This is a genomic window from Nesterenkonia sp. PF2B19 (genome assembly GCF_001758425.2).
GTDB lineage: Bacteria > Actinomycetota > Actinomycetes > Actinomycetales > Micrococcaceae > Nesterenkonia > Nesterenkonia aethiopica.
Window position 1 is genome coordinate 1 of the sequence record NZ_MDSS02000003.1, and the last position, 57,310, is coordinate 57,310.

Sequence of the window (57,310 nt, forward strand, 5' to 3'; positions counted from 1 at the left end):
ATCGCGACTCGCTATGACAAGCACGCGCTGACCTATCGCGCTGCTGTCGTCCTCAACGCGGTGATCGCCTGGACCGCACATTTGTCAGACATGCCCTAGGCCGCCACCGAGGATCAGGACCCGCACCGGGTGAGTAGTGGCGAGGAAGTCGCGCACGCGGACGGCGTCGGCGAGGGAGTGCAGGGTCGTCAGGCGGCCTGCGTCGGTCGCTTGGTCGCGCCCGATGATCGTCTCGTCCAGGTGGCGGGGCCGGCTACCGGTGGCGATGATCACTGCTTCGAATTTCTCGCTTCGACCGGAGTTGAAGTGGACTCGTCGCGAGCGGGGGTCGAGACCACGTGCGGTGTCGGCGCGGAGGGGGACGGCGGCGTCGGGCAGTGCGATCTGATCGGGGTCGAGCAGTCCGATGGCCACACCCTTGTTGACCAAGGTTCGGTTGTACGGCCGTTCTCCGGTACGTGTGAATACTTGGACCGCGACATCAACACCGGAGGCGTGCAGGGTACGGGCAGCGGCGGTCCCGGCCGCACCGGCACCAATGACGGCGACCGTGAGGGGACTCATTGCGGGTCGACCTCGTTGGTGGTCGCGGTGAAGGCGGGCAGCAGGATCGCCTCGATGAACCACGGGGCGTCATCGGGATCAAGGCGCCCGGTGCGCACCTCCTCGGCGGCGCCGTTGAGCACGACGTGGGTGGTGGTGAGTAGCCACGTCACTGGCAGGTCGCTGCGGAAGGCACCCTCGCGCTGGCCGCGTAGCAGCAGGCCCCGCATGCGCGCCTCGGCCTTCTCGTGCAGCTCGCGGATCCGAGCTGCCGACAGCTCCTTCTGCGCAGTGGCCAGCAGGGCTCGGGACTGGTCAACGAACACCCAGCTGGAGGAGACGAGGCGCTCGAACGCCGCCCGCGCATCGCCGTCCAGTGGCACTTCGCTGAGCACGTCTTCGGCGCGTTCGAGGCTCTCGACAAGCGCGGCCTCGATCAGTTCGGCTCGGGTCTGGAAGTGCCCGTACAGCGTCATCCTGCCCACTCCCGCCTCGGCGGCGATGTCGGCGACCGAGGCGTCGGGATTCTTGCGGATCGCGGTCACGGTCGCGGTCAGGATCTTCGCCCGGTTGCGCTGCGCGTCCGCGCGCTGATTGGCCGCGCGCGGCGTCGGCGCAGAACCAGGTTGACGGCTGTGGGCCTCGGTGTCCCTCTTAGTCGGCATGCTCCACCTTATAACTCGTACGGGAATGCATGAGATAGTGTAGCCGTTGTATCTCGTACATGCATGACTGAGTTACGGAGACCGCGCCAGGAGAGGCGTCGGCCGAGAGGAGTGGCAAGACCATGACGACGACACGCGCAAGCATCGGAGGCGAGTCATGACCGGTGCACCAGCCCAGGCGCCCAGAGCGAGCGCACGACAGTGGTGGGGCCTGGCGGTCCTGGTGACGCCTTCGACGCTGCTGTTCATGATGTTGACGATCTTGTTCCTCGCGGCGCCGCAAATGGCCGCGGACCTGAACCCATCGAGCACCCAGCTGTTGTGGATTCTCGATATCTACGGGTTCGTGATGGCCGGGTTCCTGGTCGCGATGGGTGTGCTCGGTGACCGGGTGGGCAAGCGCCTACTGATGGTCATCGGTGCGATCTTGTTCGCAGTAATCTCTATTGCCGCATCGCTCACCACGGTTCCTGAGCTGATGATCCTCTGGCGGGCCATCTTGGGTCTGGCGGCGGCGATGATGATCCCCGCCACCCTGGGTCTGATCTTCGTACTGTTCGCGGACGCGAAACAGCGCGGCATGGCGATCGGAGTGTGGGCCGGCGGCATCTCCGCCGGCGTCGCCCTCGGACCGTTGCTCTCCGGTCTGCTGTTGGAGGGCTTCGGCTGGCAGGCCACCTTCCTGGTCGCGGTGCCGATCATGGCGTTGGTGGTCATCGGCGCTCCATTGCTGCTGCCCGAACACAAGGACTCCTCCGCGCGCATCGATCTGTTCTCGGCTCTCCTGCTGGTCGCAGGGCTGCTTGCGATCATCTACGGCATCAAGCGCTTCGCCGCCCAGGAGCCGGCCGGGCCCTCGATCGCCTTGCTGGTGGTCGGCGCAGTGGTCGGACTGTGGTTCGTGGTCCGTCAACTGCGAGCTGAGAAGCCGCTGCTGGATGTGCGGCTGTTCGCCAACCGCACCGTCTCCGGAGCGCTCGCGGTGTTCTTGCTCTCCGCTGCTGCCCTGGGCGGGGTGTACTCGCTGTTCACCCAGTACCTCCAGCAGGTCCAAGAGCTGTCGCCCTTGCAGGCAGGGTTCTCGATCCTGCCCGCCGCCGCCGTGTTGATCGTCGTAGCGACGCTCTCCCCGGTCCTGGCCCGCAGATTTCGCCCCGGCAATGTGATCGCCGTCGGCCTGCTGACCCAGGTGGTCGGCTATGTGCTGTTCACCCAGCTCGACGCCGGCACGGGTCTCGCGCTGGTGATCGCCAGCTTCGCGATCACCTATCCCGGCGTCGCACCTTCGATGGCCCTGACGACCGACCTGGTGGTCAGCTCAGTGCCACCTCAGAAGGCCGGCGGAGCCTCTGGGCTGGCGACCACCGCGAACGACCTGGGCATCTCCCTGGGTGTCGCAGTCATCGGCAGCGTGGGAATCGCCGCCTACCGAAGCCAGATCGGCGCTCTACTGCCCGATGGGCTGCCGGCCGATTCTGCCGCGGCGGCATCGGACAGCGTCGATGGCGCGATGGCAGCGGCAGCCGACCTCCCCGGAACCCTCGGCGAGTCGCTGGTGAATGCGGCCCAAGAGGCCTTCACCGGCGGGCTGAACACCGCCGCGATCGTCTCAGTGGTCATCGCCGCGCTGGCCGCGATCATCGCCGCCACCCGGCTGCGTCATGTGCGCCCCACGGGTGAGGCGCCACAAGAGGCCGCAGCCACATCCGATTGACCTATACCCCCCATGGGTATACGGTGGACATCAAGTCGTACACGAGTGAAGGAGTTACAAGCATGGCGACCACGACCGAGTACCAGGTGACCGGGATGACCTGTGGGCACTGCGAGGGTGCGATCCGCAGCGAGGTCTCGGAGATCGACGGCGTCATCGGCATCGACGTCAGCGCTCAGACCGGCCGTCTAGCGGTTACCGCCGACCAGCCGGTCGACGATGCTGCGGTGATCGCCGCGGTCGATGAGGCCGGCTACACGGCCGTCAGGAGCTGAGCATGAAGGCCCCTGCGCGACTCGGCCTATACGGGCTGATCCTCGTGACCCGTGTTCGCCGTGGCTGGATTCACGGCGAACGCGGTCATCGACGAGGACACCGTGCAGGCGTGGGTGGAAGAGACACCCGAAGATCACCACGGAGCGGACGGACACAGCACAGGAGGAGATGACATGAGCAGCGGCGGCCACGCTGGCCACGAGGCTGCTACGGCCTCGCTAGGCCTCGGCCTGGCCCAGGACGGATATCAACTCACACAGGTATCCGCCCCGACTCAAACCGGTGCCGAGGGCGAGCTGTCGCTAACGGTGACTGGACCCGATGGAAACCCGGTGACCGATTTCACCCTCGACCACGAGCAAGAGATGCACCTGATCGCCGTCCGGACTGATGGGCAGCAGTTTCGCCACGTCCACCCCGAACGGGATGAGGCTGGCAGGTGGTCCATCCCTTGGCAGTGGGAGACCGCAGGCAGCTACCGCGTCTTTGCTGACTTCGTACCCGAAGAGACCGGCGAAGGCATGACGCTGTCGACCACAGTTCAGGTTGCCGGCGACTACGATCCGGTACCCGCGGAGCAGCCGGTCACCCAGACCACTGTCAACGACTTCGATGTCGAGGTGACAGGCGATCTGGTGGCCGGTGAAGCCTCCGAGCTGACCATGACCATCAGCCGTGACGGTGATCCAGTCACCGAACTGGAGCCCTACCTGGGAGCCTTCGGCCACTTGGTGGCCCTGCGCGACGGCGACCTGGGCTACCTGCACGTCCATCCGCACGGCGATGCGCCCGAGGCCGGTGAGACCTCCGGGCCGGAGATCGTCTTCGAGGCCACCGCGCCCACACCAGGTCGGTACCTACTGTTCCTGGACTTCCAGGTCGACGGCGACGTGCACACGGCCCCGCTGGTCGTCGAGACCACCAGCAGCACCGACTCCGGCGACGCTGGCCAGGCCGACAACGAGGAAGGAGAGGACCATGACCACTGAGAACTCCAGCGCACACGACATCAGCACTGGCGTGAACCTCACTGGTGTTGAGTTGAAGATCGGTGGCATGACCTGCGCCTCATGCGCGAATCGGATCGAGAAGAAGCTCAACAAGCTCGACGGCGTCGAGGCCAGCGTGAACTACGCGACCGAGAAGGCCAGCGTCACCGCCCCCGCCGACTACGACCCGGGCCTGCTGATCGCCGAGGTCGAGAAGACCGGCTACACCGCTGAACTGCCCACGCCCAAGGGCGGCAAGCCCAGCACGGCCGATGAGGGTGAGTCGCGTGAGGATGCCGAGATCCGGGTGCTCAAGCAGCGATTGATCGGTGCGGCGATCCTGGCGGTGCCGGTGATCCTGATGGCGATGATCCCGGCCCTGCAGTTCGACTTCTGGGGCTTTGCCTCTCTCGCGTTGGCCGCCCCGGTGGTGGTGTGGGCCGGCTGGCCTTTCCATAAGGCTGCCTGGGCGAATTTCAAGCATGGCGCGGCGACCATGGACACCTTGATCTCGGTGGGCACCAGTGCCGCGCTGATCTGGTCACTGGTCGCGCTGTTCTTCGGCACCGCCGGGGACCGCGGGGTGGTCCACCCCTTCGAGCTGACCATCTCCCGCACCGACGGACTGGGGCACATCTACCTGGAGGTCGCCGCCGGGGTGATCACCTTCGTCCTGCTGGGCCGCTACTTCGAGAAGACCTCCAAACGTCAAGCCGGAGCAGCCCTGCGGGCCCTGATGGAGCTGGGCGCCAAGGAAGTCTCGATCCTGCGCAACGGCAACGAAGAGCGCGTCTCCATCGACGAGCTCAACGTTGACGACGAGTTCGTGGTCCGCCCGGGCGAGAAGATCGCCACCGACGGGGTGATCAGCTCCGGCAGTTCCGCCATCGATGCCTCGATGCTCACTGGTGAATCCGTGCCCGTGGAAGTCTCCGAGGGCGTCGCTGTCGCCGGTGCCACGGTCAATGCCGGCGGTCGGCTGGTGGTGCGGGCCACCCGGGTGGGCTCGGATACCCAGCTGGCGCAGATGGCCAAGATGGTCGAGGACGCCCAGTCCGGCAAGGCCGAGATCCAGCGCCTGGTCGACCGGGTCTCCGGTGTGTTCGTGCCGATCGCGATCGCGGTGGCCGTCGCCGCCCTGGGCGCATGGCTGATGGCCGGGTTCCCGGTCAGTGCAGCCTTCACCGCCACCGTGGCCGTGCTGATCATCGCCTGCCCGTGCGCCATGGGACTGGCCGCACCGACCGCACTACTGGTCGGCACCGGACGCGGAGCCCAGATGGGTGTTCTCATCAAGGGCCCTGAGGTGCTGGAATCCACCCGGAAGGTCGACACCATCGTGCTGGACAAGACCGGCACCGTCACCACCGGGAAGATGACCCTGACCGATGCCATCACTGCCGACGGGGTGAGTCGCGAAGAGCTGCTGAGGATCGCTGGCGGCTTGGAGGACTACTCCGAGCACCCCATCGCCCAGGCCATTGCCGCCGGGGCCACCGCCGAGGTCGGCGACCTCCCCACCCCGGAGTCTTTCGAGAACATCGAGGGCAAGGGCGTGCAGGGAGTCGTCGATGGTCATGCCGTGGTTGCCGGTCGCGAAACGTTGCTGGCTGACTGGTCGATGCCCCTCGATGAGGACCTTAAATCTGCCAAGCGGGCCGCTGAGACGGAGGGCAAGACTGCGATCACGGTCGGCTGGGACGGCCAGGCGCGAGGCGTGCTGGTGGTCTCCGATCAGATCAAGCCCACCTCTGCTGAGGCGATCAGCCAGTTCAAGGACCTCGGCCTGACCCCGGTGCTGCTGACCGGAGACAACCAGACGGTGGCCGAGCAGGTCGCCGCCGAGGTCGGCATCGACCAGGTGATTGCCGAGGTGCTCCCCAAGGACAAGGTCGACGTGGTCGCCCGCCTCCAAGGTGAGGGAAAGGTGGTGGCGATGGTCGGTGACGGCGTCAACGACGCCCCCGCCCTGGCCCAGTCCGATCTGGGCCTGGCGATGGGCACCGGCACCGATGTCGCCATCGAGGCCGCCGATATCACCTTGGTCCGCGGCGACCTGCGGGCTGCGGCGGATGCGATCCGCCTGGCACGCCGGACCCTGCGCACGATCAAGCAGAACCTGTTCTGGGCCTTCGGCTACAACAGCGCTGCCATCCCGATCGCCGCCTTCGGCCTGCTCAACCCCATGCTCGCCGGTGCCGCCATGGCCTTCTCCAGTGTCTCGGTGGTCTCCAACAGCCTCAGGTTGCGCAGGTTCAAGGCGAAGGCTGACAACCAAGCGGCCCCCGCCGCCAGTGCTGCCACACCTGCACGTGAGCCAGCTCGCGTGTGAGAAGAACCCAACTGTCATCAACCCCCAGAAAGGACACCATCCACGATGACTGCACACGACAACCACAACCACGGAGTTGAACCCGCCTCGGGCGGCTGCGGCGGGCACGCACCAAAGGCTGACGACTTGGCCACCGCGAACAGCGACGATGTCACCGAGTGCCTGGTGATGCCTGGTACCCCGGTCATCAAGACCCAGGCCGAAGAGGCGGGCCTCTACCGCGATTATCGCGGTGAACGCTACTGGTTCTGCTGTGCGGCCTGCGGACCCTTGTTCGACGCAGATCCGGACCGTTACGCCAACGCCGCCTAGGTAACCACCACCAAGAGGTTCCGCGCCCGCGTGAGCACACCTCGGAGCGGGCGCGGAACCGACACCTCCATACCACCGCAGACGCGCCGGAGGTCAGACCAGAGTCCACACATGGCGCCCGTGCGATGTGAACCGAAGGAGAACCCCATGACCAAACGGCTAACACTCACCCTGGGGACAGCAGTCTTCAGCGCAACACTTTTCCTGGCTGGCTGCGCCACTGACAGCGAGCCTGACCCGAGCGACACCTCGGCCGAACATCAGGATCACGGTGAGAACTCCGAGGAAGCCGAGGACGGTCACGAGCACATGGACCACCCCGCAGACGGCGGCCCCGTGCCCGAAGGCATGACCGAGGCCACCGACCCCGAGTACCAAGTCGGCGACGAGGTCACGCTGACGGCTGACCATATGCCCGGCATGGACGGAGCTACGGCGACGATCGTCGGGGCCTACGACACCTACACCTACTCCGTCGATTACACCCCCACCACCGGAGGCGACCCGGTCACCGATCACAGGTGGGTTGTTCACGAAGAGATCGAGGACGTCGGTGACCAGCGACTCGAGGACGGCACCGAAGTCACGCTGGCTGCCGCTCACATGGAAGGCATGGACGGAGCCACCGCCACGATCTTCTCCTCGACCGAGGAGACCGTCTACGTCGTCGACTTCGAAGCTGACGGCATGACCATGACCAACCACAAGTGGGTCGTCGAATCCGAGATCGAACCCACTAGCTGACCAGCCCCACGATCAGCCGAAGGTAGAACCGAGCAGGAGACCCGAGACCGGTATGAACAACACACACAATGCCCACCATCATCATGGCCACGCCGGCGGGCACATCAAGCAGGAGGACCGGTCGACGCACCACCAGCCTGACAAGCACGATGGTCACCACGACCACCACGGGCATGGTGGACATGACCATCACGCCGGCCACGGCGGGCACGAGGGTCATGGTGATCACGTCGGTCAGTTCCGCCGCCTGTTCTGGATCATGCTGGTCCTGGCGGTCCCGGTGGTGGGGTTCAACGAGATGTTCGCCCACCTGGTCGGCTACCACCTGCCCGACGCCGAGTGGGTGTGGTGGGTCTCCCCGATCCTGGGCACCGTCATCTACTTCTGGGGCGGATGGCCCTTCCTGACCGGCGCGCTCTCAGAGATCCGCTCTCGCAAGCCCGGGATGATGCTGCTGATCGGGCTGGCGATCACGGTGGCGTTCATCGCCTCGTGGGGCGCGAGCCTGCACATCCTGGATCATGAGCTGAACTTCTGGTGGGAGCTGGCCCTGCTGGTGGTCATCATGCTGCTGGGCCACTGGATCGAGATGCGCTCCCTGGCCCAGACCACCTCGGCACTCGATTCGCTGGCCGCGTTGCTGCCCGACGAGGCGGAGAAGGTCGAGGGCGAGAACGTCGTCAAGGTCGCTCCTGCCGATCTGGCGGTCGGCGATGTGGTGATCGTCCGTCCCGGTGCCTCGGTGCCGGCCGACGGGAAGATCGTCGATGGCAGCGCGTCCATGGACGAGTCGATGATCACCGGTGAGTCCAAGCCGGTGCGACGCGACACCGGGGACCACGTGGTGGCGGGCACCGTCGCGACCGATTCCGGGCTGCGGGTCGAGGTCTCGGCCATCGGTGAGGACACCTCTCTGGCCGGTATCCAGAAGCTCGTCGCCGATGCGCAGGCCTCCTCGTCGCGGGCCCAGCGCATTGCCGATACCGCAGCTGCCTGGTTGTTCTGGTTCGCCCTCGGGGCCGCGGCGATCACCGCGGTCGTCTGGACCCTGCTCGGAGTCCCCGATGCCGCGGTGGTGCGCACCATCACCGTGCTGGTCATCGCCTGCCCCCACGCCCTGGGGCTGGCGATCCCACTCGTCGTGTCCATCGCTACTGAGCGTGCAGCCCGCGGCGGCGTGCTGGTCAAGGACCGGCTCGCCCTGGAATCCATGCGCACCGTCGATGCGGTGCTCTTCGACAAGACCGGCACCCTGACCAAGGGCGAACCCACTGTCACCGGCATCGAACCCGTCGCGGGCTGGGAGGAAGACCAGGTGCTCGCACTGGCCGCGGCCGCCGAAGCCGACAGCGAACACCCCCTGGCCCGCGCCATCACCGGAGCCGCCAGCACCAAGGACCTCCGGGTGCCGCCGGCTCAGGACTTCTCCTCCTCCCCGGCCGTCGGGGTCAGGGCCACGGTCGACGACATGACCATCGAGGTCGGTGGTCCCTACCTTCTCGAGCAGCACTCCAACGCAGAGTTGCCGATCGCCGACCAGTGGCGCGAGGAAGGCGCAATCATCCTGCATGTCCTGGCTGATGGGCAGATCATCGGGGCGCTGCGCCTCGCCGATGAGATCCGGCCAGAATCCCGTGATGCCGTGGATGCACTGCACGCAGCAGGAGCTCAGGTCGTCATGATCACCGGCGACGCCCAAGCCGTCGCCGACACCGTGGCTCTTGAACTGGGCATAGACCGTGTCTTCGCTGGTGTTCGTCCCGAGGATAAGGCTGCCAAAGTCGCCGAACTCCAAGACGAAGGGAAGAAGGTGGCCATGGTCGGCGACGGCGTCAACGACGCCCCGGCCCTGGCCCAGGCGGACGTCGGCATCGCCATCGGAGCCGGCACCGATGTGGCCATCGGCTCAGCCGGGGTCATCCTCGCCTCCTCAGATCCGCGCTCGGTGCTCTCAGTCATCGACCTGTCCCGAGCCAGCTACCGCAAGATGAAGCAGAACCTCTGGTGGGCCGCCGGATACAACCTCGCCGCCGTGCCCCTGGCCGCAGGAGTCCTCGCACCCATCGGGTTCGTGCTGCCCATGAGCATCGGCGCGATCCTCATGTCAGTTTCCACGGTCGTCGTGGCGCTCAACGCCCAACTGCTACGCCGCCTCGACCTCGCACCCAAAGCGAGCACCAGCAAATTCCTCGACCGCTCCGCCCAGGGATAACCGGCAGAACCGAGAAGGCAGGCACGACAGTGACAACCACACCGCAGACACCACCGCTCGCAACCTCGCGCGGCTACATCAGCGACAAAGACCGCTACCTCGCCCGGCTCAAACGTATCGAGGGGCAAACCCGGGGTATCAACCGGATGATTGCAGAAGATACCTACTGCATCGAAGTACTCACCCAGATCAGCGCGGTCACCGCTGCGCTGGAGAACGTCGCCCTCGGACTGCTCGACGAACACCTGAAACATTGCGTAGTCGGAGCGATCCAAGACGGCGGCACAGGAGCCGAGGGAAAGATCCGCGAGGCGTCTGCGGCCATCGCGCGCCTGGTGCGCTCCTGACAGGGCCACTCACATGGGAATTGTGATCCAGAACCTTAAGACACTTCTTGGACCAAGCGAAACAGAGCTTGTGGTCCATCGCTGCTGTCGAGCGATCCGGTGGACAGTAAAACTCCGAATTTTTCACGGAACTCGAAGCCGATGAAGGACGGCGCGGTGATGAACGGTCGTTCCACCATCGGCCAACCTACGCGAGGTGTGCCAGCGGTAGCGACGAGCTGACCGTCAGGCGAAACGAGACACGGCATGAGTCTGTACGGTCCGTTGGTAGCACGCACGAAGGCCGTGCATGCTCCCATCGCGCCGGTGGCTTACGACTGTGTAAAGCTGATCTTCGTTCGAGATGGTTCAGCGGTGCTGCTCAGCGAGTTCGGCGAGAAGCCCGTCAGGGTGGGCGACGTGATCGCGCTCGGCGCCAGCACCCTGTGCGGAAGCGAACCCGAAGGATCGGCGACCGTCACCACTCTCTACCTCGACCGCGACTACGTTGTGGATCAGATTTTCTGGCAGCACGCGGCCTTGTTGTCCGACCGACTGGACGCAAAAGACCTCGCCGAGGACCTGTACTCCGAGCCGGCGCAGATACTACGACTCGGCGAGAACCGGGCGGGGATGCTCACGCCATGGCTCGATGAGCTGGTCTGCCTTACTCTCGATGGTCCTTGCCCAAAGCGGTTCTACCGAATGCAGGCACTGCTGTTCGCAATCCTCGATGTGGTGATGCCGTATGTGAGTACGACACCGACACGACGCTCACACTCACAGCGAAGAACCACCATTTCCTCCCGACCGGGCGAGCAGCGGTTCGCACCACTGAGGGACGAGGCCCGACAGGCCGCAGAACTGCTGCGCAGCGCACCAGCCGCACGGTGGACCTTAAACCGGCTCGCGGAGTCGGTGCACCTATCACCCTCACAGCTGGGCCGTGTCTTCGCAGAGGCCTACGGCAAGAGCCCCATGTCCTATCTCGCCACAGTACGCGCCGAGGGCCTGGCGAGGCTGCTGCGCGAGACAGACCTGCCAATCACAGAGGCGATGGAACAGGTCGGTTGGCGCAGCCGGGGACACGCTGCCCGGACGTTCAGCCAGGCCCTCGGCGTCACCCCCTCGCGCTATCGCGAACTGGCCCGTCAGAGAGCTGCCGCCTGATTCTCGAAGATTCAGATCGCCGCATCGACGGTACGAGAATCCGCATCGTGACCCGTCGGAGTCCCCGCGGCAGGGAAAGTCTGGTAGTCCGGTGGGGACTCGTCGGGTTCACTGCTGTTCCTGACGGTCACCGTTGCTGTTCCGTTGTCCGTCTCGTCTTGCTGGTGATCCTGTCGCACCTGATAGGCACCGAGCCCGGTTGGTGGGTCCGGTGCTCAGGGTAACGGGAGGAGCCCAGCGATGGCCACGGCACGTAAGGACGCGCAGGCTGCGCGTGAGGCGCGGCTCGATGAGCTGCACGAGCGCCTGACGGGTGCGGTGGAACAGCTCGTCTCGGGTGAGGACTGGGCCCGCGCGCTCGCGTTCGCCGCACGGTTCAGGACCAGATCGTTCTCGAACTCGGTGCTCATCTGGGAACAACACCAAGGTGCCTATGGGGCCGGCCTGGTGTCCGCACCTTTCCCGTCCTATGTCGCGGGGTACCGGCAGTGGCAGGGGCTGAGCAGGCAGGTGCAGAAGGGGCAGCCGGGGTATCAGATTCTCGCGCCGGTCACCGGACGCTTCGCCTCATCGAACCCTGCCGATGCGGAGTCATGGCGGCGCCTGAGCAAGGGTGAGAAACCGCGTTCCGGTGAGGTCGTGCGCACCAAAATGGTCGGCGTCCGCCCTGCCTATGTATGGGACGCAAGCCAGACCGTCGGAGAGCCGATCCCCGAACCTCCGTCGCCGACGCTGCTGGAAGGCCAGGCACCGGCCGGGCTCTGGGACGGTCTGGCCAAACAGGTCGAGGCTGCGGGGTTCTCCGTGGTGCGGGTGCCGCACGAGGGGCTGATTGATGGCGCGAACGGGATGACCGACTACGCGGCGAACACGGTCGCGGTACGGGAGAACATGGACGCGGCCGCGCAGGTCAAGACCCTCGCCCACGAACTCGCCCATGTGGTCATGCACGGCCCCGATCAGGAAGATGCACGCCAGCATCGCGGGATCGGGGAGGTCGAAGCCGAGTCGGTCGCGCTGATGGTCGGGTCCGCCCACGGAATGGACACCAGCAGGTACACGATCCCGTACGTCTCAACCTGGGCCGCGCGGGTGGATGGTAAGGAACCGGTGGAGGTGGTCAAGGCCACCGGAGAGCGGGTCCGCAAGACCGCGCTGGCAATCCTGGATCAGCTCGACACGACCCAGGTCGGCAACGGCATCCCGCCAGGCTGGACCGCGGCACCCCCGCACAGACGCCTCAGATGACCGAACCACTTACTCGTGGTGAGCCGGCTCCACCACGGGAGCCAGCTGTCCGACCCGCCGCGACGCCAGCGTTCGAGGGGCGGGGCCTGTGATGAGCGAACGCGGTGTCGTCTCTTCGGTGTTGCTGCGGATGAACGGCGCGTGGCCGCTCTCGACAGCGGCGCGTGAGTTCGCTCGTGCGGGCGTGCCAGTGTTCCCGTGCGCTTCGTTCGGGAAGCGGCCGGCTACCGGGCACGGGTTTCACGACGCCACCACGAACCTCGACCAGATCGAGGCGTGGTGGCGACAGTCGCCGGGGGCCAACATCGGTGTGCCCACCGGTGCATCCTCCGGTGTCGTGGTGGTGGATGTTGATGTCCACGGACCCGTGAGCGGCTTTTCGGCGTTCGAGCGCGCCCACGACGCAGGCCTGGTGGGCGGCTGGCAACTCCTCGTGAGCACGCCTTCGGGTGGGATGCACGCCTACTACCCAGCCACACCCAGCGCAAAGCAGCGGTCGTGGCAGGCCGCCCGAGCCGGTGTGGATTTCCGTGGCGACGGTGGCTACATCATCGTGCCGCCCTCGGTCATCGGCGCCAACTCGGGCAGCGCGGGGTATCGGATGCGACGGATCAACACCGGCCGAGTCGAGTCGCTGGATTCGGATGGGTTGCGGGAGTTCCTCGACCCCCGGCCAGCGCCCGCTCCAAGACCAACCGGGCAGCTCACAGAAGTGAGTGCCGACCGGTTGGCGGCCTGGGTGGCTGATCGGGTGGAGGGTGAGCGTAACCGTGGCCTGTTCTGGGCCGCTTGCCGCTTGGCTGAAAGCGGGACCCCACCGGCCGACACGTATGCCGTCCTCGGTCCTGCGGCCGAACATGTGGGGCTGACGCAGCGGGAGGTCTCGGCGACGATCCGTTCGGCCTACCGCACCACACAGCCACAGCCGCGCACCTGGGCGAACAGTTACAACGAGGCGCCACGGCGAGCGCCGAGTCACACCGCGAAGCGGGTGTTGTCATGACGGCGGCGAGTACTGCTGTGGTGCGGCGTCGTGGTGGTCGCCTGGCTGTGGTCACTGCGGTGGCCGGGACGGTGCTGATTGCCCTGGGGGCGTTCTGGCTGTCCTTCACGGCCTTGGCTGATCTGGCCCGGCGTTCGGGGATCGAGGAGGGTCAGGCGTGGGCATGGCCGCTGATCGTGGACGGCATCATCGTCGTGGCCACCGTCTCCGTGGTGGCGCTGGCTGGTCAACGTGGTGCCTGGTATCCGTGGGCACTTCTTGCGGCAGGTGCGATCGTCTCGGTCACCGCCAACGCCCTGCACGCGGTGGTCGCCGCCGACGCCGACGTGCCCGGTGTGCTGGCCGCCTCCGTCGCGGCCGTCCCGCCTCTGGTGCTGCTGGCGATCACCCACCTGACCGTGATCCTCACCCGGCCCGTCCCGGAGCACGAAGACCCTCAACCGCTTGCACAGAATGCGGATGAGACCCGCAGCCAGGTCGAGCAAGAGTCTTTGCGGCCTGTTGCCTCCCGCGGGCGGGTGACGGTAGAGCAAGCCCGGACCGTTCCCGGCCCCCGGCGAGTCGAGCAGGACCGGCGTGACGTCGCCGCCGAATTGCGCGGACAGGGGTGGTCGAACAAGCGCATCGCCGGCCACCTCGGAGTGCATCCCTCCACGGTGGGCCGCTGGTTCACCACCGCGCACCTTCCCGATATCGACACCGTCGAGGAGGCGAAGAACCCATGAACACCAGTACCGAACGCGACCGGCAGCACCAGGAGCAACCGCTTGATCGCAGACCGCAGCGACCAGCGCAGCCCGAGACCGACCGCACGACTGTGGAGCCCACGGAAAAGTCGGGAACGCCAGAGGCGGTGCGGGTCGCGAAGATCGGTCAGGACCAGAAGACGCCGAAGATTCGCGGCCATCGGGCACCGGGGGTGGACTGGGTTCGACCCACCGACCTCATGGCGCGGCACAGCGCTGCCCTAGCGGGGCGGGGTATCGACTTCGAGGTAGAGCTGGCCCGCCGCTCCCGTGCGCCAGTGGCCGCCGGCATGAGAAGCGTCAGTGACAGGGCGCGCCGGTTGCCGCCGGTGTCGGCTTTCGGCCGAGGTGGCACCGCCCGTGCACCTGCGCGTCCTGCGGTCGGGATGAGTTGAGCAGGTGAGTGGACATGGACACCCCGACAACCAACCGCACGCAGATCAGAGCCGGGGAGTGCGTGTGCACCTGTCTGCCAGGAGGTGCCAAGACCATGACGACAACCACCGACACAGACACCGACCAGCACAACCCCGACGCCGGGCGTGATGAGGACTTCACCACCAGCAACGGACTTCGCGCGCTGCTAGTCCGGCTCCACACGACAGGCCCCGGTGCGTGGTTCCGTGATCTTGTTGCCTCCGAGTTGATGGCCTACGTCGCGCAGAAGTATGAGCCTCTCGCGCGCAAGCACGGCCTGGACCCCTGGGAGGCCGCGTCAGCGGCGTTCGATGTGATGCGCACCCGCTCTGTCCGCGAGGCACGCGATCCGTGGGCGGTCATCACGCACGCGGTGCGAATCACCTGCATCTTCGAAGAACGCGCCCAAGGACTGCTCTGCTCGGTCCACCAAGCACGCCGCCCGCACGTCTCGGCCTTCCACGATCCCGAGCGGTTCTCCGACCGAGAGAACCCGCTGAGCGACTACCACTCCGCCTTCCACGCAACGGACCACTCATCGGTCACCGATGACGAGGCAGACGTCGACGCGGACTCTCTGACGTCGCCAGCGTGCACCTCGACAGCCTCGGCCGTGGAAGACGCGATCGCGCTGTTCACGCTGCTCGACTGGCCCCCGACCACCGCACGTGCCGGCATCGAGCATGTGTGCGGGGTGCTGACCAAGACCGGCACCCGCCAGGCCGCCTACGAGGCACTGCGCCGGGACAAACACGCCCGCGCCCTTCTCGACATCCCCGGCCGGTCCTGGTCGGCGTTGCTGAAAGCACTGCTGGGTAACCCCCACCCCGCCTACGCCGCCACGAGCACCGGGCGGGGTGTGTTGTTGCGGTTGCTGATCGGTGAGTCCCTGCCGGTGCTGCTGCGCGATGACGATCTCATCCTGACCATCTCTCTGGCCGCCCCCAGTAGCCGAAGGACTGACGGGAGTGATCGGTCGTGAGTGCGACGGCGGGTTACATCGAGCTGGAACGCACCGTGGAGTCCATCAAAGTGGGGCGCCGGCATCGCACCGAGCTGGGCGACATCGAAAAGCTCGCCGTCTCCGTCGAGCGCGATGGCCTGTTGCAGCCGATCACGATCACCCCTGACGGGGTCCTGGTGTGCGGGGCACGCCGCTTGGCGGCCATTAGAGGGCTCGGCTGGCGCAAGGTCAACGTCTGGGTCCGCTCAGGGATCTCTGACCGCCTCGGGCACCTGTTGGCCGAGCAAGACGACAACGCTTTGCACAAGCCGTTGACTCAGACCGAGGCCGCCGCCCTCTACCGCGAACTGAAGGCACTCCTGCACGAAGACGCTGCCCGTCGCAAAGCCGCGACGCAGTTCAGCGCCGACAACCAACCTGGATCGGACGGTCCTGCAAATCTTGCAGGACCGTCACCCGGCCCTTTGGGCATAGCCCGCGAGCAAGCGGCGGCGATGATCCCCGGCGGTGCTTCCCATACCACGCTGGACAAGATCAGCTACCTGCAGAAGATCGCCGACGACCCAGCTCAACCCGCTGAGCTACGCGAAAGCGTCAACGCCGAGTTGCAACGCATCGATGCTGGCGCTCCGGTGCACCCGGTCTACGAAGCCATCCGCGCCGCGGCAAAGACAGCGCAGGAGAACCGGGAGGCGGACCTGCATCAGCTTGCCGCCGATGCCCTAACCCGCGCCAAGGACGCGAGAACCAAGAAGCGTGCGCCTCGCCCGAGGCCGGTGACCGGTGACGACGGGGCGCCGAAGCGCTATCCGGTGCGGGCGTTCGTACTCACCTGGGGTGAGCTGGTGGAGTGGTGGAGGCACTACGACGCCGAACAGCTCGCTGCTGAACTCACCGATGAGCAGGTCGCCTCCTTTCTGACAACAGCCGCCGGGACCAGTCGTTTCGCCGAAGAACTGCGCACCGCCAACGAGCACCAAGCCGACGACAAAGCGGTGCCTACACGCGGACATCTGCGCGCCCTCTGATCACTCCGCGTAGCAACGCCGCTCGCTTCTGGTGGCGGTGGTGCACCTGACGGGTATGAAGACTCCCGATCTCACTGAGCCCGGCACGCGCCGCCGACTCATCGCCGCCGGAGCTGGCGCGTTGATCGTGCTGCATGTGATCGGCACCGGCATCTACGGCCTGATCACCGGACCACCCAGCCACGATCGTGACAACAACACGCCCTCCGATCCGGTGGTGAGCGCACCGGCCGACCCGGCACCGACCGCGCCACCGCGACTGCCAGTGGTGCGTGCCTCAGCCGACCCAGAGTCCTTCGCCCGCAACGTCGCCACCTCGCTGTTCGCGTGGGACACCGCCTCGGGGTTCATGCTCCTGGACTACACCTTGGTGATCCTGGATGTCGGCGACCCCACCGGTGCCGAGCAAGCAGGTCTGGCGTCCGACGTTGCCGCCTACCTCCCGAATCAGCAGGCGTGGATCGAACTCAGGCAGTACGCCACCGCCCAGCACCTGACCATCGACAACGCGTTCGTTCCAGACGCGTGGGACACCGCCCTGGAACAGGCACAGCCGGGCCAGCTCGCCGAGGGCACGGTCGCGTACACGATCGAGGGCACCCGCCACCGCGAAGGCCTGTGGAACGACGAGCACGTCACCAGCGCCCATCCGGTCGCGTTCACGATGTTCATCGCCTGCCCACCAGAGCAGAACTGCCACCTGTTGCGGTTGTCCCAACTCGACAACCCCCTCCGATAGGCGCCGGAGGTGTGACTGGTGAAGAAGGCACTGCTCGTTCTCCTCGCTGCGACCGTGATGCTTGGCCCTTCCGTTGTCTTCCTCGGGGTCGGGGTGTTGTTGAACCCGGCCTCCAGGGCCGATGCCACCGTCTGCGCACCCGCAGACGCCGAGCTGAATGTCGAGGAGGTCCCCGACTCGCTGACCGCGACCACCCGCGACGGCGAGAGCATCACGCTGGTGCGGTTTCAGTTGGAGCACGCGGCCACGATCATCGACATCGGCTCACAGACCGAGGGCATCGATGACCGGGGCGTGCTGATCGCGCTGATGGCCGCGCTGACAGAATCTGGTCTGCGGCAACTGTCCAACAGCACGGCCTATCCAGACTCGATCCTCTATCCCAGCGACGGCGACGGCGCCGACCACGACAGCCTGGGCCTGTTTCAGATGCGCCCCGAGACCGGCTGGGGCACCGTCGCTGAACTCATGCGCCCCGAGTACCAGGCCAGGGCGTTCTACGGCGGCCAAGAAGGCCCCAACCATCCCGACCCACCAGGCCTGCTGGACATCGCGAGCTGGCGAGACATGGACCCTGGCGAAGCCGCCCAAGCCGTCGAACGCTCCGCGCACCCCGACCGGTACCAGAACTATCAGCCGGTGGCCCAGACCATCCTGACCACCCTGACCAGCACCGGCGGCAGCAGTGGGGACGGCACTGGTGACACCTCGGTGCCGGAGACCAACAGAGTGGTCTTCCCGCTGCCCGAAGGAACCTGGGTCAAGACCAGCGACTGGGGCTGGCGCACCGACCCCTTCACCGGCGAACGGAGCTTGCATGCCGGTACCGACTGGGCTGCTCCTGACGGCACCGCTCTGTTCGCGCTGGCCGATGGTCGCGTTGTTTCCGCGTCGTACAACGAGGCCCGCGGCGGGGTCATCGTCCTGGAACACACCGCGGCCGGCGAGACGGTGACGAGCACCTACGTCCACATGTGGGAAACAGGTATCCACGTGTCCGACGGAGACACTGTGAGCGCCGGTGAGCACATAGGTGACGTCGGTTCCTCGGGCCGCTCCACCGGGCCGCATCTGCATCTGGAAATCCGCCCCGGCGGCCAGGACGCAGAGACCGTCGATGCCGAGCAATGGCTGCTCGACCAGGACGCCGAAGGCATCACCGGCGGCGACCAGAACCCGCCGCCGAACTCACCGGAGCCCGGGTGCACGCCCGAGCACGGCGAGGCTAGTGATCCGGAGCCGTTCCCCGGCGATGACCCCGACGCGCTCGTGGACGACCCCACCAGCAACGGGCAGATCACCGCCCGCACCGCGCACATCCTCGACCAAGTCCACACCGCCTTCCCCGATTCGGACTGGGTCTGCTACTCACCGCGCCCCGGTCAAGCCTCCGATCACCCGCTCGGACGAGCCTGTGATGGCACCTTCGGCAACGCCATCGGCGAACCCGCCACCGGGCAAGCGCTCGAACTCGGCTGGGCCGTGACCAACTGGCTCCAAGAACACGCCGAGCCCCTCGGCATCGACTACCTGATCTGGCAAGGACAAATTTGGTCAGCCGGCCGCGCCGACGAGGGATGGCGGCCCTATAACGGCGGCGGCATGCACGACCCCGAGGACATCACCGGCGGCCACTACGACCATGTCCATCTCTCAGCCGTCGAGGGGCCGTGATCGATGATGGGGGTCTTTCCTGATTTCGAGGGCCTGGAAGGCATCGGTGAGCTGCGCGAGGTCATCGGCGCGCTGCTGACCTTCGTGCTGATCATCGCGGTGCTGATGCTGATCGTCTGCGCCATCGGCTGGGCACTGGCCTCATCCAACGGCCACCACGCGGCTGCGACCAAAGCACGCGTCGGCGCCTGGACCGCCCTGGGAGCCGCCATTCTGGCCGGGGCCGGGGTGGCGTGGATGAACTGGCTGATCGACCTCGGCCAACAACTCTGAACCCCTCAGTGCCTGTGGGCCCTCTCCTGCCAGCACAACCCTGGGGCGGGTGGTGCACCTGATCGGCGAGAACTCTCTCGCCGAACACTGAAGGAGCACCCCCACGATGAACACCCTGACCCTCGCCCTGGAAACCGTCACCGCCGTCGGTCCCGGCTTGCCGATGCAGGTCGACATCGACCCCAACGACTCGGGCCTGCCGGGCATCAGCCAGTTGCGCATCATCGTCGGGGCGATCATGACCATTGGCCTGATCCTCTCCGTCCTGGCCCTGATTATCAGCGCGATCGTGTGGGGTTTCGGCGCCAACTCATCCAACCCGCACCTGGCGGGTAGGGGGAAGGTCGGCGTCCTCGTCTCCTGTGGCGCGGCGATCATCTGCGGAGCCTCAGTGACGCTGATCAACTTCTTCTGGAACGTCGGCCAGCAGGTCTGACCCCACCCACCATCTTCGACTCTGCGTGAAGGAGTGATCTGCGGTGGGTGTCTGCGATGTTCCCATCATCTCCTCGGTGTGCGATGTGGCGGGCGAAGCCGCCGCCACCCTCGTCTCCGCCCCCTTCGACTGGCTCGCCTCCGCCATGGGCGCCGCCGCCGGCTGGCTGTTCGAGGCCGTCTGGTCCGTGTTCGACACCACCACCCTGGTCGATGTCACCCGCGATGAGTACGTGGCGGTCTACAACATCCTGTTCGGCATCGCGATCTTCATCATGCTGATCTTCTTCTGCCTCCAACTCATCACCGGACTGATCAGACGCGATCCCACCGCGCTGTCCCGTGCCGCCCTCGGGCTAGCGAAGTCCGTCCTCGGGTCATTCGTGGTCATCACCCTCACCGCGCTGCTGTTAGAGATCGTCGACCAGCTCTGTGTGGGGATCATCCACGCCGCCGGAGAGACCACCGAGTCCATGGGCGACAAGATCACCCTGCTCGTCGCCGGCCTGACGGCGATCAACATCGCCGCCCCCGGCGTCGGAGCGATCATCACCATCTTCCTCGCCGGACTCGCCATCAGTGCGGCCGCGATCGTCTGGCTGTCCCTGCTGGTGCGCAAAGCCCTGCTGCTGGTCGCCATCGTCCTGGCACCGTTAGCATTCTCTGGGGCGTCGTGGGATGCGACAAAGGGGTGGATCAGCAAGTGGGCGATGTTCGTCATCGCCCTGATCGTCTCCAAACTCGTGCTGGTGGTGATGTTCCTGGTCGCCATCACCCAAGTCTCCGCACCGATCGATGGGGACCTGGCCTCGGTGGCCGACCCGATCGCCGGGATCGTGCTGATGGCGATGGCCGCCTTCGCCCCCTACATGACCTACAAGTTCCTCAACTTCGTGGGCTTCGACATGTACCACGCCATCGGCTCCGAACAAGACGCCAAGAGCGCCCTCAACCGACCCATGCCGACCTCGAATAAACCCCAGGGCGGGTCTGATCCGAAGAAGGTCCTTGATGAGGGCGGCGGCAAGTCCGGCGGCGACGGTGGCGGCGGTGGAAAGAAGCCGCCCGAGCCCAAGAGCGCTGCGCCCAAGACCTCGGGCACGACTGGGGCGAGCGGGAGCAAGGCGGTCGCGAGCAGCGGAGCAGGCGCCAAGGCTGGTGCCAGTGGCGGAGCTGGTGCCGGTGCGGCGGCTGGGCCGGCTGCGGCCGCGGTCGTGGCAGCCAAGGTCGCCAAAGACGCAGCCACCGCCGGACCCAAGTCCGGCCAGGCAGTCGGCAAGCAAGGTGAGTCCGCTGCCGACTCTGCGAGCCATACCGGCAACACACCTCCAGCCTCGCAGGCGCCTCCACCCTCGACACCAGCACCGAAGACACCCAGTGGAGGCCCATCGGCACCGGAGTCGCGTCCGCCGAAACAGCCGCCGCCACCAGCGCCGAAGCCAACCGGGAAGGAGTAACCCGTCGTGCCCACGAAACAGAACGAGCACACGACCGGGTCGTCGGAGTTGGTGCCGGTCAAGTTCTCCCGCCTGACCCGCCGCGGCATCCTCCTGGGGCTCTCGCTCTCCCAGCTCATCACCCTCGCCACCGGCATCCTCTCGGTGGTCGGTGCGCTCTACGCCGGTGGCGGCATCCTGCTCGCCTACACCGCACCCATCTGGGTGATCGCCGCGGCCTTGACGTGGATACCAATCGCCGGCCGGCCGACGGTCGAATGGCTGCCGGTGGCTTTCTGGTGGCTCTGGCGCACCACCGGAGGCCAACTCCTGTATCGCCGTCGTGTGGTCGCGCCTCGTCCGGTCGGAACACTGGCGCTACCCGGTGACATGGCAAGGCTGCGGGAGTACACCGACCCCGAAACGCACGCGGGGATGATCCACGACCCCCACCAGCAGACGTTGACCGTGGTCTGCGAAGTGAACCACCCCGCATTCGTGCTTCTCGACCCCGGCGAGCAGGAACGCCGCGTCACCTCCTGGGGGCGCGTCCTCGCCACCGTCTGCCGCTCCGGCCACATCGCCACCCTCCAAGTCTTGGAACGCACCCTGGCGGACTCGGGCACCGGACTGGCCGAATGGTGGGCATCCCACGGCACCCAAGACGACACCTGGGCCGCGACCACCTACGCCGAGCTGATCGACAGGGCCGGGCCCGCCGGCGAGAGGCATGCGACCACGCTGTCGTTGTCGTTGGACATGAAGAACGCCGCGCGGCAGATCAGGACCGCCGGCGGCGGTATTCGCGGCGCCGCCGCCGTGCTCCGCCAGGAGATGTCCACCCTCGTCGCGGCGCTGCGCTCAGCCGACCTCACACCCTCGGGCTGGCTGTCACCGGGTGAGATCGCCGTCATCCTGCGCAGTGCGTATGACCCGGCGATCGCCGCCACGTTGGAGCGCCACGGTGAACTCGGTCAATCCCTGGCCACCGCCGGTCCGGTCGCGGTGAATGAGTCCTGGACCCGCTTGCGCACCGATTCGGCCCATCACGCGGTGTTGTGGGTCTCCGAGTGGCCGCGCTCGATGGTCTATCCGGGGTTCCTGTCCCCGGTGCTGCTGTCCACCGGCATCCAACGGTCCTTTTCGCTGATCTGTACCCCGATGCGCTCGGACCAGGCCGCCAGGGACATCCGGAAGAAGAAGGTCGAGCACATCAGCGACCAGGCGCAGCGGGCGAAGATCGGGCAGATCGAGGACGCCGCCCAGACCGCCGAGTATCAGGACGTGCTCCAGCAGGAGGCAGACCTGACCGCCGGACACGGCGTGCTGCGCTACACCGGCCTCATCTCCATCTCCGCCGCATCGGTGGAGAAGCTAGAGGCAGGGGTGGCGGCGATCGAACAGGCCGCCATTCAGGCATCCTGCGAAACCCAATTGTTGGTCGGTCAGCAGGCCGCCGCGTTCACTGCCGCTGCGTTGCCGTTGTGCCGCCGCGTCTGACCGTCACTCCGGGCTGGTTGGCTTGACGAGGATGGTTGCGGCCGGGTCGACATCGGGAGCCCAGGCCAGCGTCGGGAGCTCGGCACCATCGAGGCCGTCGAGTTCGAGGCGGACCTTCCCGGCCAGGTGGGCCGAGTTGACGGACTGACCGTTGGCGATGGAGGCGTAGAACTGGGCTGCGTAGTTGATCGCGTCGCCGTCGTCGATCTCATCGGCCATCCCGATGGCGAACGGCACCACTTGCTCCACGAGTGCATCGATCTGTGACGCGGAGTTGCAGGAGTTCAGCAAGACCAGCAGTGGCGGGTCGTCGGTGGCTCGGATGGCGTTCGCGAAAGCCGTGGCGGTGACGATCACGCCGTCGTGGGGTTCATCTTGCTCGTCCTCGAACACGATGAGGTCATCGTCGCTGTGTCCGGAGAAGTGCACCACGTGTGGCCGGAACTTCGTGATGCCGTCGAGAAGGTCGGCTGTCGTGGCGGCGGGTCGCACGTCGAGGTCGATCTGGTCGCGATGCAAGGCCGACTCGACCGCGGATCGGATGCGCTTCTGCTCACGCCCCACGCGCAGGTCCCCTTCAGACGACGCCCCAAGGATGAGGACACGGAGCTTCTCGGGCTTGGGTGCGGGTAACTGTCGCAGAGCGTGATCCACGGCGGATTCAGTCTGGCTGATGCGGGAGTCGAGCGCTGCCTTCTCGGTCGCGGCACGCCGCTCGGCCTGCTGCTGCTCTCGCTTACGCCGCCGCTCGGCGGCATCGGCTTCGGACCGCTCTGCACGCGTGAGCTTCGTCTGCAACGACGACTCTTCCTTCGCATAGCCGGTGGCCTTGGTCTGCCAGCGGCCCGCTTCCTTGCCCGCAGTCTCAGCCTCCTTGTCCTTGCGCTCGGCCTCACGAAGCTTGCTCTTGGCGGTGGACTCGCTCTTGGTCTTCGCCGCGGCCTGGCGAGCCTTGGCCGCCTCGGCACGCTTGGTGGACTCCTTGGATCGGTAGTCCCCGGCCTTCTTCTCCGCCTCGACCCGCTGCTTGCGCTTGCGTTCGAGCTGTCCTCGGTACTGACTCGCGCTCATTGTTCCTCTCCTCGCCTCGCTACCCCCTCGGCTTTCACGCTACGCCGGACCGCCGACATCTCTGGTGGACCGCGGGCGCACCTGCCTGACACACATTCCGTGCCAGGGAGGCCCGATCATGCCCACGTTCCACGACCCGCGCACCGATGCGTTCGAAGCCTCCGAGGCGCTGCGCGGTCTCGCTCACGCCTCCCGCGTGTTCGATGACCCGGCCGACACCTACACCGTGTTCGGTGAACTCGTGGCCGGAGTCCGGTCGCTGCGCCAGGTGCTCGACCAGCTCGCCACCACCCATCTGACGCCCGGGATCGCGTGTCCGACGACCACGGCGACCCCGCCGCGGGCTCGGCGTCCGCGTTGGCAGCCGCTGATGAGCTGCACCAGGCCGGCACCCTGCTCGATCAGGCCTACGACCGGCTCGCCGCGGCGTTCACCCACTCTGGGAGGGTTGCCTGGCACCCCGAACCGGTCGTCGACCGAGACGCCGCGCGGGAGCGGCTGGCCGCCCGGCTCGACGGCGACCCCACCACCACGACTGTGCAGGCCGGGTCGCTGACGTTGGCGGTGTGGCCCGATGCCCCGGTGGGTGAGCATCAGCGCTACGCCTACCGGATAACCGACACCAACACAGGTCAGGAGCTGGACGGGCGGGACCTGTTCACCGGCGCCGGCCAGCCCGTCGACCCAAACCGAGCCATCCGGGACCTGGCCGGGTATCTGGGCGCGGCAGGCGAGGCCCGCCAGTACGCACTCGATCATCCCGCCAGCAATCCGGAGAACGGGGGCCTGTTCCCCGCCTGGGTGGCCGAGGCCGCCCGCACCAACACCGACGCCCTGGCTGAACTGTCCGAGCACAGCCACATCGAACTCGGCGAGGGTGCGGTCTCACAACGGTGGATCAGCGTGGCCTTCCTCCAGGGCGAAGAAGCCGATCGGGTGCTCGACCTGATCGATCGCGACGGCCCTGACTCCGCCATCGAACACCTGAAGAGCTGGGACTACGGCGAGGAGACCACCGACGCGGCGATGGAGAACGGCTACGTCTACGACGACCAGCCCCCAGCAAGCGGCACCGACCGGACCGCCACCAGCGGCGAGTACGCGGTGACCTACAACCACGCCCTCGGACACGTCGGCCTTTACCGACAGCTCGACACCCCACCCGACCCGGCACTCCTGGACGACCCGCTCGTTCCAGCGAGCAACACGGCGGGAGCGACGCCTCGCGCGCAGCAGACGCCTCCGGTGCACGAGGGGCGTGAGCCACGACGTGCGGCGCTGGGGACGGAGCGCGACTGGTTCGCCCACCAGACCAGCACCTCCAACCGTCAATGGCAGGGGTTGTCGCTGTGAGCGGCACCGAGCCGGAGCGGCTGCACACCTCGGTCCTGGTCGCACCCGCCGCCGAGCGCCGCCGGTTGCGCAAGCAGCGTCGCCAAGCGGCCACACGACTCCAGGCCGAACAACGCGCCACCGAGAAGGCCACCACACGAGCCAAGGTCGAGGCCGAGCGGGCCGAACGCCGCGCGACGAGGTATCTGCCTGCCGCGGGCGAGCCCGGTCCGGCGGCGCTCAGGTCACCGGGCCGATTCCGGCTCCCACGTCATCAAGACACGTCCGCGACGTTGGCGGGGGCGTATCCGTTCGTCGCCGAAGGCGGCCTGGGCTCCAACGGGGTGTTCGTGGGCCAAGACCTCTACTCCGGCGGATCGTTCGTCTACGACCCCTGGGTGCTCTACGCCCGCGGGATCATCACCGCACCCAACGTCGTGCTGGCCGGGATCGTCGGGTCCGGCAAGTCCTCCCTCGCCAAGTCCCTCTACACCCGGTCTCTGCCGTTCGGGCGTCGCGTCTACGTCCCCGGCGATCCGAAAGGCGAACACACTGCCGTGGCTGAGGCAGTCGGCGGGAGGGCGATCGTCCTCGGCCACGGCCTCAACACCAGACTCAACCCCCTGGACGAGGGTCACCGTCCCGGCGGGCTCACCGATGAGCAGTGGAAGACGACCGTGGCTTCGCGGCGTCGTGACCTGATTGGTGCCTTGGCTGAGACCGTTCTGGCCCGCGGGTTGACGCCGTTGGAGCACACCGCGATCGACCTCGCCCTCACCACCGCGGTGCGCGAGAACGACGTGCCGATCCTGCCGATGGTCGTCGACCACATCCTCAACCCCGCCCACCACGACAACGATGACGGGCGGCTGGCCGAGGACGGGCGCCTCGTCGGCCACGCCCTGCGGCGCCTAGTCGCTGGCGACCTCCAAGGCCTCTTCGACGGACCCAGCACGGTCCAGTTTGATCCGGCGTTGCCGATGATCAGCCTGGACCTCTCACGGGTAACGGAGAACTCCACGCTCATCAGCGTGTTGATGACGTGCTCCAGCGCGTGGATGGAGTCCGCGCTGCTCGACCCAGCCGGTGGGCAGCGGTGGGTGATCTACGACGAAGCCTGGCGACTCATGTCTCACCCGGCCTTGTTGAAGCGCATGGATGCGCACTGGCGGCTGGCACGCCATTACGGGATCGCGAACATGCTGATCTTCCACAAGCTCTCCGACCTCGACAACGTCGGCGACCACGGCTCGGCCATGCGCTCCCTCGCCAACAGCCTCCTGGCGAACGCGGAGACCCGGATTGTGTACCGGCAGGAATCCGACCAGCTCGGCCCTACCGCCACCGCGCTCGGGCTGACCGGCACCGAGCAGAAGCTGCTCCCATCGCTGGGGGTCGGGCAGGGGTTGTGGCGGATCAAGGATCGCTCCTTCGTGACCCAACACCAGCTCCACCCCGCCGAAATGTCGCTGTTCGACACCAGCTCCCGGCTCACAAAGGGGGTCGTGTGATGGCCCCGAAGAAGCAACGCCGCACCACCTGGCAGGACCCCGCCCAGACCCCGGTACTGCTGCCACACGTCGTCATAACGGTCGCCGAGAACGGCGCCCTAGACGTCACCGTCGACGGCGCACCATTCCCGCCACCACAACAGGATTCCGCTTGGACGCGCGGCACCTTCGGTGAACTCATGGATGCCGTCACCTCCGACCGCACCATCACGGTGCGGATCGAGGTCCGCGAAAGCGACGGGACGGTGTTCACCGACCTCATCCGCGCTCGCAAACCCACCCCGGCAGAACGCGCAGAGACCAAGCCGCCCGAACCGCGTGGCAAGCACACCACGACCAAACACACGGCGGAGCTGATGGAGGTCACCGGAGAGGGATTCATCCCCGGCGAAGACATCGCCGTCGCCGTCGTCGTCGCGCACACCGACGCCACCGGCACCGGCCACGCTCGCGCCCTAATCGACACCGGCCAACTCGCTCCTGTCCTGGCCGGCGGCACCGAGGAGGTCTTGCTGCTGGGGCGGGTCTCAGGCACCCTGCACATCCGGCGGCTCTCATGACGACCGGGCAACGGCAGACCGGGAGCATGGGCGATGAGCTGACCAACGCCGCCATCATCGCTCTGATCGGCGCCTTCGGCTTCACGCTCGTCCTACGCGCCGCAGGCAGCGTGGCGGCGTTCCTCACCGGCACACCCCAACCGGCTGCCGGGCCGGCGTCGGGGCTCGGTGTGCTGTTCAATCCCGCCGAGCCCGCGATGGCATTGGATGCCGAGGGGTTGAGTCCCGTCGCGTACTGGATCACCACCTCTCTCCTGCTCGGCGTGCTTGTTGCGGCGGGTGTGTGGGTGTGGGTGCGTCTACGTCGTCACTCGCGGAAGGTCGAGACCGACCCGCGCCGCCTGGCCGGCACCGCCACCCCCCACGAGGTCACCCAAACCGCCTCGGCCAAGGCGCTACTGCGCCGGGCAGGGACACTGCGCCCCTCGCTGGATGATCCCAAGCCTTCCGATGTCGGCTACCTGCTGGGGCGCTCACGAGGCAAGCAGGTGTGGGCGAGTGTGGAGGACTCGATCCTGCTCATCGGCCCACCCCGCTCCGGCAAAGGCCTGCACGTGGTCATCAACGCCATCCTCGACGCCCCCGGCGCCGTCGTCACCACCAGCACCAGGCCGGACAACCTCACCGCCACCCTGCGTGCCCGACAGCGAGACGGTCGGCCGGTGGCGGTGTTCGACCCTCAGCATCTGGCCGAAGGCATCCCCGCTGGGATGCGCTGGTCACCCATCCGCGGCTGCCACGACCCGCTGACCGCGATGATCCGCGCCACCGGACTCGCCTCCGCCACCGGGCTCAGTGCTGGTGGGGTCGAATCCGGGGGCTTCTGGGAAGTCAAGACCCGCACAGCCTTGCAAGCCCTCCTGCACGCTGCCGCCCTCGATGGACGCCCGCCATCGGAGCTGTTCCGGTGGACCCTCGACCCGACCGCCGCGGCCGAGGCCGTCGCCATCCTCACCAACAGCACCCAGGCAGCCACCGGGTGGGCGGACTCCCTCGGGGCGATGATCGATTCGGACCCCAAGACGCGGGACTCGATCTGGCAGGGCGTAGCCCTCGCCCTCGGCGCCCTCGCTGATCCTCGCGTGCTCGATGCGGTGTCGCCGGGTCCGGGTGAAGGCTTCGACCCAGAGACCTTCATCCGTCAGCGCGGCACCCTCTACCTGCTCGCCACCGGCGCCGGTGCCGGCGCCTCCGCCGCCCTCGTAGCCGCGTTCGTCGAAGACCTCATCGAGACCGCCCGCCGGATCGCCGCCCGCTCACCCGGCGCCCGGCTCGACCCGCCGTTATTGCTGGCGCTCGATGAGATCGGCAACCTCGCACCCCTGCCTAGCCTCCCCACGTTGATGGCAGAAGGCGGCGGCACCGGCATCACCACCCTGCCCGTCCTCCAGTCGTTGGCCCAGGCGCGGGAGAAGTGGTCCGACAACGCCGCCGGCGCCATCTGGGACGCCAGCATCGTCAAGGTCGTCCTCGGTGGCGCCTCCAACTCCCGCGACCTCCAAGACCTGAGCACTCTCATCGGCGAGAGGGACGAGTACACCGACTCGTTGACCCTCGGAGACCACGGCAGCCGCTCCAACCAACGCTCCGTCCGCCGCGTCCCGATCCTGCCCCCAGACCGAATCAGAACCCTGCCATTCGGCACCGGCGTCACCCTGCTGCGCTCGGCACCACCGATCGTCACCGACCTGCGCCCCTGGCCGACCCGAACTGACGCAGCTCGGTTGACGGCCGATCGGGCCGAGGTCGAAGCGTTGCTTAAACGCTGAGCCCGTCGCCTTCGGTCGGGGTGGTGCGCGTGTGCACCTACCTGTCCCAGCGGCCACCACTTCCGGTGGCTGCGTGAGCAGGAGCACTCGCGATGAGTACCGATTCAACGACTGGGCTGGAGACGAAGGACAGCATCTACGCCTTCGTGGCCTCCAAGCCCCAACTGACCTACACCGAGAACGGCGATGCCCGCCTGTACTTCAAGGCCGGCCAACGCCACCGCCACTACGACGCCGAAGCAGGCTGGCAGAACCAGCCGACGACCTTCCACGACGTGGTCGCGTTCAAGGGTGCCGCCCAGTTCGGCATCGAGCACCTGCGTGAGAAGGACCGGTTCATCGCCCAAGGCTCACTGCGCGAGTACACCAACAAGCACACCGGCGAGCGCGAGGAGCAGTTCGAGGCCACCCGGTTCCTGCCTGCGTCAGCGGCGTCGAAGAACGCCGGCGGCCGCGCGCCACGCAGGGCCATCGAACGCCAGGCCACGAGCCGGGACGCCGCCAGCGCGGAGGCACCCCAGGTCGAACAGAGTCAGCGGCGAGTGCCGCAGTTCCAGTCTGCCGAACCCGCCCGGCACCAGCCCGTCGGGCCGCATCTCGGCCTGTGACCGCAATAGGAGACACGAGCATGAACGACGACGCTCCGAACGAGCACACCTCCGACGAGGACTTCCACGACGCCGAGGACACGGCGGATGCTGACGAGACGCCGGGCGTCGAGGATGTGGACGGCTTCGATGACGCCGATGCGCCGGTCGTGCCGCATCCGGTGAACTGGAACCTGCTGAGCGCCGACGACCTGGAAGCCGAGTGGCTGGCACTCAACGATTGGGTCGCGTGGCTGCGCCGCACCTACGGGCTGCCCGTCAGCGTGCTGCCGCCGTTCTGGCACCGGCATCCCGAGCTGGTGTGGGAGCTGTCAGCGCTGCATCTGCACTGGCTGGGCGCCTATGACCCCGAGCAGAACGCCTCGGCTGCGATCGGCTGGCACCGTGACTTCGCCGACGCTCGCGCGAGGCTGCGCGACTGGGTGGCCGCCTCGGGCACACGCCTGGATCATGACCGGCCCACCCGGCAGGCGGTCTGGCCCGGCGAGGAGCCCGCACCCGCGACCGAGCACACCACGATCGCCGACCGCGGTGAGGATTTCGTGCAGTACGTGTTCGAGCAGGTCCAGGCCCGCCGTGAAGCCGAGGACGCGTTCTTCGCCGGACTCGACCTCGACACCGGAGAGGTGCCATGACCACCGGAGCCGAAAGCGCCGGTGGGCTGCCGGAGCGGATGCGCGACTACCGCGTGGAGGCCGAGTTGCGCTCCAGTCCTGACCTGCACAAGCTCGCCCAGGTGTTCATCGGCTTGGCCCAGGCCCGCGCCCGCCGAGAGCACCGGGAGACCGCCGGACAGGAGAGTGCTCCTGAGCACCCTGGTGGCCAGGGCGTAGAATGATAAGCGTACGCATGCCAGCGGCCGCTCAGGTGGTCGTGGTGTGGCGTCTTGTTTATTAGCCTCGTGGCCTACCCAGCCCGTCCACGCCGGACGGCACGGGTCGTGTTTGTTTCCTACGTCGCACCGCACGAGCAGTCTCGCGCTCTCGTGTTGGCCCCACCCGTTGGGGAAGGAAACACGACCCATGAGCACCACACACCCTCCGCTGGTGACGGCGCCCGATCAGATCGGTGCGACAACGACGTTGGCGGTGACCTACCTGCGCGTCTCGACCAAGGAGCAGGCGTCCAAGGGCGGCCAGGATGAGGGCTTCTCCATCCCGGCCCAGCGTCAGGCGAATCTGCGCAAGGCCCAGGAGGTCAACGCGGTCATCGTCGAGGAGTTCGTCGACGCCGGCGAGTCCGCTCGCCAGGCCGACCGGCCGGCGCTGATGGAGATGATCGAGTACGTCAAGACCCACCCTGTGGCCTACTGCATCGTCCACAAGGTCGACCGGCTCGCGCGCAACCGTGCCGACGATGTCGCCATCCACCTCGCCCTCAAAGAGGCAGGCGTCCTGCTGGTCTCAGCGACCGAGAACATCGATGAGACGCCCTCGGGGATGCTGCTGCACGGGATCATGTCCACCATCGCGGAGTTCTACTCCCGCAACCTGGCCAACGAGGTCTCCAAGGGCATGAACCAGAAGGCCGTCACCGGCGGCACCAACGGCAAGGCCCCGATGGGCTACCTCAACGTCACCCGGCGCGACGAACTCGGTCGCGAGGTCCGCACTATCGACATCGACCCACAGCGCGGCCCGATCATCCGGTGGGCCTTCGAGGCCTACGCCACCGGGAACTACTCGGTCGCCACGCTGCGCGATGAACTCATCGACCGCGGCCTGACGACCGTGCCTACCCCGAAGCGGCCCGCCAAGGCTCCCGCGTTGTCCTCGATCCACCGGATGCTGGCCAGCCCGTACTACAAGGGCAACGTGCAGTTCAAAGGCGCCACCTACGACGGCCTGCACGAACCCCTGGTCGCTCCCGAGGTCTGGTACCGGGTCCAGACCGTGCTCGCCGCCCACCAGGCCTCCGGGGAGAAGACCCAGGCCCACGAGCACTACCTCAAAGGCACCGTGTTCTGCGGCACCTGCGGCTCGCGGTTGATCCTGTCCAACGCCCGCAGCCGCAGCGGCGTGATCTACCCCTACTTCATCTGCGCCGGCCGGCACTCCAAGCGCACCAACTGCGACCGCAAGTCCATGTTCGTGCCCGACGTGGAGGCCGCCGTGGAGGACTACTACCGACGCGTGCAGATACCCGCCCACATCGTCACCGCGCTGCGCGAGCTGATCACCAGCGAGTTCGACCGGCTCTTCGCCACCGCCAAGACAGAACGCAAAGCCCAGGTCGCTGAACGCGAGCACCTCTCCGACGAGCGCACCAAGCTGCTCCAGGCCCACTACGCCGGGGCCGTGCCGCTGGACCTGCTCAAGACCGAACAGGACCGCATCGCCCGACAGATCGCGTTCCTCGACTCACGGATCGAGGCCAGCGAGATCGAGTACGACCAGGCCCGCGCCCATCTCGATGACTGCCTGGCACTGGCAGGCAACGCCCACGCGATCTACACGAGCATCGACGACTCACTGCGCCGCATCGCCAACCAGGCCTTCTTCGAACGCCTCACCGTCACCGACGACGACACCATCGACGCCGAACCAGGAGTGCCCTTCGATACCCTGTTCAACCCCGAAGTCCAGGCCACCGCCCTCTCCCGCCAGACAGCAGGTGGAAAGGGGACGCCTCAAACCGGAAACGTCGCTGGTTTGAACAACGACGCTCTGGTGCCCCCGGCAGGATTCGAACCTGCGACACCCGCTTTAGGAGAGCGGTGCTCTATCCCCTGAGCTACGGAGGCTGGGACCCGACCATCCTACCGGTTGCCCAGCGGGCGCGCGGTCCGTTCCACGGAGCGTCGCACCATCGCCATGATCACCGCGATGATCAGCAGCGAGCCCACCACCGCGAAGAGCAGCCAGCTGCTCACGGTGAGGGCGGAGGCGGTGTGCACCAGGGAGGAGTCCACGCTCTCGGCGGTGAGGATCTCGTCGATCAGGAAGTTCTCGGCGATGTCCATGGCGCTGAACAGGCCCGCGGCGGCCAACAGCAGCCAGCGCACCACGGATTCGCGCATCATCAGCCCCACCACCGCCCAGGCGGTGAGGAAGAAGGAGACGGGGAACAGGATCCCGGCGGTCTTGTGCACGAAGTTCAGCTGGCCGATCGCGGCGTCGTCCATCACGTTGCGCAGCCGCTCGATGTCGGAGGCGTCATAGCCGGTCAGCAGCGCATCCGGCATGGAGAAGCCGCCGGTGAACTGCGTCATCTGCGGCAGGGCGATCAGGTGCAGATAGATGAACAGGAAGACGGTGGTGCCCAGCAGCGCGTAGACCAGCATCCGTGGATTGGACTGTGCCTCGTCGGCGGCCCGCTGGTCGGCGCCGGAGAGGAACCTGGGCCCCGCGGAGGGCCGTCTCCCGGAGGAGGGTCTGCGGCCCGACGTCGCCCCGGAGTCCGCGGCTGGGTTGCCGCGGGTGGCCTTCCGTCGTCTGGACATCCTGTTCCTTCCTGATGATCAGCGCAGGCGCTGCGGCCCTGCCGTGAGAGGTGGCGGGTCCGGGCTCCATTGTTGCAGAGCGCGGGATGCGGCCCGCGGGCGTCCGTCACAGCCCGCCCTTAGACTTGAGGGACCATGGAGTTCCTCTTCACCCCGCCCTCAGAGCGTCCCTCCGAGACCGCCCGCGCCGCCAAGCGCCGACGACGGCGCCCCGGCCGTCCTGCAGGATCCCGCCGCCCTCGGCGGGTCCCCGGGATCCGCGACCGGTGCGGTCACCCCGGCCGACCCCACCCGTGGCCTGAACCCTCAGCAGAAGGAGGCGGTGCTGCACACCGGGTCCCCGCTGCTGATCGTCGCCGGCGCCGGCTCTGGCAAGACGAGCGTGCTCACCCGGCGCATCGCCCATATGCTCCAGGCCGGGGCGGCCCGCCCGCACGAGATCCTGGCGATCACCTTCACCAACAAGGCCGCCCGGGAGATGAAGGAACGCGTGGTGAGCCTGGTGGGCCCTGCGGCGGAGCGCATGTGGATCTCCACCTTCCATTCCTCCTGCGTGCGGATCCTGCGTGCCGAGGCGGCGAACCTGGGCCGGAAGTCCAGCTTCACCATCTACGACGCCGCCGACTCCCTGCGGCTGATCACCACCATCGCCAAGCTCCATGACCTGGACCCCAAGCGGTTCGCCCCGCGGGCGATCAAGAACCGGATCTCCACGCTGAAGAATGAGCTGGTCGACGCCGAGGAGTTCACGGCCACCGCGCCGAACGAGCCCTTCTCCGAGGCCGTGGCCGCCGTGTATCGGGAGTACGCCCAGCGGCTGCGTCAGGCTAACGCCTATGACTTCGACGACCTGCTCGCCGAGACCGTCTACATGTTCGACGCCTTCCCCGGCATCCTGGACGGCTACCGGCGGCGCTTCCGCCATGTGCTGGTGGACGAGTACCAGGACACCAACCACGCCCAGTATCGCCTGGTCCGCCAGCTGACCGGAGGCCCCGGCGACGGCGTGCAGACCCCGGGGGCCGAGCTGACCGTCGTCGGCGACTCGGACCAGTCCATCTATGCCTTCCGCGGTGCGGACATCCGCAACATCACCGGTTTCGAGCGGGACTACCCGGACGCCACCACCATCAAGCTGGAGCAGAACTACCGCTCCACCCAGACGATCCTCGACGCAGCCAACGCCGTGATCTCCCAGAACCCGGGACGCACCGAGAAGAAGCTGTGGACCGACGAAGGTTCCGGCGAGCCCATCACGTTGCATGTGGCGCCTTCCGAGTCTGACGAGGCCGAATGGATCGCCCGCACCATCGATGACCTCGGGGACCGGGAGGGCATCCGGCCGGCCGACGTCGCCGTGTTCTACCGGACCAACGCGCAGTCCCGCTCCCTGGAGGAGCGCCTGGTCAGCCGCGGCATCCCGTACCGGGTGGTCGGCGGCACGCGGTTCTATGACCGCAAGGAGATCAAGGACGCCCTGGCGTACCTGCACGCGCTGAACAATCCCGACGACGACGTCAACCTCCGCCGCATCCTCAACGAGCCCAAGCGCGGCATCGGAGACCGGGCCGAAGGTGCGGTCGCCGCGCTGGCCCAGCGGGACCGGACCACGTTCTTCGAGGCGCTGCGCCGGGCCGAGGAGGCCCCGGCCATGGCGACCCGCTCGCTGAAGGCCGTGGACTCCTTCGTCCGGATGATGGACGACCTCGCCTCCCTGCTGGAGTCCGAGAAGCCCTCGGTGGTGCTGGAGGCGGTGCTCGAACAGACTGGGATGCTCGAGGCGCTGCGGCAGTCCAAGGATCTGCAGGACGAGTCCCGGGCGGACAACCTCGGTGAGCTGGTGGCCGTGGTCAAGGAATATGAGGCCTCCACCGAAGGCGGCACGCTCGCGGACTTCCTGGAGCAGGTCTCTCTCATCGCCGACGCCGACGCCGTCCCGTCCGCCGGAGACGCCGAGTCCGAGAAGCTCGCCCAGGAGCAGGGTCAGGTCACGCTCATGACGCTGCACACCGCCAAGGGACTCGAATTTCCTGTGGTCTTCCTCACGGGCATGGAGCACGGGATCTTCCCGCATGCCCGCTCCATGTCCGACGGCGAACAGCTGGCCGAGGAGCGTCGCCTGGCCTATGTGGGGCTCACCCGGGCCCGGCAGCGGCTGTACCTGAGCCGCGCGGAGTCTCGCCACCTGTGGGGCCAGCACCAGTACAACCCGCCCAGCCAGTTCCTCGGCGAGATCCCCGAGGACCTGCTCCATGTCGATGCGGCATCGTCATCAGGCCTCGGCGGAGGGTTCTCCGGGGGTCTGGGCGGCCATCACTACGGGACGCCCAGCTTCGGTGGTGGCCCGTCCTCACGCGGATCCGTGGGCGGCTCCGGCTGGTCCTTCAGCGGCGGCTCCGGCGGGGGTCGCTCCGGCGGAACCGGCCGGGCAGGGCGCTCCGAGCCCACCGTCTATGGGGCGGCGAACAGCGAGAAGACGTCATCTTCGCTGCCCGGGGCGACCGGCGGCGTCGCGCCCCGTCAGGTGGACCCCAGCCGGACGATCCCCACCCTGGCCCCCGGTGACAAGGTCTCTCACCAGAAGTTCGGTCGTGGCGAGGTCCTGGCTGTGGAAGGCACGGGGGACAAGACTGTGGCGAAGGTCAGCTTCGCAGGGACCGAGAAGCGTCTGCTCCTGCGATATGCTCCCCTGGAGAAGGCCGACTGAGCCTTCAGGCTCAGCGTTGCGCCCAGCGTGCAGCGTGGCCGCTCAGCCCGTGCCGGCGGGTCCCGCCGTCGACGTCGGGCTGAGGTTGTCAGAAACGACTTCGACGCAGAAGGACACCACCCGTGGACCTGTATGAGTACCAGGCGCGCGATCTGTTCGAGGCACACGGAGTTCCCGTGCTGGCCGGAATCGTGGCGCAGACCCCGGAAGAAGCGAAGGCAGCTGCTGAGCAGATCGGCGGCGTCGTCGTCGTCAAGGCTCAGGTCAAGGTCGGAGGGCGAGGCAAGGCCGGCGGCGTGAAGCTGGCCAAGACCGCCGACGAGGCCTATGAGCACGCCAAGGCGATCCTGGGCATGGACATCAAGGGGCACACCGTGCACCGGGTGATGATCGCGCAGGGCGCGGACATCGCGGAGGAGTACTACTTCTCGATCCTTCTGGACCGCGCCAACCGCGACTACCTGGCCATGTGCTCCAAGGAGGGCGGCGTCGAGATCGAGCAGCTCGCCGAGGAGCGCCCCGAGGCGCTGGCGCGGGTGAACTTCGACCCCAACACCGGCATCGACGCCGGCAAGGCCGCCGAGATCGCCGAGCAGGCCGGCTTCTCCGCCGACGAGGTCCCCGCCCTGGCCGAGGTGTTCCAGCAGCTGTGGACCGCGTTCTCCCAGGAGGACGCCACCCTCGTGGAGGTCAACCCGCTGGTCAAGACCGGTGAGGGCACGATCATCGCCCTCGACGGCAAGGTCACCGTGGACGAGAACGCCGACTTCCGTCAGCCGGGCCACGCCGAGCTCGTCGACGAGCAGGCCGAGGACCCGCTGGAGGCCAAGGCCAAGGCCAACGACCTCAACTACGTCAAGCTCGACGGCGAGGTGGGGATCATCGGCAACGGGGCCGGTCTGGTCATGTCCACCCTCGACGTCGTCGCCTACGCGGGCGAGGCCCACAACGGTGTGAAGCCCGCCAACTTCCTGGACATCGGAGGCGGCGCCTCGGCCGAGGTGATGGCCAACGGCCTCGACGTCATCCTCGGTGACGACCAGGTCAAGTCCGTGTTCGTCAACGTCTTCGGCGGCATCACCGCCTGCGACGCCGTGGCCAACGGCATCGTCAAGGCCCTGGAGATCCTGGGCGAGGCCGCCACCAAGCCGCTGGTGGTCCGCCTGGACGGCAACAGCGTGGAGGAGGGCCGCCGCATCCTGCGGGAGGCCGACCACCCGCTGGTCACCCTGGCCACCTCCATGGACGAAGGCGCCGACAAGGCCGCCGAACTGGCGAACAAGTAAGGACTGAGGATCGAGCATGGCTATCTTTCTGAACAAGGACTCCAAGGTCATCGTCCAGGGCATCACCGGCGGCGAGGGCTCCAAGCACACGGCCCGCATGCTGCTGGCCGGGACGAACATCGTCGGCGGCGTCAACGCCCGCAAGGCCGGCACCACCGTCACCCACACCGATCAGCACGGTGACGAGGTCGAGCTGCCCGTGTTCGGCTCCGTCTCCGAGGCGATGGAGAAGACCGGCGCCGACGTCTCGGTGGTCTTCGTGCCGCCGAAGTTCGCCAAGGACGCCGCCGTCGAGGCCATCGACGCCGGCATCGGCCTGCTGGTGGTCATCACCGAGGGCATCCCGGTGCAGGACTCCGCCGAGTTCTACAACTACTCGCTGACCAAGACCGGCGCCGACGGCAAGCCCGTCACCCGGATCCTGGGCCCGAACTGCCCCGGCATCATCACCCCGGGCGAATCGCTGGCCGGCATCACCCCGGCCAACATCACCGGCAAGGGTGGCGTCGGGCTGGTCTCCAAGTCCGGGACCCTGACCTACCAGATGATGTACGAGCTGCGTGATCTCGGCTTCTCCACCTCCATCGGCATCGGTGGTGACCCGGTGATCGGCACCACGCACATCGACGCGCTGGAGGCCTTCGAGAACGACCCGGAGACCAAGGCGATCGTGATGATCGGTGAGATCGGCGGTGACGCCGAGGAGCGTGCGGCCGAGTACATCAAGGCCAACGTCACCAAGCCGGTGGTCGGCTACGTGGCTGGCTTCACCGCCCCGGAGGGCAAGACCATGGGCCACGCCGGCGCCATCGTCTCCGGTTCCTCCGGCACTGCGGAGGCCAAGAAGGAGGCCCTCGAGGCCGCGGGCGTGAAGGTCGGCAAGACTCCGTCCGAGACCGCGCACCTGCTGCGTGAGGTCTACCCGGTCGCGGTGGAGCCCTCCGCGCTCTGACGCTTCCCGCACGCAGCTGAGGCTCGCACCCACGGAGTTCGCTCCAGGGTGCGGGCCTCAGCTGTCTGTGGGGCGTGCTGTCTGCGGGCGTGCGGGTCCATTGCCCCGCCCTGACGGCCTCTGCGGTCGAGGGGTCATTTCCCCGTGGATCTCGCGCTGCTGAAGCGCTTCTAGTCCTGCGGAATGTCCGGGATTCTGACTCTTGGATGAGCGGGGCCCACGGGCGGTGTCAGGTCTCGTCGTCGCGCGCTCCGCTGACCCAGTCGATGTAGCGCCGGGCGGACCGTTCGACGGCCGCAGCGGCGTCGGCGGAGATGTGCCGGGCGAAGTTGCCGTAGAGCCTGTCGTAGTCATGCTGCGCGGCATGATCGGCGAGGCGACGCACCACAGCAGGGGAGAGCGGGATCATGTTCGGGTAGGAGCGCATGAACGTGACCCACCCCTGGTCCGCCACGGGGAAGATGGCGTCACCGCTGAACAGCACGCCGCGCCCATCTGGAGCCCTCCAGCGGGCCACCATGGAGCCGGGGAAGTGTCCGCCGATCTGGGTGGCCACCAGGTCTTCGGCGATCTGCACCCGATCGTCCCAGACCACGGTGCGGGCAGGGCGCAGAGCCAGCCAGTGCTCATCCGCGGCGGAGACGTACACGCCCGCGTCGCTGAACGCCTCAGCCCACAGCGACTGCACCCCGTACATATGAGGATGCGAGGCCAGGATCGCCGCCACCCCGCCCACCGATGCGACGACGGCGACGGCGTCGTCGTCGATGTAGGCCGGGGGCTCGATCATCACGTTCCCGATGCTCGTGCGTACCAGGCTGGTCACCTGCCCGATGCCCGGGCCGTCGTGCAGGACCAGACCGTGCACCCCGGGCTCCCGAGTGATCAGCTCCAGGTGCGCCCCGGCCTGCGCGGCCTCCTGCGGGGAGGTCCATGCCTGGCCCTGGGGCGGCACGTGCTGTCGCTCGTCGGCGCAGATCGGGCAGCGGTCGGGGCGATCGTGAGGTGGGCGCTCCACCCCGCAGGTACGGCACTGCAGCACCCGTCGACGCGGTGCGGTGGGAGCTCCGGAGGGAAGGGAATCGGCTTCGGCGGGTTGGCCGGTCGGCGGGCCGGAAACGCGATCGGCAGGGTCATCGGCAGCGTGATCGGTGGGCATGGCCTCATGCTGATCCTGCGCGGCATCGGGGCGTCAAGAGTCGCGGGCCGACGGTGAGGACGCAGGCGGTGGTGCCGTCCCCCGAGGGGTCGGCCACTCGGGTGAGCAGTCAGCCTGACGGCGCAGCATGGAGGCGCGTTCGACGTGTGTTCTACGAGATGTAGAAGAACGGTGGGAGGCGGAGTGGACTGCGAGCCCCGCGCACCTCCTGCGCGGCGGGAGAGAGGACCATCCCATGATGTTCGATCATCCCGAAGACACTCCGATCCTCACCCTCTCCTCTGACGAGAGCTGGCAGCTCCTCGAGGGGGTGCGGCACGGTCGGCTCGTCACCGTGGTGGCGGGCCGGGTCGACATCTTCCCGGTCAACGTCGTCGCCGACGACCGCACCCTGGTGTTCCGCACGGGGGAGGGGTCCAAGCTGGCAGAGGCCACCATCAACGACGACGTCGTGTTCGAAGCCGATGGCATCCACGACGAGGAGGCATGGTCTGTGGTGGTGCGCGGTTCCGCCCGGGAGCTGCGCACCGATGCAGAGCTGACCGCAGCGCGTGAGCTGGACCTGCACCCGTGGACCCCCACGCCGAAGGAACACTTCGTGCGGATCGCTCCCACGGAGATCAGCGGTCGGCACTTTCGGCTCGGGGAGCAGCCCGAACAGCAGCTCGACGACGGCACAGGGGCTGCCTGAACCGGTTGAAGCAGAAGGTTCGCCCGGCTGCGGCAGGAGCGCTCAGGCCATCAGTCGAGCACGACGCCGAACGCTGACCCCAGCGCGTAGGTGATGGCCGCAGCTCCCATGCCGATGCCCAGCTGGCGCAGCCCCCGCAGCAGCGGGGAGGCGCCGGAGAGTAGGCCCACGATCGCACCGGTGCACAGCAGCGCGACCCCCACCAGGGAGAGGGAGAGTACGACGGCGGAGAGCCCGGCCATGCCGAACAGATAGGGCAGCACCGGGATCAGCGCCCCGGCGGCGAAGCAGCCGAAGCTGGAGAATGCGGCCGTCCAGGCGCTGCCGACCACGTCATGGTCGTCCTGGTCGCCCTCCTCCACGGGCTGCCAGGACTTCGACGGGTTGCAGTCGCAGTCGAAGACTCCCAGGCGTTCCATAGCGCGGTGTTCGGCGTCCTCCCGGCTGAGTCCTCGAGCCCGGTACACCAGCACCAGCTCGTTCTGATCGAAGTCCAGATCCGGGGCGGCCTTCAGGGTGACCTGAGTGGGGCGGGTGGCGGCCAGCAGCTCCCGCTGGCTGCGTACCGAGACGTACTCCCCGGCGGCCATGGACAGTGCCCCGGCGAGGAGTCCGGCGATGCCGGTGGCCAGGATGATCGAGGCCCCCACGCCGGTGCCGCCCATGCCCATGATGAGAGCCAGGTTGGAGACCAGGCCGTCATTGGCGCCGAACACGGCCGCGCGGAACCCACCGGAGAGCTTCTCCCGGCCGCGAGTGGCCAGCCCTCGGACGACCTCCTCGTGGATGGCCTCGTCGGCCGCCATGCCGGCGGTCGCATCCGAGTCCTTCGCGTAGGGGGAGTCAGATTCGGCCCGCTGGGCCAGGGCAAGGATGAACACGGAGCCGAAGATCCGCGCCATCCAGCCCAGCAGCACCCGGTGGGCCGAGGGGGAGGGCAGCTTCTCAGCCTGGGGGCCCAGCAGCTGCCGCCAGTGGTCGGCATGCCGTTGCTCCGCCTCGGCGAGCCCCAGCAGGATCAGGCGTTCCTCGCCCTGCTTGCGTTCGGCGAGGTCCGCGTAGAGCTTCCCCTCGGCGATCTCGTCGGCCAGGTAACGCCGCCATCGGCGGATCTGTCGGCTGGTGGGCGCGGGCGGGGCGCCGTCGTCGGTGGTCACACCACCATTGTTCCCAGCTTGAGCACGCGCCGACAGTGGGTCGGACACTGTGACGATTCTTCGGGATCCCTAAATCTCCCCGGTCCGCGCCGGCCTGCTCTCACCGCAGGAGTCGGTTGAGAGCCATTCCGGCCGCCGCCCCGCCCAGCAGTCCTCCGGCCAGGGCGAACCATGTTCGGTGCCCGGCCAGCCACATGGAGATCAGCCGGGTGGAGGAGATGCCGCCGATCTGTGTGAGCAGGGTCATCAGGTCCGAGCAGATCCACTCCTCAGCGATCCTGCCGTTCTCCACGCGGTAGATCTCATGGCTGAGGTAGTCGATGCGCTTGCCGGTGGGCTGGATCCCGAGGAACTCCCCGCGATGGGTCCCTGTGAATCTCACGCGCATCGCGACGAGGTTGCCCTCGGCGAAGATGTCCTGGATGTGGACTCTCAGGTCTGGAAAGGCGGAGAACATCATCTGGATGTTCCTCCTCCATGCGGGAATGCCTCGCTTCTGCGTGGGCATGCCGGCGATGTTGATGCGGAAGTCGTCGACCATCATGTCCACGACGGCGTCGAAGTCCTGTCGTTCCAGCGCGTCGAAGGCGGCGCGCAGCAGAGGGACGGGCTCGATGGTGGTGGGTCGTGATGTGGTCATGGGGTGCTCCCCTCTCCGAGGCAACATCTTGTACATTGCATCTGCATTGCATTCTAGGTGCAATGCAGATGCAATGTAAAACAGGGGCGTCGACGAGTGGCGACAGCGGTCAGACAGCGGCGTCAGGCCAGGACGGCCGCGATGTGGAGGCGGAGGATGCTCTCGGCATCGTCGACGTCGAGGCCGGAGCTGAGCACCTGGATCGCCAGGCCGTCGGTGAGGGCCAACAGGGCGGCTGCGGCGGAGGGGGCATCGCTCTCGGACTCTGCGGTCGCCGCAGGGCCGGACGCATCCCGAGCGCTCCGAATCCAGTCGGCCAGGAGCATGCGCATGCCGTCGTTGCCCTCTCGCAGATATTCAGCGGCGGAGGAGTCGAGCGAGGCATGAGACATGAAGGCCAGCGCCACCCGGCCGTCCGCCCGTTCCTGCTCTGACCGGGGGAGAAGCGCGGTGAGGACGGCTTCCAGGGCGGCGGTGGGCTCCGGGGCCTCGCCGAGGGTGGAGAGCGCCTTCTGCATCCGCTCCCCGTACTGAGCGCTGGCGGAGCGCATGGCGAAGTCCAGCATGGCCTCCTTGGTGGGGAAGTAGTGCTGGACCATGCCGCCGGTGACTCCCGCTTCGGCGGCGACGCTGCGGAGGCTCACCGCTCCGAGGCCGTGGTCGGCCACCACTCGTCTCACGGCGTGTGCCAGCAGCTCCCGGCGCTGGTGGTGGTCGACCTTCTTCGGCATGGTGACATCGTGCCACAGGGCTCCCGCCGAACTTGCCGGACAGCTCGGCGTGCTCAGCCCCCGCGGCGGGCCGCCACGCCCGCCAGGAGGCGCCGGGCGGTGGGGGAGTCCACGCCGGGGGCGAGGCCCAGATAGTGCGGCGCCAGGTGGTCTGAGGTGCCTCCGTCGCCGGAGGCGTCGTCGGCCCCGTCGGGCAGTCCCACGTAGGTGCCGCCGGCGCGGCGGAGGATGTGCATCCCCGCCGCCACGTCCCAGGGACAGGTGTCCACGCCGAGGACGACGTCGGCCCAGCCGGCGGCCGCATGGCAGAGCTCCAATGCCCCGGACACCAGCCGGCGCACCGTCGCGAAGGTCGTCACCGCTTCGGCGAAGGTCACCAGGGCCGCCTGGCCGTCACGCTGCAGCGCCTCGGCGGAGGGGTAGCTGGTCGCCAGGTTCAGCCGACGGTCGTCGGGGCCGAGAGCTCCCTGGGTGCTCTGCCGGCCGGTGAGGGCGCGTTCGACGCCGGCCGGGCCGCCCTCACGCAGCCAGGCGCCGTCGTCGTCGGCGGAGAAGGTCACCTGATTGACCGGATCATGGACCACTCCGGCGACCACGACGCCGTCGACGGCCGCTGCGATGGACACGGAGAACATCGCGAATCCATGGGCGAAGTTCGAGGTGCCGTCGATCGGGTCCACGATCCACTCCACCGCGCCGGAGCCCTGGGAGCCGCCCTCCTCGCCGGTGATCCGCGAATCCGGCACGGCTGCTGTCAGCAGCTCCACCAGCCGGACCTCCGTGGCGGAGTCGTAGTGGGTGACGAGGTCGTGGGCGCTGGTCTTCTCCTGGGTCTCCACGGCCGTGCGGAAGCCGCGGCCAGGGCCGGGCCGACGTCGTCGGCGGCGCGCATCGCCGCATGGCGCAGCAGCGCGGGGGTGAGGCGCGAGTCGCCGTCGCGGTGCGTGGCGGTCGCATCGGCAGAGGAATCAGGGCGGGGCGAGGAGTGCGTCACGGCGTTCAGCCTAGCTCTCCCTGCCGCGTCTGCCCGTCCGATGGGCCCGGGACGGCAGATCAGCCGGTGTGGTGCACCTCCGCCTGCCCGTACACCGGGGTGTCGATCTGCTCATACCTGGCCTTGAGCTGCAGCGCCAGGTACAGGGAGTAGTGCCGAGACTGGTGCAGGTTTCCGCCGTGGAACCACAGGGCCTCCTGCGCGGTCGGCTTCCACATGTTGCGCTGCTCGCCCTCCCAGGGCCCCGGATCCTTGGCGGTGTCCGAGCCCAGGCCCCAGCATTTCCCGACCCGATCGGCCACCTCTGGGGAGATCAGGTCCGCTGCCCACCCGTTCATGGAGCCGTACCCGGTCGCGTAGACGATCAGATCCGCCGGCAGAGAGGTTCCGTCGGCCAGCACCACCGAGTCCTCGGTGAGGTGACTGACCTCCCCGTGGGCGAGGCCCACCTTCCCGTCGGCCACCAGCTCGGCGGCGCCGACGTCGATGTAATAGCCGGAGGCCCGGCGCAGGTACTTCATGAACAGTCCGGAGCCGTCCTCTCCGAAGTCCAGCTGGAACCCGGCGGCCTCCAGCCGCTGGTAGAAGTCCCGGTCCTTCTCGCGGATCCGGTCGTAGAGGGGGATCTGGAACTCGTGCATGATGCGGTACGGGATGGAGGCAAAGATCAGATCCGCCTTCTCCGTGGTGACTCCGGCGGCCAGGGCCCGCTCTGAGTACAGGTCGCCGAGTCCGATCTCCATCAGACTGTCCGACTTCACGATGTGGGTCGAGGAGCGCTGCACCATGGTGACGTCAGCGCCGGTCTCCCAGAGGGCCCCGCAGATGTCGAAGGCGGAGTTGTTGGACCCGATGACCACCACACGCTTGCCCGCATAGGCGTCCGGGCCAGGGTGCTCGGACGAATGCTGCTGCTCGCCCGCGAAGACCTCCATCCCTGGGATCTCGGGGACGTTGGGCTTCCCCGACATCCCGGTGGCCAGCACCAGCTGGGTGGGCCTCAACGTGACTGTTCGCCCGTCACGGGCCGCCTGCACCGTCCATCGACCCTCGGCCTCGTCGAAGGCCGCGTCGCGCACCTCGGTTCCGCCCCACCAGGGCACCTCCATGATGGAGGTGTAGGCCTCCAGCCAGTCGGCGATCTTGTCCTTCGGGGCGAAGACCGGCCAGTTGTCCGGGAACTTCAGGTAGGGCAGGTGGTCGTACCAGACGGGATCGTGGAGGCACAGCGACTTGTACCTGCTGCGCCACTGGTCGCCGGGCCGGGCATGCTTGTCGACCACCAGGCTCGGCACGCCCAGCTGCCGGAGCCGGGCTCCCAGCGCGATGCCGCCCTGCCCTCCGCCGACCACCAGTACGTAGGGCTGCTGCGACTCGCCCAGATCACGCCGCTCCTGCTCGCGCCGCTCCGACCAGGTCTGCCGATCCGGATTGATCCCGTGCTCCGCTCCCTTCGGCCGACGTGTCCCGCGCGGCTCCTCATGACCCCGGAGCTCCTGCAGCGCGGTCATCATCGTCCAGCACCGCAGCTCGTCCCCCTGGCCGCGCAGCCGGGCCAGGCCCTTGCCGCGACCCGCCGCGGTCTCGAAGGTGAACCAGGCGGTGACGACGTCGCCGTCGTCCTCGGCCGGTTCGGCGAGCCTGAAGCCGCCCGGTGCTGTGGTGGACACCGCGTGACGGAGCATGTCGGCCACTCCGTCGGGGTTCTCCACCGTGGCCATGTTCCAGGTGAGGGAGACCAGGTCACGCCAGAAGCTGCGAGTCTCGAAGAGACCTGCGGCGGTCTCGGCGTCTCTGGCCCGCAGGGCGGCGTTGAGCTGGTCGAACCAACGCTGGGCGCGTCCGCTGGGGTCGCTGGTCCCGGACGGTGCGGCGACGTCCGGGCGGTTGATCGTCTCGGTCATGGTGTCCTCCTGGGCTGATTCTCAGGATCTGCAGGTTGCTGCCGATAGGATTGTGGTGACCATCACACCGCGCGCCGTGGGGGTGCACTACCGTTGCAGGAGGTTGCACATGTCGGACCTTCGGCCGGAGATCGCTGCCTCATGGCGCCGGCTTCAGCACCTCGGTCTCGACCGTGACGGTCCTGCCGTGCTGCGGCACCTCTCTCAGGAAGAGGTGGCGGAGCGGCGTTCCCGTCACCCTTTCGCCTCCTGTCTGGAGCAGTTCGCCGAGCTGTTCCGGCCGGTGGTGGACTGTGGTCATCTCGTCGTCCTCTCCGACGCGGAGGGGCGCGTCCTGTGGCAGTACGGGCATTCCGGTGTGCGCAGCCGGGCAGACAGGCTGGGATTCGTGGGTGGTGCCGACTGGACCGAGACCAGTGCGGGGACCAATGCCATCGGTACTGCCCTGCAGCTGGGCCGGCCGGTCACCATCCGCGGCGGCGAGCATTTCGTCGCCGCGCACGCCGCCTGGGACTGCACTGCCGCTCCCGTCTGTGATCCCGACACCGGTCAGACGCTCGGAGTCCTGGACGTCAGTGCGCACAGCCCAGGCCGCCATGCCGTCCATCCGGCGGAGGCCTCTCTGGTCCAGGCTGCCGCTCGGATGGTCACCATGGAGCTCGCTCAGGCCCGCAGCCATCGCCTCGAGAGACTCCGCGCTCAGGCTTCGCCGCTGTTGGCGCGAGTGGGTGGACGTGCGCTTGTCACCGATCCGGACGGCCGGGTGGCCGCAGTCGTCGGGATGCCCGCCCCCGCCGCTGTGTCGCTGCCTTCGGTGCCGGCTCATGGAGTGGCGCAGCTGCCCGGCCACGGGCTCGCTGCACTGGAGCCGGTGCCGGGAGGGTGGCTGATCCGTCTCGACGCCGATGGCTCCGCTCCTGCCGCGCCCTCAGCTGTGGTGCTGGATCTGCGGGGTGCGCCGCGACTGTGCGTGCGTGACGGAGAGGCTCCGTGGGAGCACGACCTGACCCCTCGGCACGCGGAGCTTCTGTTGGCTCTGGCTCAGTCCGGCCCCGAAGGGTGTACAGCGGAGGAGCTGTCCTGCGCGGTCTTCGACGAGCCCTCATCGCGCGTGACCGTGCGGGCCGAGATGTCCCGGCTCCGTCGGGTGCTGGGACCGCTGGTGCTCTCCCGGCCCTATCGACTGGCAGTGCCCTGCGAGATCACGTGGCCCGCAGATCGGGCGTTGCTGCTGCCCCGCTCGGTGGCGCCGGTGGTCCGGGAGCTGCGTGGCCGGACCTGAGCCGCCTGCGCAGATCTGAACTTCTGATATTGGCGCTTCCGCCCCGCGGCGACTAAGCTCGTTGACGGATGCAACTAAAGTCAGCGAGTTCCCGTCCCCGACGGCGCCCGCCGCAGACCACGCCAGAGGGCATGTCGCGGCGCGATGTCGGCTGGGCGATCGCGGGGATCCTGATCGTGTTCTTCGCCGCGATGCTGGCGATGAACATCGTGGTCACGGCGCTGCCGGTGATCGTCGGGGACCTCGACGGCACCCAGATCCAGTACAGCTGGGTGGTCGCCGCGACCCTGCTGGCCAACGCCTCCTCCACCCCGGTGTGGGGGAAGCTCGCCGACATGGTCTCCAAGAAGCGGCTCTTCCAGCTGAGCAACATCATCTTCGTGCTCAGCTCGCTGGCCGCAGGGTTCGCCGTCTCCATGGAGATGCTCATCGCGGCACGCTTCGTCCAGGGCATCGGTCTCGGCGGCCTCGGAGCGCTCGCCATGGCCATCATGGCCTCGATCGTCTCGCCGCGGGAGCGGGGCCGCTACGCCGGATACATCGGTGCGGTGCTCACCACCGCCACGGCGGCAGGGCCGCTCATCGGCGGCCTGACCGTGGACACCATCGGCTGGCGCTGGTGCTTCTTCGTCGGCGTCCCGCTCTCCCTGGTGGCCCTGGTGCTGGTGCACCGGACGCTGAAGCTGCCCCATGTGCGCCGGAAGGTGCGCATGGACTACGTCGGGGCGCTGCTTCTGGTCACTGCGTCCTCGCTGCTGCTGATGTGGCTCTCCTTCGCCGGGACCCCGGAGTTCTTCGACTGGGTGTCCTGGGAGTCCGGGCTGCTGCTGGCCGGCGTCGCGGTCATTCTCACGGCCTTCGTCCTGGTGGAGCGGCGCAGCGGCGAACCCGTGGTGGCCCTGCGCATGCTCATCAGCCGCACCACGCTGCTGGCGGTGATCTCCTCGGCCTCCATTGCGGTGTGCCTGTTCGGCATGCCGGCCTTCCTGGGGCAGTACTTCCAGATCGGCCGCGGGCTGAGCCCCACCGCCTCCGGGATGATGATCCTGCCCCTGGTGGTCGGCAACCTCATCGGCTCGCTGACCTCCGGGCGACTCATCACTCGCTACGGGCGCTGGAAGATCTACCTCGTCATCGGCTCGCTGCTGCTCTCCTCGGCCATGTTCGGGCTCTCCACGGTGGACTCGCACACCGATCTGCGCCTCGTCATGGGGATCATCTTCATCGTCGGGCTGGGCTTCGGGGCGCAGATGCAGAACCTCATGCTGGCGGTGCAGAACACCGTGGCGGTCACCCGTGTCGGTCAGGCCAGCGCCCTGGTGGCGTTCTTCCGAGTCTTCGGCGGCGCCGCCGGGACCGCCATCCTGGGCTCGGTGATGGCCCTGCAGGTGGCCGGCATCTCGGTGGGGCAGGTCAACGGGGCGGCGGGCACCGCCACCCCTGAGTTCGCCGACGGGTCCGGGACGATGTTCCTCGTGGCCGCCTGTATGACCCTGCCGGCCGTGGTCGCGAACCTGCTGATCCGCGAGACGCCGCTGCGGACCACCATCTGAGGAGGAGGGGCCGCCAGTGCACCGCGCTGGTCGGGCAGGGCTGCCTGCAGCGCCCGGGGCGTGGTGGACGGAGCGCTGTGCCGGGGAGGGGTGGGCCTCCTGCGGCACTGGTGCGCGTTGGTGCGGGGGCCCGCGCCGACCATGGCAGGATGGGAGTGTGACCGAGGTGGCCCAGAACGACGATGCCGTGCGCCGTCAATACTCCGACCCGCACCGGAACCCGGCCATGAAGGCCGAGGACCGGTGGCATCGGTTCCGCCTCCGGATGGCCCAGCGCCGTCGGCAGCACGTCACGGTCCTCTCCCTGACCGGGTACGGCACCCAGCGCTGGGTGCGGGTCTTCTCGCGCGTCGTGATGGCCCCGGACTCGCACTTCGAGAACGGCCGCCGCGTGGCCAAGGTGATCGCCGACGGCGTGCGCGGCTGGCGGAACTTCATCTCCGCCCCGGTGCCCTTCGCCGAGGTCAGCATCACCGTGGGAGGCCAGACGGTCGACGTCGTCGCCGACCGAGGCGGGATCGTCGACGCCGTCATCGACGTCGACCTCGAGCCCGGCTGGCAGCCTGTCACGCTGCGGGCCCACGGCGCCCAGCCCACCCGCGCCGAGGTGCAGATCATCGCCGAGACCGCCCGCACCGGGGTGGTGTGCGACATCGACGACACCGTGGTGGTCACCAAACTGCCCCGTCCGGTGCTCGCCGCCTGGAACTCCTTCGTGCTCGATGAGCACGCACGCACCCCGACCCCCGGCATGGCGGTGATGATGGAGCGGCTGCTCCACCGGCACCCGGGGGCGCCGGTCATCTACATCTCCACCGGTGCCTGGAACGTCGCCCAGACGCTCACCCGGTTCCTCACCCGCAATCTGTACCCGCACGGGCCGCTGCTGCTCACCGACTGGGGCCCCACCGAGGACCGCTGGTTCCGGTCCGGCAAGCAGCACAAGGAGGAGCAGCTCGAGCGCCTCGCCCAGGACTTCCCCGACGTCTCCTGGGTCCTGATCGGCGACGACGGCCAGCACGACCCCACCATCTACGCCGACTTCGCCCGTCGCCACCCGCAGGCGGTCACCGCGGTGATCATCCGGCAGCTCACCTACTCGGAGGCTCTGCTGGCCGGTGGACGCGCCAACGACCCGGACAGTGAGACGCTGCTCGGGGCCGGCGGAACCCACCCGCCGACCGGCTACCAGGAGGTGGAGGGGCGCAGCATCCCGTGGATCTACGGCCCTGACGGCAAGGACATCGTCGCCAAGCTGCAGGCCCACGGGCTGATGGACTGATCAGCCCCGGTTCTTCGGCGCTCCCAGCGACGGCGGGGTCGCGGCCGGGGTCTGCCGCAGCCGCTCCAACGCCTCGGCCACCGCACGGTCCAGCTGCGGATCGTCCTCGGAGAACCAGACGCTCGGGTCGTGGACGACTTCGATGTCCGGGTCCACGCCGTGGTTCTCCACGCCCCAGCCGTAGCCGTCGATCCAGAACGAGTACTTCGGCTGGGTGACCGTGGTGCCGTCCACCAGGGTGAACCGGCCGTCGATCCCGATCACCCCGCCCCAGGTGCGCTCGCCGATCACCGGACCGAGGTCCATGGCCTGGGCGGCGGCGTTGACGATGTCCCCGTCGGAGCCCGACCATCGGTTGGCCACGAACACCACGGGGCCGCGCGGCGCCGAGGACGGGTAGGGCTCCACGCCGGTCTCCCAGCGGGCGGTGGCCCAGGCCACCAGCTGTTTGGAGAGCCGCTGCAGCACCATCTGCGAGGTGTGGCCGCCGCGGTTGTAGCGCACATCCACCACGATGCCCTCATGCTCCGCGGCCAGACGCAGGTCCCGGTGAAGCTGCGCCCACCCGGGGGAGGACATGTCCGGCACATGCACATAGCCCAGCCGCCCCTGGGACGCCTGCGCCACATACTCCCGGCGGGAGCGCACCCAGTCCTGGTAGCGCAGCTCCTCCTCGCTGGCCAGCGGCACGACGACGACGCGGCGGGTCACCCCGCCGGCGGCTCCGACCGCACCGTCCTCGCCCGAGCCGCGTCGCAGGTCCAGCAGCACCGGCTTGCCCGCGGCCCCGGCCAGCTGCGCGTTCGGCCCGGCCACCGGGTCCACGGGGCGGCCGTCCACCGCGGCGATCAGGTCCCCTTCGCGGGCGTCCACGCCGGGGGCGCGCAGCGGGCAGCGCGCCTCGGGCTCGCTGGACTCCGAGGGCAGGATGCGGGTGATGCGCCAGCCCTGCGCTCCGGCGGGCTCGAGGTCCGCCCCCAGCAGTCCCAGCTTCCGTGCGGAGCCGGGGGCGTCGCCCTCGGCCGGCATCACATAGGCGTGGGAGGTGTTCAGCTCACCCACGGTCTCCCAGAGGACGTCGTGCAGGTCGTCGTCCGTGCGGACCTTCGCCACCACGGGGCGCCAGCGGTCCACCACGGCATCCCAGTCGACGCCGTCCATGTCCTCGCGCCAGAACTGCTGACTCATCAGCCGGCAGGTCTCCTCGAACATCTGGGCCCATTCGGCGGAGCGGTCCACGGTGAGCCGCAGTCGCTCCAGGTCGACGGTGACGCTCTCGGCGTCGTCGTCCTTCTCCACCTTCCGGGTGGACGGCACCGCGGTCACCTTCTCCCCGGCGCGGACCACCAGCCGGGATCCGTCGCCGGAGACCGCATAGGAGTCCACCTTGTCCACCAGGGTGGTGGCCTTCCGGGCGGCGACGTCCCACCGGATCAGCTCGTCCCCGGCGGCCTCCCCGGAGACCCCGGCCCGCCGGGTGCCCAGCTCGCCGGTCTCCTGGGCTGATCTGATCCACAGCACGCCGCCTTGGGCTGTCCGCAGGTCGCGGTATGAGGCTGACGGCACGGGGAACGGCACGATGCGCTGTTCGGCGTGCTCGGCGTCCAGATCCGGGCTGGCCGGGGCGTCCGTGCCGCCGGTGCCCGCCGTGGCAGTGTCTGCGGCGTCGCCGGTGCGTCCTCCGGAGACCGGCCAGCCCTCAGCGCTGGGGCCGAACGGCGCCGGCTCCGCGGCCGAGAGCGGCAGCAGCCAGGGCCGCACCGACCCGGCGAAGGACAGGTTGAACTCGTGGTCGTCATAGTGCGGATCCAGCGTCCGGGTGGACAGGAACGCGATGTGCTTCCCGTCCGCGGTGAACGCCGGGGAGGAGTCATGGAAGACCCCTCCGGTCAGGGCCACCGGCTCGGACTCTCGGGACGTGTCAAGCACCATCAGCTGATGGACCTGCGACTCCACCACCGTCGGGGACGTCCACAGCAGGTAGCGGCCGTCCGGGGAGAATGACGGCGAAAGCATCTCCCCGTGCTCGGAGCGGTGGATCTGCCGCACCTGCGGCGAGGCGTCGCCTGCCGCGCCGTCCCCGCCCCAGGTGACCAGCCGCAGCGAACCGTCATGGGAGATCACGGCCAGGCGCTCGCCGGCCGGGTCCGAGGCCAGGTGGAGCACTCGCCCCAGCTGCCCGCCCAGCACCCGCCGGTGCCCGCCGTCGCCGTCGATCGGGATGATCTCCAGTGCATCCTCGCCCTCGGCATCGGTGGCCACAGCCACCCGCCGGTGCGGCCCAGCAGCACCGGCTCCCGGGTACGCACACCGGAGACGGCGGCCAGCGCGCGGGCCGGGCCCTCCCGGTGGGTGAGCCAGAACGTCGCGCCCCGCCAGGAGACCACCGAGGCGTCGCCGGTGTGGTCCGGGACGACGGCGTCCAGATTCTGCGTCGGTGAGACGGTCAGCGGCGCCGCGGAGGCACCCGGCAGGGTGACCTCCAGGCGGCGCGGCTCGGCGTCGAGGGAGTCGAGCACATGGATCTCCCCACGCGAGTGCCAGGTGATGCGGGTGCCGTCCGTGGTGGCGTCGCGGACGTAGCCGGCGCCCTCGCCCTGGAATGTGAGCTGCCGGGGCTCAGCCTCGCCGGTGGGGGCGTCGTCGTAGATCCACAGGTTGGCCTGCTCCCGGGTGCGGTCCGGGAACGACGCCGCCCGGTCCGAGGAGAACACGAGCTTCCCGTCCACCCACATCGGGTCCAGCAGGCCGCCGTCGTCGTCGGGCAGGAGGCGCTGCCGGTCGCCGGCGGTCCCCGGGCCGTCGACGCCCTCGGTGCCGAGCCACAGCATCCCGGCGACTCCTCCGCGGTACCGCTTCCAGTGCCGGCCGGGCGGGTGGGTGGAGTCGCCAGCGCCACCGCACCGGTGGCGCTGATCGCCAGCCCGCCGGCGGATCCGAAGCGCAGCCGTTCGGTGCCGCCGTCGAGGGAGACCGCGTGGACCACCTGCTCGCGGATGCTCGCCTCCACGGCGTGCGTGGCCACCAGCAGCCGGCCGTCCGGGGCCCAGCCGAGGACGGCCGCCTTGGAGGCGCCCCACCAGGTGAGCCGCCGGACCTCACCGGAGTCGATCGTGGCGGCGTACACCTCGGGGTGCCCGTCGCGGGTGGAGATGAACGCCACCTGAGTGCCGTCGGGGGAGAGGCGCGGGGTGCGCACCGGTGTGCCGTCGCGGGTGAGCCGCCAGGCCCGGCCGCCGTCCGCGGGGGCGAGCCAGACGTCGTCGGCGGCCGTGAACGTGATGAGGTCACCCTGCAGGTGGGGGTGCCGCAGATATGGAGTGATGGAGGTCATGACTCCACCCTAGGGAGGTTGCCTCAGGCAAGCATCAGCTCCGGATCGGCTGTCAGCGTAATCCTCCCGCGAGCCACGCCTGCTGCCGGATGAAATCCTTGGCCTGCTGGCGCTGGAGGCGCTCAGTGACGTCGATCGCTCGGGCATAGTGGCCGATCAGCTGATTGCAGATCGCCTCCCACGTGCGGCCCTGCACCGAGGCGGCCGCGTCCCGGGCGAACCGGGCGCGGGCGCGTCGTCGGACACCAGGTGCGCGACCGCCGAACGCATACGGGCCAGGTCCCCGGGGCGGTAAAGCCACCCGGTGCGGCCCTCGTCCACCAGGTCCAACGGGCCGCCCCGCCCGACGGCGACCACCGGCACGGCGGCGGCCATCGCCTCCTGGATGGTCTGGCAGAAGGTCTCCGCCTCGCCCGGGTGGACGAAGACGTCCAGGCTGGCCACGTGCCGGCCGAGGTCGTCGCCGCTGCGGAACCCGGCGAAGTGGGCGCCCGGCAGGCGGCGGCGCAGCTGCTCCTCCGCCGGCCCGGAGCCGATGATCACCAGCCGACTGTCCGGCAGGCTGTTCAGCGCGGCCAGGTCCTCCACCTGCTTCTCCGCGGCCAGCCGGCCGACGAAACCGATCAGCCTCTGCCCGCCCGGGGCCAGCTCATGGCGCAGCGTCTCGTCCCGGCGCGCAGGGGAGAAGCGCCGGAGGTCGACGCCGCGCCGCCAGGTCTTCAGCCGCCGGATGCCCCGGCGGCTCAGCTGGTCCTTGCAGAAGCGGGACGGCACCAGGGTCAGGGTGGAGGAGGTGTGCATGCGGTCCACGTGCTGCCACAGCAGCTCCTCCGCCCAGGGCAGGCGGTAGCGGGACGCATAGGTGGGCACCTCGGTCTGGTAGACGGAGACGGTCGGCAGGCCCAGCGACCGGGCCGCCTGGATGGCCCGCCAGCCCAGCACGAACGGAGAGGCCACGTGGACGACGTCGGGCCGGAGCTCCGCCAGCAGGTGCCGGATGCGCGGCACGAAGCCTGCCGCCACCCGCACCTTCGGGTAGTCCGGGAACGGCAGGGAGGGCACCCGCACCACCGGGAAGCCCTCGCACAGCTCGGCGTCCTGCCCGGCGTCCAGCAGGGAGGAGGACGGGGCGATCACCGTCACCTCGTCTCCGCGCCGGCGCAGGTGGGCGAGCACATGCAGCACGGAGTTCGTCACCCCGTTCATGTGCGGGAGGAATGATTCTGCGACCACCACGACCTTCACGGCACCAGCGTGGCGGCTGAAGGTGCCCTGGCGCCGTCGTGGTCATGGAGGGCAGGTGAACCCCCGAAGAACCCTGCCGGAGCGGGTCATCCGCGGGGTGAGACGGCAGTCACTGCATTCTGCAGGACTGTGGACCGCGGCGTAGAGTCTGCTGGTGGTCCTGGCAGCCGCGCGCGCGGCTGAGCGGAGGGGAGGAGCAGCATGGGCATCGCGATGGCCGTCGGCGTGGTGGCATTCGTGCTGCTGGCCGCCACCATCCAGCGGATCGCCGGGCTCGGCTTCGGCATGATCCTGGCGCCGTTCCTCGTGGTGCTCATCGGTGCCCACGAGGGCGTCATGCTGGTCAACTTCCTCTCCATCATCGCCCCGGTGCTGGTGCTGCCGCGCATCTGGGACGACATCGAATGGCGCAAGGTCCTGTGGCTGGGCATCCCTGCGGTGCTGGTGATGCCGGCCGCCGCCTGGGTGTCCGTCGTCTCCCCGGCGGGCCCGCTGTACGTGGTGGTGGCCGCCTGGTGCTCTTCGGGCTGATCACCTCCATGCTGCTGAGCCGGATCAGCTCCGCCGTCGACGGCGACGGCCGCACAGCCCAGATCCTCACCGGCCTCGGCTCCGGAGTGGGCACTGTGCTCGGCGGGGTCGGGGGACCGGCGATGACCATCTACGCGGTGGTCTCCCGGTGGCCCGTGATGCGCATGGTCGCCACCCTGCAGCCGCTGTGGATCCTCATCTCCGCCTTCTCCTTCGGCATCAAATGGGCGTTCGACGACGGTCAGATGCCGGACATGCCCTGGTGGGCCTGGGCCGGGTGCGTGGTCTCCATCGTGCTGGGCATCTGGGTCGGCGAGTGGATCCAGCGCCGGGTGGACGACGCCACCGTCCGGAAGTTCGTGATCGCGCTGGCCATCCTGGGATCCCTGCTGGCGCTGGGCACCGGCATCCGGCTGCTGATCGGAACCTGAGAGTTCCGTGGACGCCGGTCTGTTGCGGCGCTGATCCGTGCCCCCGGCTGGCACGATGGACCCGATGACCCCCTCCGAAGCCGACACCCGCACCCCCGGCGACCCCGGAAGCGCCGACGACGGCGGCGACCGCCCTCCGTCCGCCGGTTCCGCCTCGCCCGCTCCGCCCTGTGGCTGCTGGGCCTGCTGGAGGCGGTGCAGGCGCTGCTGGCCACCGTGCTGCTGGTGGCGCTGCCGGTGCTCGCCGTGGGGCTGGCCGGAGGGTTCACCCGGATCGACCTGGAGTTCGTGGCGAGGTTCTCCGCCCAGGTGTGGCTCATCCTGCATGGAACCCCGGCGGAGCTCGCGGTGCCGGTGCCCGGGGACGTGCTCGGCGAGGGCGTGACGCTGGCGGAGGGCTGGCTCCACCTGCTGCCCATGGGGCTGACTCTGGTGCCCCTGGCCTTGGGGTGGCGGGCCGGAGGGCGGCTTGCCGCGGCGCCTGGTCCGATCAGCTCTGGCAGGGACTGCTCGCCCTCGTGGTGGCCTACGCGGGCGCCGGCGTCGGGATCGCGCACCTGGGGCAGGCGGAGGGTTTCACCGCGCAGCTGCACTGGGCGGGGCTGTGCGCCGCCGGGGTCATGGCGGTCGGGGCGCTGGCCGGCAGCTATGCGGAGGCCCGCTCGTGGGCCCGGCTCATCGGGGTGGACCTGGAGGACCGGGTGGAGCGGCTCTCCCAGCGGCTGAAATGGGCGGGAAGCTACCTGTGGGGTGTGCTGCGTGGCGGGCTGATCGCCGTCGTCGCCGCCGTGGGCCTCTCCGCCGTGCTGCTGGCTGTTCAGCTGGGGGTCTCCTGGATGGAGATCGCCAACACGTACCAGCAGCTGGACCCCGGGGTGTGGGGAGTGGTCGGCCTGACGCTGCTTCACTTGGGGCTGCTGCCCAACATGGTGCTGTGGACGCTGTCCTACACCACCGGTGCCGGGTTCGCACTGGGCACCGGCACCACCGTGGCCCCGCAGGCCGTGGAGCTCGGACCGGTGCCGGCCCTGCCCGTGCTCGGCGCGCTGCCGAGCGGCGCCGGGGAGGCCTTCCTCGCGGTGCTGGCCGTGCCGCTGCTGGCCGGGATCATCGCCGGCTGGTGGCTCATGCGGGAAGGGGAGAACCACCTGGACGATTGGTTCGTCCTGCGCATCTCCTGGCGCCCGATCTCCCTGACGCTCTCCACCCTGGTCCTCGGGCTGCTCACCGGAGTGGTGGCTGCCGGCGTCGCCGTGCTGCCGCTGTGGCTCTCGCACATCTCCCTGGGCATCGGCCGGCTCACCGACATCGGCCCGCATGCGCTGCTGGCGGCCGGGCTGCTGGGCGCGTGGGTGTGCGTCGGGACGATCCTCGGCTATCTGATCGCCCCGGCGGCGCATTCGGCGCGCCGCCGACGGTCCGCGGAGGACCCTGCGGAGCCGGGGGAGGGGCCGGACGGTACCGAGGAGTGAGGGCCGTGGCGGGACTTCCGCTCTCCGCGCCCCGGGGTGCCGTTCAGCACTTCGCGTCGCGCGTCGAGGAGTCATTGTCCCGTGCATCATCCCGAGCTGAAGCGCATCACCCGAGGAGAGATGTGCCGGAGAATGACTCCTCGATGCGGGGTTCCAGGGAGCGGGTGCCGACGCCTGGGGCAGCCGCTCAGGCGGACCGCAGCTCCGCCAGCTCGGCGGTGAGGTTCGCCCGGGCGGCGCTCTCCCAGAGCTGCTGCCCCGCGGGGGTGTGGAACAGGCGGGGCCGTTCCAAGAGGGTGGCCAGCACGCGGGCCCGGCCCTCGCGAAACAGGGGCTCGGGCACGTGGTCGAAGTCCCTGCGCACCTGGGCGGTATAGCGCCGGTAGGCCGCCGGGGCACGCCCCAGCACCTCCAGATCGGCGTCCACCAGGACGGCGCCTGCGGCATCCCCGGGCTCCGGGGCATGGGTGGCGGTCAGGCGCACCAGGCGGGCCACCTCGGTGACCTCCTCGGCGGGGAGCAGGCCAGCCAGTCGCTCCTCCGCCAGTCGGGCGCTGTCCTCCTCGTCCTGGCCCGCGGCCCCGGCGTCGACGGCGTCGTGGAACCAGGCGGCCAAGCGGGCCGGGCGGCGCCGCTCGGCCGGCAGCTCTCCGGCGCGTTCCAGCACGCCCACGGCGTTGAGCACCGCGGCCAGATGGGCGGGCGAGTGGTAGTGGCGGTGCGGCTCCGCCCAGCGATCCAACAGTTCCTCGCCCAGCACGGCGGCGTCGGATGTGTCCAGCAGCCGCTCCCAGGCGCGCAGCAGCCGGGCACGGACCTTCGTCGGGCGCTCGACGCTGCGCACCCTCAGCCCGCAGGAGGCCAGGATCCTGGCCAGCTCGGTGCCGCTGACCGGTGTGGCGCCGGCGGCGATGAGGTCA

Annotated in this window: 52 protein-coding genes, 1 tRNA gene and 3 pseudogenes (1 of these 56 cut by a window edge); 41 read left to right on the forward strand and 15 right to left on the reverse strand. The window is 68.5% G+C overall.

The genetic code is table 11. The features are described 5' to 3' along the window. A pseudogene (locus BCY76_RS18435) lies at positions 1–99 on the forward strand (IS5/IS1182 family transposase); the annotation flags it as partial. Here BCY76_RS18435 and BCY76_RS01195 read toward each other — a convergent pair. Both BCY76_RS01195 and BCY76_RS01200 read right to left on the reverse strand, forming a co-directional pair. Then, positions 85–564, reverse strand: a complete 480-nt coding sequence (locus tag BCY76_RS01195) for an FAD-dependent oxidoreductase (protein ID WP_083277252.1) — start codon at positions 562–564, stop codon at positions 85–87. The pseudogene BCY76_RS18435 and the gene BCY76_RS01195 sit on opposite strands and share 15 nt — an antisense overlap. Next, positions 561–1,088: a TetR/AcrR family transcriptional regulator gene (locus BCY76_RS01200; RefSeq protein ID WP_237089894.1), complete on the reverse strand. Its 528-nt coding sequence runs from the start codon at positions 1,086–1,088 to the stop codon at positions 561–563. The genes BCY76_RS01195 and BCY76_RS01200 overlap by 4 nt, the downstream gene beginning before the upstream one ends. A 277-nt stretch (positions 1,089–1,365) precedes the next feature. Between BCY76_RS01200 and BCY76_RS01205 the strand changes: the two genes are divergently transcribed. The 21 genes from BCY76_RS01205 to BCY76_RS01305 all read left to right on the forward strand — a co-directional run bounded on the left by BCY76_RS01205 (position 1,366) and on the right by BCY76_RS01305 (position 22,746). Continuing rightward, on the forward strand, positions 1,366–2,922 hold the full coding sequence (locus BCY76_RS01205) for an MFS transporter (RefSeq protein ID WP_070158678.1): 1,557 nt from the start codon (positions 1,366–1,368) through the stop codon (positions 2,920–2,922). Positions 2,923–2,984: 62 nt separating this feature from the next. After that, on the forward strand, positions 2,985–3,197 hold the full coding sequence (locus tag BCY76_RS01210; RefSeq protein ID WP_070158679.1) for a heavy-metal-associated domain-containing protein: 213 nt from the start codon (positions 2,985–2,987) through the stop codon (positions 3,195–3,197). A 174-nt stretch (positions 3,198–3,371) separates the two neighbouring features. Beyond that, complete coding sequence (locus BCY76_RS01215) at positions 3,372–4,187, forward strand: heavy-metal-associated domain-containing protein (RefSeq protein WP_237089895.1); 816 nt, start codon at positions 3,372–3,374, stop codon at positions 4,185–4,187. Then, the gene (locus BCY76_RS01220) at positions 4,177–6,519 is read left to right on the forward strand and encodes a heavy metal translocating P-type ATPase (RefSeq protein WP_085437067.1); all 2,343 of its coding nucleotides are present in this window, start codon (positions 4,177–4,179) and stop codon (positions 6,517–6,519) included. Before BCY76_RS01215 ends, BCY76_RS01220 begins: the two co-directional genes overlap by 11 nt. Positions 6,520–6,564: 45 nt before the next feature. Next, positions 6,565–6,831, forward strand: coding sequence for a YHS domain-containing protein (locus BCY76_RS01225; RefSeq protein WP_070158680.1), 267 nt, complete (start codon positions 6,565–6,567; stop codon positions 6,829–6,831). Positions 6,832–6,978: 147 nt separating this feature from the next. Next, positions 6,979–7,575, forward strand: coding sequence for a YdhK family protein (locus tag BCY76_RS01230; RefSeq protein WP_070158681.1), 597 nt, complete (start codon positions 6,979–6,981; stop codon positions 7,573–7,575). Positions 7,576–7,627: 52 nt separating this feature from the next. Then, entirely contained in the window at positions 7,628–9,787 is a 2,160-nt protein-coding gene (locus BCY76_RS01235) for a heavy metal translocating P-type ATPase (protein ID WP_083277253.1), read from the forward strand. Positions 9,788–9,816: 29 nt separating this feature from the next. Then, positions 9,817–10,134: a metal-sensitive transcriptional regulator gene (locus BCY76_RS01240; RefSeq protein ID WP_083277254.1), complete on the forward strand. Its 318-nt coding sequence runs from the start codon at positions 9,817–9,819 to the stop codon at positions 10,132–10,134. Between the two features lie 246 nt (positions 10,135–10,380). Then, on the forward strand, positions 10,381–11,283 hold the full coding sequence (locus tag BCY76_RS01245; RefSeq protein ID WP_070158682.1) for a helix-turn-helix transcriptional regulator: 903 nt from the start codon (positions 10,381–10,383) through the stop codon (positions 11,281–11,283). Between the two features lie 240 nt (positions 11,284–11,523). Continuing rightward, positions 11,524–12,531: an ArdC-like ssDNA-binding domain-containing protein gene (locus BCY76_RS01250; RefSeq protein ID WP_237089896.1), complete on the forward strand. Its 1,008-nt coding sequence runs from the start codon at positions 11,524–11,526 to the stop codon at positions 12,529–12,531. Between the two features lie 91 nt (positions 12,532–12,622). Then, positions 12,623–13,534: a bifunctional DNA primase/polymerase gene (locus tag BCY76_RS01255; RefSeq protein ID WP_070158713.1), complete on the forward strand. Its 912-nt coding sequence runs from the start codon at positions 12,623–12,625 to the stop codon at positions 13,532–13,534. After that, positions 13,531–14,259 (forward strand): DUF2637 domain-containing protein, encoded by a 729-nt coding sequence (locus tag BCY76_RS01260; protein WP_170922545.1) that lies wholly within the window; start codon positions 13,531–13,533, stop codon positions 14,257–14,259. Before BCY76_RS01255 ends, BCY76_RS01260 begins: the two co-directional genes overlap by 4 nt. Then, on the forward strand, positions 14,256–14,675 hold the full coding sequence (locus BCY76_RS18440; RefSeq protein ID WP_083277256.1) for a hypothetical protein: 420 nt from the start codon (positions 14,256–14,258) through the stop codon (positions 14,673–14,675). Before BCY76_RS01260 ends, BCY76_RS18440 begins: the two co-directional genes overlap by 4 nt. 95 nt (positions 14,676–14,770) lie before the next feature. Further along, on the forward strand, positions 14,771–15,679 hold the full coding sequence (locus BCY76_RS01270; protein WP_070158684.1) for a hypothetical protein: 909 nt from the start codon (positions 14,771–14,773) through the stop codon (positions 15,677–15,679). Beyond that, positions 15,676–16,689: a ParB N-terminal domain-containing protein gene (locus BCY76_RS01275; RefSeq protein WP_070158685.1), complete on the forward strand. Its 1,014-nt coding sequence runs from the start codon at positions 15,676–15,678 to the stop codon at positions 16,687–16,689. The genes BCY76_RS01270 and BCY76_RS01275 overlap by 4 nt, the downstream gene beginning before the upstream one ends. A gap of 55 nt (positions 16,690–16,744) precedes the next feature. Further along, positions 16,745–17,428, forward strand: a complete 684-nt coding sequence (locus BCY76_RS01280; RefSeq protein WP_070158686.1) for a hypothetical protein — start codon at positions 16,745–16,747, stop codon at positions 17,426–17,428. Between the two features lie 57 nt (positions 17,429–17,485). Continuing rightward, positions 17,486–19,102 (forward strand): M23 family metallopeptidase, encoded by a 1,617-nt coding sequence (locus BCY76_RS01285; RefSeq protein WP_170922551.1) that lies wholly within the window; start codon positions 17,486–17,488, stop codon positions 19,100–19,102. A 6-nt stretch (positions 19,103–19,108) separates the two neighbouring features. After that, positions 19,109–19,375, forward strand: a complete 267-nt coding sequence (locus tag BCY76_RS01290) for a DUF6112 family protein (RefSeq protein WP_070158714.1) — start codon at positions 19,109–19,111, stop codon at positions 19,373–19,375. A gap of 106 nt (positions 19,376–19,481) precedes the next feature. Next, positions 19,482–19,811, forward strand: a complete 330-nt coding sequence (locus BCY76_RS01295) for a DUF6112 family protein (RefSeq protein WP_070158688.1) — start codon at positions 19,482–19,484, stop codon at positions 19,809–19,811. Positions 19,812–19,854: 43 nt separating this feature from the next. After that, positions 19,855–21,267 (forward strand): conjugal transfer protein TrbL, encoded by a 1,413-nt coding sequence (locus BCY76_RS01300; RefSeq protein ID WP_070158689.1) that lies wholly within the window; start codon positions 19,855–19,857, stop codon positions 21,265–21,267. A 6-nt stretch (positions 21,268–21,273) separates the two neighbouring features. Continuing rightward, positions 21,274–22,746 (forward strand): SCO6880 family protein, encoded by a 1,473-nt coding sequence (locus tag BCY76_RS01305; protein WP_070158690.1) that lies wholly within the window; start codon positions 21,274–21,276, stop codon positions 22,744–22,746. Between the two features lie 3 nt (positions 22,747–22,749). Here the strand turns inward: BCY76_RS01305 and BCY76_RS01310 are convergent, their stop codons facing one another. Continuing rightward, a complete protein-coding gene (locus tag BCY76_RS01310; protein WP_070158691.1) occupies positions 22,750–23,817 on the reverse strand; it encodes a CHAT domain-containing protein in 1,068 nt (355 codons plus the stop codon). A 312-nt stretch (positions 23,818–24,129) separates the two neighbouring features. Between BCY76_RS01310 and BCY76_RS18445 the strand changes: the two genes are divergently transcribed. From BCY76_RS18445 to BCY76_RS01350, 8 genes and pseudogenes are all read left to right on the forward strand, one after another. Further along, the gene (locus tag BCY76_RS18445) at positions 24,130–25,170 is read left to right on the forward strand and encodes a hypothetical protein (protein ID WP_070158693.1); all 1,041 of its coding nucleotides are present in this window, start codon (positions 24,130–24,132) and stop codon (positions 25,168–25,170) included. After that, positions 25,167–26,660, forward strand: a complete 1,494-nt coding sequence (locus BCY76_RS01320) for an ATP-binding protein (protein WP_070158694.1) — start codon at positions 25,167–25,169, stop codon at positions 26,658–26,660. The genes BCY76_RS18445 and BCY76_RS01320 overlap by 4 nt, the downstream gene beginning before the upstream one ends. Continuing rightward, a complete protein-coding gene (locus tag BCY76_RS01325; RefSeq protein WP_070158695.1) occupies positions 26,660–27,220 on the forward strand; it encodes a hypothetical protein in 561 nt (186 codons plus the stop codon). The genes BCY76_RS01320 and BCY76_RS01325 overlap by 1 nt, the downstream gene beginning before the upstream one ends. Further along, positions 27,217–28,989: a type IV secretory system conjugative DNA transfer family protein gene (locus tag BCY76_RS01330; protein ID WP_070158696.1), complete on the forward strand. Its 1,773-nt coding sequence runs from the start codon at positions 27,217–27,219 to the stop codon at positions 28,987–28,989. Before BCY76_RS01325 ends, BCY76_RS01330 begins: the two co-directional genes overlap by 4 nt. A gap of 92 nt (positions 28,990–29,081) precedes the next feature. Next, positions 29,082–29,597, forward strand: coding sequence for a single-stranded DNA-binding protein (locus BCY76_RS01335; protein WP_070158697.1), 516 nt, complete (start codon positions 29,082–29,084; stop codon positions 29,595–29,597). A gap of 20 nt (positions 29,598–29,617) precedes the next feature. Next, entirely contained in the window at positions 29,618–30,232 is a 615-nt protein-coding gene (locus BCY76_RS01340) for a hypothetical protein (protein WP_070158698.1), read from the forward strand. Further along, positions 30,229–30,435 carry a hypothetical protein gene (locus BCY76_RS01345; RefSeq protein ID WP_070158699.1) on the forward strand — a complete coding sequence of 69 codons (207 nt, stop codon included), beginning with the start codon at positions 30,229–30,231 and terminating at the stop codon, positions 30,433–30,435. The genes BCY76_RS01340 and BCY76_RS01345 overlap by 4 nt, the downstream gene beginning before the upstream one ends. 184 nt (positions 30,436–30,619) lie before the next feature. Continuing rightward, positions 30,620–31,666: pseudogene (locus BCY76_RS01350) on the forward strand (recombinase family protein); the annotation flags it as partial. Between the two features lie 598 nt (positions 31,667–32,264). Here BCY76_RS01350 and BCY76_RS01355 read toward each other — a convergent pair. Both BCY76_RS01355 and BCY76_RS01360 read right to left on the reverse strand, forming a co-directional pair. Further along, positions 32,265–32,340, reverse strand: a tRNA-Arg gene (locus BCY76_RS01355). Between the two features lie 15 nt (positions 32,341–32,355). Beyond that, on the reverse strand, positions 32,356–33,039 hold the full coding sequence (locus tag BCY76_RS01360; RefSeq protein ID WP_170922546.1) for a hypothetical protein: 684 nt from the start codon (positions 33,037–33,039) through the stop codon (positions 32,356–32,358). 322 nt (positions 33,040–33,361) lie between these two features. Here BCY76_RS01360 and BCY76_RS01365 point away from each other — a divergent pair, with 322 nt between their 5' ends. The 3 genes from BCY76_RS01365 to sucD all read left to right on the forward strand — a co-directional run bounded on the left by BCY76_RS01365 (position 33,362) and on the right by sucD (position 37,984). Continuing rightward, complete coding sequence (locus BCY76_RS01365; RefSeq protein WP_237089897.1) at positions 33,362–35,746, forward strand: UvrD-helicase domain-containing protein; 2,385 nt, start codon at positions 33,362–33,364, stop codon at positions 35,744–35,746. A 122-nt stretch (positions 35,747–35,868) separates the two neighbouring features. Further along, entirely contained in the window at positions 35,869–37,032 is a 1,164-nt protein-coding gene (gene sucC, locus BCY76_RS01370; protein WP_070158700.1) for an ADP-forming succinate--CoA ligase subunit beta, read from the forward strand. 16 nt (positions 37,033–37,048) lie between these two features. Beyond that, positions 37,049–37,984, forward strand: coding sequence for a succinate--CoA ligase subunit alpha (gene sucD, locus BCY76_RS01375; RefSeq protein ID WP_070158701.1), 936 nt, complete (start codon positions 37,049–37,051; stop codon positions 37,982–37,984). A gap of 229 nt (positions 37,985–38,213) precedes the next feature. Here sucD and BCY76_RS01380 read toward each other — a convergent pair whose 3' ends face one another. Continuing rightward, positions 38,214–38,939, reverse strand: coding sequence for an MBL fold metallo-hydrolase (locus BCY76_RS01380; protein ID WP_083277258.1), 726 nt, complete (start codon positions 38,937–38,939; stop codon positions 38,214–38,216). A 439-nt stretch (positions 38,940–39,378) separates the two neighbouring features. Here BCY76_RS01380 and BCY76_RS01390 point away from each other — a divergent pair, with 439 nt between their 5' ends. Beyond that, entirely contained in the window at positions 39,379–39,834 is a 456-nt protein-coding gene (locus tag BCY76_RS01390) for a pyridoxamine 5'-phosphate oxidase family protein (RefSeq protein WP_070158703.1), read from the forward strand. A gap of 50 nt (positions 39,835–39,884) precedes the next feature. Here BCY76_RS01390 and BCY76_RS01395 read toward each other — a convergent pair whose 3' ends face one another. The 5 genes from BCY76_RS01395 to BCY76_RS01415 form a co-directional block, all read right to left on the reverse strand. After that, a complete protein-coding gene (locus tag BCY76_RS01395) occupies positions 39,885–40,991 on the reverse strand; it encodes a VIT1/CCC1 transporter family protein (RefSeq protein WP_070158704.1) in 1,107 nt (368 codons plus the stop codon). A 100-nt stretch (positions 40,992–41,091) separates the two neighbouring features. After that, complete coding sequence (locus BCY76_RS01400; RefSeq protein WP_070158705.1) at positions 41,092–41,631, reverse strand: ester cyclase; 540 nt, start codon at positions 41,629–41,631, stop codon at positions 41,092–41,094. Between the two features lie 122 nt (positions 41,632–41,753). After that, entirely contained in the window at positions 41,754–42,362 is a 609-nt protein-coding gene (locus BCY76_RS01405; protein ID WP_070158706.1) for a TetR/AcrR family transcriptional regulator, read from the reverse strand. A gap of 53 nt (positions 42,363–42,415) precedes the next feature. After that, positions 42,416–43,201, reverse strand: coding sequence for an inositol monophosphatase family protein (locus tag BCY76_RS01410; protein ID WP_139827553.1), 786 nt, complete (start codon positions 43,199–43,201; stop codon positions 42,416–42,418). 214 nt (positions 43,202–43,415) lie between these two features. Continuing rightward, entirely contained in the window at positions 43,416–45,260 is a 1,845-nt protein-coding gene (locus tag BCY76_RS01415) for a flavin-containing monooxygenase (RefSeq protein ID WP_070158707.1), read from the reverse strand. 109 nt (positions 45,261–45,369) lie between these two features. On the opposite strand from BCY76_RS01415, the gene BCY76_RS01420 reads away from it, so the two are divergent. From BCY76_RS01420 to BCY76_RS01430, 3 genes are all read left to right on the forward strand, one after another. Next, complete coding sequence (locus BCY76_RS01420) at positions 45,370–46,542, forward strand: helix-turn-helix domain-containing protein (protein ID WP_170922547.1); 1,173 nt, start codon at positions 45,370–45,372, stop codon at positions 46,540–46,542. Between the two features lie 131 nt (positions 46,543–46,673). Then, positions 46,674–48,095 (forward strand): MFS transporter, encoded by a 1,422-nt coding sequence (locus tag BCY76_RS01425; RefSeq protein WP_237089898.1) that lies wholly within the window; start codon positions 46,674–46,676, stop codon positions 48,093–48,095. A 157-nt stretch (positions 48,096–48,252) separates the two neighbouring features. Further along, positions 48,253–49,377, forward strand: a complete 1,125-nt coding sequence (locus tag BCY76_RS01430; protein ID WP_237089899.1) for an App1 family protein — start codon at positions 48,253–48,255, stop codon at positions 49,375–49,377. Here BCY76_RS01430 and BCY76_RS20170 read toward each other — a convergent pair whose 3' ends face one another. Both BCY76_RS20170 and BCY76_RS18795 read right to left on the reverse strand, forming a co-directional pair. Beyond that, positions 49,378–51,393, reverse strand: coding sequence for a S41 family peptidase (locus tag BCY76_RS20170; RefSeq protein WP_336581717.1), 2,016 nt, complete (start codon positions 51,391–51,393; stop codon positions 49,378–49,380). A gap of 104 nt (positions 51,394–51,497) precedes the next feature. After that, positions 51,498–52,208 carry a hypothetical protein gene (locus BCY76_RS18795; protein WP_237089900.1) on the reverse strand — a complete coding sequence of 237 codons (711 nt, stop codon included), beginning with the start codon at positions 52,206–52,208 and terminating at the stop codon, positions 51,498–51,500. Between the two features lie 45 nt (positions 52,209–52,253). On the opposite strand from BCY76_RS18795, the gene BCY76_RS18800 reads away from it, so the two are divergent. Then, positions 52,254–52,544, forward strand: a complete 291-nt coding sequence (locus BCY76_RS18800) for a hypothetical protein (protein WP_237089901.1) — start codon at positions 52,254–52,256, stop codon at positions 52,542–52,544. Positions 52,545–52,763: 219 nt separating this feature from the next. Here the strand turns inward: BCY76_RS18800 and BCY76_RS01440 are convergent. Further along, positions 52,764–53,956, reverse strand: a pseudogene (locus BCY76_RS01440) (glycosyltransferase family 4 protein). A 201-nt stretch (positions 53,957–54,157) separates the two neighbouring features. On the opposite strand from BCY76_RS01440, the gene BCY76_RS18805 reads away from it, so the two are divergent. From BCY76_RS18805 to BCY76_RS01450, 3 genes are all read left to right on the forward strand, one after another. Further along, complete coding sequence (locus tag BCY76_RS18805) at positions 54,158–54,487, forward strand: TSUP family transporter (RefSeq protein ID WP_237089902.1); 330 nt, start codon at positions 54,158–54,160, stop codon at positions 54,485–54,487. After that, positions 54,472–54,918, forward strand: a complete 447-nt coding sequence (locus BCY76_RS18810; RefSeq protein ID WP_237089903.1) for a TSUP family transporter — start codon at positions 54,472–54,474, stop codon at positions 54,916–54,918. Before BCY76_RS18805 ends, BCY76_RS18810 begins: the two co-directional genes overlap by 16 nt. A 449-nt stretch (positions 54,919–55,367) precedes the next feature. Beyond that, positions 55,368–56,390 (forward strand): cell division protein PerM, encoded by a 1,023-nt coding sequence (locus tag BCY76_RS01450; RefSeq protein WP_085437068.1) that lies wholly within the window; start codon positions 55,368–55,370, stop codon positions 56,388–56,390. 187 nt (positions 56,391–56,577) lie between these two features. On the opposite strand, the gene BCY76_RS01455 is transcribed toward BCY76_RS01450, so the two are convergent. Further along, positions 56,578–57,310, reverse strand: the 3' portion of a protein-coding gene (locus BCY76_RS01455; protein WP_085437069.1) for a DUF4031 domain-containing protein. Its footprint extends 167 nt past the window's final position; 733 of the gene's 900 nt are visible here — the last part of the coding sequence; its start codon lies beyond the right edge, outside the window; its stop codon occupies positions 56,578–56,580.

Excerpts from the sequence above, each read along its gene's own strand:
- BCY76_RS01195 (WP_083277252.1), bottom strand. The coding sequence starts at position 564 with ATGAGTCCCCTCACGGTCGCCGTCATTGGTGCCGGTGCGGCCGGGACC.
- BCY76_RS01205 (WP_070158678.1), top strand. The coding sequence starts at position 1,366 with ATGACCGGTGCACCAGCCCAGGCGCCCAGAGCGAGCGCACGACAGTGG.
- BCY76_RS01210 (WP_070158679.1), top strand. The coding sequence starts at position 2,985 with ATGGCGACCACGACCGAGTACCAGGTGACCGGGATGACCTGTGGGCAC.
- BCY76_RS01215 (WP_237089895.1), top strand. The coding sequence starts at position 3,372 with ATGAGCAGCGGCGGCCACGCTGGCCACGAGGCTGCTACGGCCTCGCTA.
- BCY76_RS01220 (WP_085437067.1), top strand. The coding sequence starts at position 4,177 with ATGACCACTGAGAACTCCAGCGCACACGACATCAGCACTGGCGTGAAC.
- BCY76_RS01225 (WP_070158680.1), top strand. The coding sequence starts at position 6,565 with ATGACTGCACACGACAACCACAACCACGGAGTTGAACCCGCCTCGGGC.
- BCY76_RS01230 (WP_070158681.1), top strand. The coding sequence starts at position 6,979 with ATGACCAAACGGCTAACACTCACCCTGGGGACAGCAGTCTTCAGCGCA.
- BCY76_RS01235 (WP_083277253.1), top strand. The coding sequence starts at position 7,628 with ATGAACAACACACACAATGCCCACCATCATCATGGCCACGCCGGCGGG.
- BCY76_RS01245 (WP_070158682.1), top strand. The coding sequence starts at position 10,381 with ATGAGTCTGTACGGTCCGTTGGTAGCACGCACGAAGGCCGTGCATGCT.
- BCY76_RS01250 (WP_237089896.1), top strand. The coding sequence starts at position 11,524 with ATGGCCACGGCACGTAAGGACGCGCAGGCTGCGCGTGAGGCGCGGCTC.
- BCY76_RS01255 (WP_070158713.1), top strand. The coding sequence starts at position 12,623 with ATGAGCGAACGCGGTGTCGTCTCTTCGGTGTTGCTGCGGATGAACGGC.
- BCY76_RS01260 (WP_170922545.1), top strand. The coding sequence starts at position 13,531 with ATGACGGCGGCGAGTACTGCTGTGGTGCGGCGTCGTGGTGGTCGCCTG.
- BCY76_RS18440 (WP_083277256.1), top strand. The coding sequence starts at position 14,256 with ATGAACACCAGTACCGAACGCGACCGGCAGCACCAGGAGCAACCGCTT.
- BCY76_RS01270 (WP_070158684.1), top strand. The coding sequence starts at position 14,771 with ATGACGACAACCACCGACACAGACACCGACCAGCACAACCCCGACGCC.
- BCY76_RS01280 (WP_070158686.1), top strand. The coding sequence starts at position 16,745 with ATGAAGACTCCCGATCTCACTGAGCCCGGCACGCGCCGCCGACTCATC.
- BCY76_RS01285 (WP_170922551.1), top strand. The coding sequence starts at position 17,486 with ATGCTTGGCCCTTCCGTTGTCTTCCTCGGGGTCGGGGTGTTGTTGAAC.
- BCY76_RS01290 (WP_070158714.1), top strand. The coding sequence starts at position 19,109 with ATGGGGGTCTTTCCTGATTTCGAGGGCCTGGAAGGCATCGGTGAGCTG.
- BCY76_RS01295 (WP_070158688.1), top strand. The coding sequence starts at position 19,482 with ATGAACACCCTGACCCTCGCCCTGGAAACCGTCACCGCCGTCGGTCCC.
- BCY76_RS01310 (WP_070158691.1), bottom strand. The coding sequence starts at position 23,817 with ATGAGCGCGAGTCAGTACCGAGGACAGCTCGAACGCAAGCGCAAGCAG.
- BCY76_RS01325 (WP_070158695.1), top strand. The coding sequence starts at position 26,660 with ATGGCCCCGAAGAAGCAACGCCGCACCACCTGGCAGGACCCCGCCCAG.
- BCY76_RS01330 (WP_070158696.1), top strand. The coding sequence starts at position 27,217 with ATGACGACCGGGCAACGGCAGACCGGGAGCATGGGCGATGAGCTGACC.
- BCY76_RS01335 (WP_070158697.1), top strand. The coding sequence starts at position 29,082 with ATGAGTACCGATTCAACGACTGGGCTGGAGACGAAGGACAGCATCTAC.
- BCY76_RS01340 (WP_070158698.1), top strand. The coding sequence starts at position 29,618 with ATGAACGACGACGCTCCGAACGAGCACACCTCCGACGAGGACTTCCAC.
- BCY76_RS01345 (WP_070158699.1), top strand. The coding sequence starts at position 30,229 with ATGACCACCGGAGCCGAAAGCGCCGGTGGGCTGCCGGAGCGGATGCGC.
- BCY76_RS01360 (WP_170922546.1), bottom strand. The coding sequence starts at position 33,039 with ATGTCCAGACGACGGAAGGCCACCCGCGGCAACCCAGCCGCGGACTCC.
- sucD (WP_070158701.1), top strand. The coding sequence starts at position 37,049 with ATGGCTATCTTTCTGAACAAGGACTCCAAGGTCATCGTCCAGGGCATC.
- BCY76_RS01390 (WP_070158703.1), top strand. The coding sequence starts at position 39,379 with ATGATGTTCGATCATCCCGAAGACACTCCGATCCTCACCCTCTCCTCT.
- BCY76_RS01400 (WP_070158705.1), bottom strand. The coding sequence starts at position 41,631 with ATGACCACATCACGACCCACCACCATCGAGCCCGTCCCTCTGCTGCGC.
- BCY76_RS01405 (WP_070158706.1), bottom strand. The coding sequence starts at position 42,362 with ATGCCGAAGAAGGTCGACCACCACCAGCGCCGGGAGCTGCTGGCACAC.
- BCY76_RS01415 (WP_070158707.1), bottom strand. The coding sequence starts at position 45,260 with ATGACCGAGACGATCAACCGCCCGGACGTCGCCGCACCGTCCGGGACC.
- BCY76_RS01420 (WP_170922547.1), top strand. The coding sequence starts at position 45,370 with ATGTCGGACCTTCGGCCGGAGATCGCTGCCTCATGGCGCCGGCTTCAG.
- BCY76_RS01425 (WP_237089898.1), top strand. The coding sequence starts at position 46,674 with ATGTCGCGGCGCGATGTCGGCTGGGCGATCGCGGGGATCCTGATCGTG.
- BCY76_RS20170 (WP_336581717.1), bottom strand. The coding sequence starts at position 51,393 with ATGCTTTCGCCGTCATTCTCCCCGGACGGCCGCTACCTGCTGTGGACG.
- BCY76_RS18795 (WP_237089900.1), bottom strand. The coding sequence starts at position 52,208 with ATGCTGTGGCTCGGCACCGAGGGCGTCGACGGCCCGGGGACCGCCGGC.
- BCY76_RS18805 (WP_237089902.1), top strand. The coding sequence starts at position 54,158 with ATGGGCATCGCGATGGCCGTCGGCGTGGTGGCATTCGTGCTGCTGGCC.